Source organism: Geoalkalibacter ferrihydriticus DSM 17813, assembly GCF_000820505.1.
Classification (GTDB): Bacteria; Desulfobacterota; Desulfuromonadia; order Desulfuromonadales; family Geoalkalibacteraceae; genus Geoalkalibacter; species Geoalkalibacter ferrihydriticus.
This window is the reverse complement of record NZ_JWJD01000001.1, coordinates 282,422-338,614: the sequence shown is the minus strand read 5'-3', so window position 1 is coordinate 338,614 and position 56,193 is coordinate 282,422. Positions and strand designations below refer to the sequence as shown.

At 56.3% G+C, this 56,193-nt stretch carries 56 protein-coding genes and 1 tRNA gene (2 of these 57 only partly in view); 30 read left to right on the top strand and 27 right to left on the bottom strand.

Annotation, left to right across the window (positions count from 1 at the left end; genetic code table 11):
• Positions 1 to 1,116 carry the 3' portion of a M23 family metallopeptidase gene (locus GFER_RS01710; protein ID WP_040095498.1) on the top strand. It extends 213 nt beyond the left edge of the window, so the window shows 1,116 of its 1,329 coding nt (coding positions 214-1,329); the start codon falls outside the window, past its left edge; it ends in the stop codon at positions 1,114 to 1,116.
• Between the two features lie 5 nt (positions 1,117 to 1,121).
• On the opposite strand, the gene GFER_RS01705 is transcribed toward GFER_RS01710, so the two are convergent.
• From GFER_RS01705 to GFER_RS01695, 3 genes are all read right to left on the bottom strand, one after another.
• Positions 1,122 to 2,237: a hypothetical protein gene (locus tag GFER_RS01705; protein ID WP_040097173.1), complete on the bottom strand. Its 1,116-nt coding sequence runs from the start codon at positions 2,235 to 2,237 to the stop codon at positions 1,122 to 1,124.
• Positions 2,238 to 2,269: 32 nt separating this feature from the next.
• Entirely contained in the window at positions 2,270 to 3,901 is a 1,632-nt protein-coding gene (locus tag GFER_RS01700; protein WP_139172113.1) for a sensor histidine kinase, read from the bottom strand.
• Between the two features lie 131 nt (positions 3,902 to 4,032).
• Entirely contained in the window at positions 4,033 to 4,338 is a 306-nt protein-coding gene (locus tag GFER_RS01695) for a hypothetical protein (RefSeq protein WP_040095496.1), read from the bottom strand.
• 301 nt (positions 4,339 to 4,639) lie between these two features.
• Between GFER_RS01695 and pepN the strand changes: the two genes are divergently transcribed.
• Genes pepN through GFER_RS01680 form a run of 3 tightly spaced genes read left to right on the top strand, consistent with a single transcriptional unit; the run spans position 4,640 to position 8,456 of the window.
• A complete protein-coding gene (pepN, locus tag GFER_RS01690; protein ID WP_040095493.1) occupies positions 4,640 to 7,285 on the top strand; it encodes an aminopeptidase N in 2,646 nt (881 codons plus the stop codon).
• Positions 7,282 to 8,229 (top strand): SDR family oxidoreductase, encoded by a 948-nt coding sequence (locus GFER_RS01685; RefSeq protein ID WP_074669542.1) that lies wholly within the window; start codon positions 7,282 to 7,284, stop codon positions 8,227 to 8,229. Before pepN ends, GFER_RS01685 begins: the two co-directional genes overlap by 4 nt.
• Positions 8,226 to 8,456, top strand: a complete 231-nt coding sequence (locus GFER_RS01680) for a DUF2835 domain-containing protein (protein WP_040095491.1) — start codon at positions 8,226 to 8,228, stop codon at positions 8,454 to 8,456. The genes GFER_RS01685 and GFER_RS01680 overlap by 4 nt, the downstream gene beginning before the upstream one ends.
• Before the next feature lie 36 nt (positions 8,457 to 8,492).
• Here the strand turns inward: GFER_RS01680 and GFER_RS01675 are convergent, their stop codons facing one another.
• Positions 8,493 to 9,287 carry a DeoR/GlpR family DNA-binding transcription regulator gene (locus GFER_RS01675; protein ID WP_040095488.1) on the bottom strand — a complete coding sequence of 265 codons (795 nt, stop codon included), beginning with the start codon at positions 9,285 to 9,287 and terminating at the stop codon, positions 8,493 to 8,495.
• A gap of 312 nt (positions 9,288 to 9,599) precedes the next feature.
• Here GFER_RS01675 and GFER_RS01670 point away from each other — a divergent pair, with 312 nt between their 5' ends.
• The 6 genes from GFER_RS01670 to GFER_RS17385 all read left to right on the top strand — a co-directional run bounded on the left by GFER_RS01670 (position 9,600) and on the right by GFER_RS17385 (position 15,480).
• Complete coding sequence (locus GFER_RS01670) at positions 9,600 to 11,213, top strand: glycerol-3-phosphate dehydrogenase/oxidase (protein WP_040095486.1); 1,614 nt, start codon at positions 9,600 to 9,602, stop codon at positions 11,211 to 11,213.
• A gap of 17 nt (positions 11,214 to 11,230) precedes the next feature.
• Positions 11,231 to 11,431, top strand: a complete 201-nt coding sequence (locus GFER_RS01665) for a DUF2180 family protein (protein ID WP_052445847.1) — start codon at positions 11,231 to 11,233, stop codon at positions 11,429 to 11,431.
• A 111-nt stretch (positions 11,432 to 11,542) separates the two neighbouring features.
• Complete coding sequence (locus GFER_RS01660) at positions 11,543 to 12,280, top strand: MIP/aquaporin family protein (RefSeq protein ID WP_040095484.1); 738 nt, start codon at positions 11,543 to 11,545, stop codon at positions 12,278 to 12,280.
• A 39-nt stretch (positions 12,281 to 12,319) separates the two neighbouring features.
• Positions 12,320 to 13,834, top strand: coding sequence for a glycerol kinase GlpK (gene glpK, locus GFER_RS01655; protein ID WP_040095483.1), 1,515 nt, complete (start codon positions 12,320 to 12,322; stop codon positions 13,832 to 13,834).
• A gap of 330 nt (positions 13,835 to 14,164) precedes the next feature.
• Positions 14,165 to 15,004: an alpha/beta fold hydrolase gene (locus GFER_RS01650; RefSeq protein ID WP_040095481.1), complete on the top strand. Its 840-nt coding sequence runs from the start codon at positions 14,165 to 14,167 to the stop codon at positions 15,002 to 15,004.
• A gap of 104 nt (positions 15,005 to 15,108) precedes the next feature.
• Positions 15,109 to 15,480, top strand: a complete 372-nt coding sequence (locus GFER_RS17385) for a VanZ family protein (protein ID WP_052445846.1) — start codon at positions 15,109 to 15,111, stop codon at positions 15,478 to 15,480.
• Positions 15,481 to 15,502: 22 nt separating this feature from the next.
• Here the strand turns inward: GFER_RS17385 and bioA are convergent, their stop codons facing one another.
• Genes bioA through bioB form a run of 3 tightly spaced genes read right to left on the bottom strand, consistent with a single transcriptional unit; the run spans position 15,503 to position 18,592 of the window.
• Complete coding sequence (bioA, locus tag GFER_RS01640; RefSeq protein ID WP_040095480.1) at positions 15,503 to 16,855, bottom strand: adenosylmethionine--8-amino-7-oxononanoate transaminase; 1,353 nt, start codon at positions 16,853 to 16,855, stop codon at positions 15,503 to 15,505.
• Positions 16,856 to 16,878: 23 nt separating this feature from the next.
• Complete coding sequence (gene bioD / locus GFER_RS01635; protein ID WP_040095477.1) at positions 16,879 to 17,628, bottom strand: dethiobiotin synthase; 750 nt, start codon at positions 17,626 to 17,628, stop codon at positions 16,879 to 16,881.
• Positions 17,618 to 18,592 (bottom strand): biotin synthase BioB, encoded by a 975-nt coding sequence (gene bioB / locus GFER_RS01630; RefSeq protein ID WP_040095475.1) that lies wholly within the window; start codon positions 18,590 to 18,592, stop codon positions 17,618 to 17,620. The genes bioD and bioB overlap by 11 nt, the downstream gene beginning before the upstream one ends.
• Positions 18,593 to 18,808: 216 nt before the next feature.
• Between bioB and GFER_RS01625 the strand changes: the two genes are divergently transcribed.
• The 18 genes from GFER_RS01625 to GFER_RS01540 all read left to right on the top strand — a co-directional run bounded on the left by GFER_RS01625 (position 18,809) and on the right by GFER_RS01540 (position 34,562).
• Complete coding sequence (locus tag GFER_RS01625; RefSeq protein WP_040095473.1) at positions 18,809 to 19,375, top strand: helix-turn-helix domain-containing protein; 567 nt, start codon at positions 18,809 to 18,811, stop codon at positions 19,373 to 19,375.
• A 71-nt stretch (positions 19,376 to 19,446) separates the two neighbouring features.
• Positions 19,447 to 20,013: a helix-turn-helix domain-containing protein gene (locus GFER_RS01620; protein WP_040095470.1), complete on the top strand. Its 567-nt coding sequence runs from the start codon at positions 19,447 to 19,449 to the stop codon at positions 20,011 to 20,013.
• Positions 20,014 to 20,033: 20 nt separating this feature from the next.
• Positions 20,034 to 21,305 carry a tetratricopeptide repeat protein gene (locus tag GFER_RS01615; RefSeq protein WP_040095468.1) on the top strand — a complete coding sequence of 424 codons (1,272 nt, stop codon included), beginning with the start codon at positions 20,034 to 20,036 and terminating at the stop codon, positions 21,303 to 21,305.
• A gap of 112 nt (positions 21,306 to 21,417) precedes the next feature.
• Entirely contained in the window at positions 21,418 to 21,699 is a 282-nt protein-coding gene (locus GFER_RS01610) for an HU family DNA-binding protein (RefSeq protein WP_040095466.1), read from the top strand.
• A gap of 182 nt (positions 21,700 to 21,881) precedes the next feature.
• Positions 21,882 to 22,418: a gamma carbonic anhydrase family protein gene (locus GFER_RS01605; protein WP_040095463.1), complete on the top strand. Its 537-nt coding sequence runs from the start codon at positions 21,882 to 21,884 to the stop codon at positions 22,416 to 22,418.
• Between the two features lie 94 nt (positions 22,419 to 22,512).
• On the top strand, positions 22,513 to 24,009 hold the full coding sequence (locus tag GFER_RS19290; RefSeq protein ID WP_040095461.1) for an OmpA family protein: 1,497 nt from the start codon (positions 22,513 to 22,515) through the stop codon (positions 24,007 to 24,009).
• Positions 24,006 to 24,479 carry an OmpA family protein gene (locus GFER_RS01595; RefSeq protein ID WP_040095459.1) on the top strand — a complete coding sequence of 158 codons (474 nt, stop codon included), beginning with the start codon at positions 24,006 to 24,008 and terminating at the stop codon, positions 24,477 to 24,479. The genes GFER_RS19290 and GFER_RS01595 overlap by 4 nt, the downstream gene beginning before the upstream one ends.
• 14 nt (positions 24,480 to 24,493) lie before the next feature.
• Entirely contained in the window at positions 24,494 to 24,979 is a 486-nt protein-coding gene (locus tag GFER_RS17380; protein WP_052445845.1) for a Crp/Fnr family transcriptional regulator, read from the top strand.
• Between the two features lie 2 nt (positions 24,980 to 24,981).
• Positions 24,982 to 25,623 carry a hypothetical protein gene (locus tag GFER_RS01585; protein WP_040095456.1) on the top strand — a complete coding sequence of 214 codons (642 nt, stop codon included), beginning with the start codon at positions 24,982 to 24,984 and terminating at the stop codon, positions 25,621 to 25,623.
• Positions 25,624 to 25,723: 100 nt separating this feature from the next.
• Complete coding sequence (locus GFER_RS01580; protein WP_040095453.1) at positions 25,724 to 27,424, top strand: Na/Pi cotransporter family protein; 1,701 nt, start codon at positions 25,724 to 25,726, stop codon at positions 27,422 to 27,424.
• Positions 27,425 to 27,569: 145 nt separating this feature from the next.
• A complete protein-coding gene (gene iorA, locus GFER_RS01575; RefSeq protein WP_040095451.1) occupies positions 27,570 to 29,339 on the top strand; it encodes an indolepyruvate ferredoxin oxidoreductase subunit alpha in 1,770 nt (589 codons plus the stop codon).
• Positions 29,329 to 29,907, top strand: a complete 579-nt coding sequence (locus GFER_RS01570; protein ID WP_040095449.1) for an indolepyruvate oxidoreductase subunit beta — start codon at positions 29,329 to 29,331, stop codon at positions 29,905 to 29,907. Before iorA ends, GFER_RS01570 begins: the two co-directional genes overlap by 11 nt.
• Positions 29,908 to 29,958: 51 nt before the next feature.
• A complete protein-coding gene (locus GFER_RS01565) occupies positions 29,959 to 31,263 on the top strand; it encodes a phenylacetate--CoA ligase family protein (RefSeq protein ID WP_040095446.1) in 1,305 nt (434 codons plus the stop codon).
• A 19-nt stretch (positions 31,264 to 31,282) separates the two neighbouring features.
• Positions 31,283 to 31,714 (top strand): ACT domain-containing protein, encoded by a 432-nt coding sequence (locus GFER_RS01560; protein ID WP_040095444.1) that lies wholly within the window; start codon positions 31,283 to 31,285, stop codon positions 31,712 to 31,714.
• A 59-nt stretch (positions 31,715 to 31,773) separates the two neighbouring features.
• Entirely contained in the window at positions 31,774 to 33,075 is a 1,302-nt protein-coding gene (locus GFER_RS01555; RefSeq protein ID WP_040095443.1) for a phenylacetate--CoA ligase family protein, read from the top strand.
• 100 nt (positions 33,076 to 33,175) lie between these two features.
• Positions 33,176 to 33,252 (top strand) — tRNA-Pro (locus GFER_RS01550).
• 189 nt (positions 33,253 to 33,441) lie between these two features.
• Positions 33,442 to 33,858 carry an MbcA/ParS/Xre antitoxin family protein gene (locus GFER_RS01545; RefSeq protein WP_052445844.1) on the top strand — a complete coding sequence of 139 codons (417 nt, stop codon included), beginning with the start codon at positions 33,442 to 33,444 and terminating at the stop codon, positions 33,856 to 33,858.
• Entirely contained in the window at positions 33,858 to 34,562 is a 705-nt protein-coding gene (locus GFER_RS01540; protein ID WP_040095440.1) for an RES family NAD+ phosphorylase, read from the top strand. The genes GFER_RS01545 and GFER_RS01540 overlap by 1 nt, the downstream gene beginning before the upstream one ends.
• Before the next feature lie 5 nt (positions 34,563 to 34,567).
• Here GFER_RS01540 and GFER_RS17375 read toward each other — a convergent pair whose 3' ends face one another.
• The 4 genes from GFER_RS17375 to GFER_RS01520 all read right to left on the bottom strand — a co-directional run bounded on the left by GFER_RS17375 (position 34,568) and on the right by GFER_RS01520 (position 37,570).
• Positions 34,568 to 35,119, bottom strand: coding sequence for a CPBP family intramembrane glutamic endopeptidase (locus GFER_RS17375; protein WP_052445843.1), 552 nt, complete (start codon positions 35,117 to 35,119; stop codon positions 34,568 to 34,570).
• Positions 35,120 to 35,159: 40 nt separating this feature from the next.
• Complete coding sequence (locus GFER_RS18510; protein ID WP_040095438.1) at positions 35,160 to 35,564, bottom strand: hypothetical protein; 405 nt, start codon at positions 35,562 to 35,564, stop codon at positions 35,160 to 35,162.
• A gap of 74 nt (positions 35,565 to 35,638) precedes the next feature.
• The gene (locus GFER_RS01525; RefSeq protein ID WP_040095436.1) at positions 35,639 to 36,754 is read right to left on the bottom strand and encodes a glycoside hydrolase family 3 protein; all 1,116 of its coding nucleotides are present in this window, start codon (positions 36,752 to 36,754) and stop codon (positions 35,639 to 35,641) included.
• A 9-nt stretch (positions 36,755 to 36,763) separates the two neighbouring features.
• Positions 36,764 to 37,570 carry an undecaprenyl-diphosphate phosphatase gene (locus GFER_RS01520; protein ID WP_040095433.1) on the bottom strand — a complete coding sequence of 269 codons (807 nt, stop codon included), beginning with the start codon at positions 37,568 to 37,570 and terminating at the stop codon, positions 36,764 to 36,766.
• A 263-nt stretch (positions 37,571 to 37,833) separates the two neighbouring features.
• On the opposite strand from GFER_RS01520, the gene GFER_RS01515 reads away from it, so the two are divergent.
• Entirely contained in the window at positions 37,834 to 38,217 is a 384-nt protein-coding gene (locus GFER_RS01515; protein ID WP_040095431.1) for a pyridoxamine 5'-phosphate oxidase family protein, read from the top strand.
• Between the two features lie 7 nt (positions 38,218 to 38,224).
• Here the strand turns inward: GFER_RS01515 and recG are convergent, their stop codons facing one another.
• From recG to GFER_RS01435, 16 genes are all read right to left on the bottom strand, one after another.
• Positions 38,225 to 40,375 carry an ATP-dependent DNA helicase RecG gene (gene recG, locus GFER_RS01510; RefSeq protein WP_040095429.1) on the bottom strand — a complete coding sequence of 717 codons (2,151 nt, stop codon included), beginning with the start codon at positions 40,373 to 40,375 and terminating at the stop codon, positions 38,225 to 38,227.
• Positions 40,376 to 40,387: 12 nt separating this feature from the next.
• A complete protein-coding gene (locus GFER_RS01505) occupies positions 40,388 to 40,603 on the bottom strand; it encodes a DUF1858 domain-containing protein (protein WP_040097157.1) in 216 nt (71 codons plus the stop codon).
• A 150-nt stretch (positions 40,604 to 40,753) separates the two neighbouring features.
• Complete coding sequence (gene greA / locus GFER_RS01500; protein ID WP_040095426.1) at positions 40,754 to 41,230, bottom strand: transcription elongation factor GreA; 477 nt, start codon at positions 41,228 to 41,230, stop codon at positions 40,754 to 40,756.
• Between the two features lie 89 nt (positions 41,231 to 41,319).
• Positions 41,320 to 44,577, bottom strand: coding sequence for a carbamoyl-phosphate synthase large subunit (gene carB, locus GFER_RS01495; RefSeq protein WP_040095425.1), 3,258 nt, complete (start codon positions 44,575 to 44,577; stop codon positions 41,320 to 41,322).
• A 62-nt stretch (positions 44,578 to 44,639) separates the two neighbouring features.
• The gene (carA, locus tag GFER_RS01490; RefSeq protein WP_040095423.1) at positions 44,640 to 45,764 is read right to left on the bottom strand and encodes a glutamine-hydrolyzing carbamoyl-phosphate synthase small subunit; all 1,125 of its coding nucleotides are present in this window, start codon (positions 45,762 to 45,764) and stop codon (positions 44,640 to 44,642) included.
• Between the two features lie 20 nt (positions 45,765 to 45,784).
• Positions 45,785 to 47,056: a dihydroorotase gene (locus GFER_RS01485; RefSeq protein WP_040095422.1), complete on the bottom strand. Its 1,272-nt coding sequence runs from the start codon at positions 47,054 to 47,056 to the stop codon at positions 45,785 to 45,787.
• A 41-nt stretch (positions 47,057 to 47,097) separates the two neighbouring features.
• Positions 47,098 to 48,027: an aspartate carbamoyltransferase catalytic subunit gene (locus tag GFER_RS01480; RefSeq protein WP_040095419.1), complete on the bottom strand. Its 930-nt coding sequence runs from the start codon at positions 48,025 to 48,027 to the stop codon at positions 47,098 to 47,100.
• 22 nt (positions 48,028 to 48,049) lie between these two features.
• Positions 48,050 to 48,577 (bottom strand): bifunctional pyr operon transcriptional regulator/uracil phosphoribosyltransferase PyrR, encoded by a 528-nt coding sequence (gene pyrR, locus GFER_RS01475; RefSeq protein ID WP_040095418.1) that lies wholly within the window; start codon positions 48,575 to 48,577, stop codon positions 48,050 to 48,052.
• A gap of 241 nt (positions 48,578 to 48,818) precedes the next feature.
• Positions 48,819 to 49,490 (bottom strand): signal peptidase I, encoded by a 672-nt coding sequence (lepB, locus tag GFER_RS01470; protein WP_040095416.1) that lies wholly within the window; start codon positions 49,488 to 49,490, stop codon positions 48,819 to 48,821.
• 3 nt (positions 49,491 to 49,493) lie between these two features.
• A complete protein-coding gene (gene lepA, locus GFER_RS01465) occupies positions 49,494 to 51,293 on the bottom strand; it encodes a translation elongation factor 4 (protein ID WP_040095414.1) in 1,800 nt (599 codons plus the stop codon).
• A 99-nt stretch (positions 51,294 to 51,392) separates the two neighbouring features.
• The gene (locus GFER_RS01460; RefSeq protein ID WP_040095412.1) at positions 51,393 to 52,064 is read right to left on the bottom strand and encodes a class II aldolase/adducin family protein; all 672 of its coding nucleotides are present in this window, start codon (positions 52,062 to 52,064) and stop codon (positions 51,393 to 51,395) included.
• 27 nt (positions 52,065 to 52,091) lie between these two features.
• Positions 52,092 to 53,201: an aminopeptidase gene (locus GFER_RS01455; RefSeq protein WP_052445842.1), complete on the bottom strand. Its 1,110-nt coding sequence runs from the start codon at positions 53,199 to 53,201 to the stop codon at positions 52,092 to 52,094.
• Positions 53,202 to 53,249: 48 nt separating this feature from the next.
• Positions 53,250 to 53,795 (bottom strand): hypothetical protein, encoded by a 546-nt coding sequence (locus GFER_RS17370; protein ID WP_139172115.1) that lies wholly within the window; start codon positions 53,793 to 53,795, stop codon positions 53,250 to 53,252.
• Positions 53,792 to 54,337: a nitroreductase family protein gene (locus tag GFER_RS01445; protein WP_040095410.1), complete on the bottom strand. Its 546-nt coding sequence runs from the start codon at positions 54,335 to 54,337 to the stop codon at positions 53,792 to 53,794. Before GFER_RS01445 ends, GFER_RS17370 begins: the two co-directional genes overlap by 4 nt.
• Before the next feature lie 96 nt (positions 54,338 to 54,433).
• Entirely contained in the window at positions 54,434 to 55,108 is a 675-nt protein-coding gene (locus GFER_RS01440) for a DUF4126 domain-containing protein (RefSeq protein ID WP_040095409.1), read from the bottom strand.
• A gap of 68 nt (positions 55,109 to 55,176) precedes the next feature.
• Positions 55,177 to 55,527 (bottom strand): hypothetical protein, encoded by a 351-nt coding sequence (locus GFER_RS01435; protein WP_040095407.1) that lies wholly within the window; start codon positions 55,525 to 55,527, stop codon positions 55,177 to 55,179.
• 324 nt (positions 55,528 to 55,851) lie between these two features.
• Between GFER_RS01435 and GFER_RS01430 the strand changes: the two genes are divergently transcribed.
• Positions 55,852 to 56,193 carry the beginning of a Cache 3/Cache 2 fusion domain-containing protein gene (locus GFER_RS01430; RefSeq protein ID WP_235264012.1) on the top strand. The gene runs 651 nt beyond the window's last position, so 342 of the gene's 993 nt are visible here — the first part of the coding sequence; the start codon lies at positions 55,852 to 55,854; its stop codon lies beyond the right edge, outside the window.

The following is a 56,193-nucleotide window of genomic DNA, read 5'->3' as shown; positions in this document are numbered from 1 at the left end:
ATTACCCTGACTCAAGGCAACATTTCCCGGCAAATTCTCGACAAAACCTATGAGCAAGGCGTCACTCGCAGCAGTGAAACCATCACCTTGCAAGACCCTGCCTTGCGCGACGGCCCCATCGAAGTTCGCGTAACGGCCAGGGACCAGTCGATTTTTCGTTTTGGCGCCGGCAACACCACCGACCAGGTCTTTGAGCTGATTTTCGACGCGACCCCGCCACGTGTCAACGTATTGAGCACGGCCCACAACATCAATCAGGGGGGCGCCGCTCTCATCGTCTATACAGTTTCCGAAGAGGTAAAGAGGACCGGGATCGAAATCGGCGAGTATTTTTTCCCCGGCTTTCTCCAGCCGTCGGGCGAATACATCGCTTTGTTCGCTTTTCCTCACGACATGAGCACGGCCGATTTCTCGCCGCGCCTTATCGCTGTTGATCTTGCCGGCAATGAAGGCCGCGGGGGCTTTCAATACCACGCCAACGCGCGCCGTTTCCGTCATGACAACCTCAACATATCCGACAATTTTCTGAACGCAGTCATACCGCAGTTCGAGCGTTATTTTCCTGCAGCCAATTCGTTACTGGAGACTTTTTTGAAAGTCAACAGCCGGATGCGCGAGGACAACCGGCAAACCTTGGTTGACCTGAGCCTCAATACCGCTTCGGAGCCTCTTTGGCACGGCGATTTCCTGCGCATGGCCGGAGCGGCCAATATGGCCGGGTATGCCGATCGCCGCACTTACCTCCACCAGGGACAAAAAATCAGTGAAGCGACCCATATGGGTGTCGATCTGGCCTCGGTTCAGCAGGCCCCGATCCGTGCAAGTAATCATGGACGGGTGATTTTTGCGGATTTCCTGGGGATCTACGGAAACTGCGTGGTCATCGACCATGGGCTGGGGCTACAAAGCCTTTACGCGCATCTGTCGCGGATGGAGGTCGCGCCCGGAGATTTTGTACAAAAAGGTGATCCCATTGGCAACAGCGGCGCCACAGGCATGGCCATGGGCGATCATCTGCATTTCGAGGTCACCGTCGGCGGCGTCTCGGTCAACCCCATCGAGTGGTGGGATCCCAACTGGGTGCGGAATAATATCACCAGCAAATTGCCCCAATAAGGAAACTAGGGAATAATTCGCACCGGAGCAAAGCCGCTGCCTTCGGATTGCATATTGGTCACCTGGCCTTGGTAGAGACGGGCCGCAATGCCGAGAATGTGATCGCGGTAGGCAAAGAGGCGAAAATCAGTTTTTAACGGATGATTTTGGCTTGGGGTCAGGGAAGGTGGGACCAGAGTCTGGGCCAGGGTGTGCTCCAGCGGCAGCGAATTGAAGCGGGTACGGGAAATGCTCGCCCCCATATAAACTCCGCGGCTACCGAAGCGGGTCACCGGTTTGAAAACCAGATTCTTGCGTTGCTGCCAGGCAGCCTCCGCGCCCAGATCGACCAACAGGCGGCTGTAAGGCACGCCGCTGAGAATGCGTTGGGACATCTTTTCATGCAACCCAAACTCGCGCAGCGCTTCCGCGTCCGACCAGAGGACCATGCGGCGCTTGTCGCCAAGCAGTGCATAGGAAAAGGGGTTGGGCGTGAGGCAGATGTTCCCCTCAGCGTAAGCCCGGGCGATAGCCGCCATGGCCGGTGATTCAAGATAAAAGTCGCAATGGCGGTTGTAGATAAGGCTCAGCGCTTGACCCTGATGGAACAATGCTCCCTCGCGCTCTTCCAATTCGGTCGGATCCGCGATCACCGCCGGCACCCCCCAATCTTGGAACAACCGCTGAAATGCCTGCATTTCCGGGTAGAGGAACTGGGTTGCCGGATTTTCATCGACAATCGCAATGCGCTGAGGGCGCAAACGGCCCCCACCTGAATGGCGTTGCATTTCCTGCGCAAAGGATTGAAGTAGTTTACTTTGCAGTCGCAAAGGAATCCCTGTGACGCTATTGCGATCTTTGGGCCGGTGAGCGAGATAAGCCAACAGGCCACCGCCCGCATTGGTGTTGACTTCGATCAGGCGCGGCCCATTGGGACCGAGATGAAAATCGTATCCCATCATGACGGCGTCATGGCCTGGATCAAAGGCAGCAATGGCAGGAATCTGCGGCGCAATCAGTGCGCGGTAACCGGCCAAGCGACTCAAATGAAACAGATCCCGGGCCAGGCGCATCATGGTGAGCAACTCGCGACGGGGAAGATCAACGGGTGTCTCGATCAGATTCCGGGCGAATAAAGGCATGGAATATTCACCCCTGAATGATGCGTTGATGTTCAAGGTGCCTCACCTTCATCCCAGGTAAAGGGCAGGTAGAGGGAAACCACGGCGCCGCTTTTTTCGCTGTTGGCAATGATCATGTCGCCGCCGTGGCTTTGCAGAATGCGCGAGCACAGCGACAACCCCAGGCCGGATGTTTTGCCGTTGTTCGTGGCGAAGGGGGTAGCCACATGCGTCAGGATCTCCGGCGCGATGCCGGGCCCGGTGTCGCGGATTTCGATGACCAGACGATTCTCTTCGCGACGGGTAGCGATGGTCAATTCACCACCGTTGGGCATGGCTTCCAGCGAGTTGGTGAAGATGCTGCGCAGACAGTAGCTCATCTGCTTAAAATCGATGCGTGCCTGCGGCAAGCCCGCCGTCAGGTCGAAGCGAGCGGCAATGCCCCCGAGATCCATGTCTTCGAGCAGACTACCGTAGACCGTGGTCAGCAATTGGTTGATATCCCAGGTGTCAAAAGTGGGGTGCAGGGATTCGGAATAGTTAAGCGCCTCCTGGAGCACTTCCTCAAGTTTACGCGTTTCGCGCACAATGGATTCAATGTAGCGGCGACGTTCATCGCCTTCAGGAATATGGCGGCTCAGGGAGCGGGCAAACCCCCCGATGATCATCAGCGGATTGCGTATGGAATGGGAAAAGTGGGAAACAATTTTACCCACCAGGGCCATTTTTTCCATGCGCACCATTTGCTCTTGCTGCTGCTGCAAGCGCCGATGAGCATCGCGCAGCTTGCCCAGTTCCTCCTGCAACTGTTCATACAGGGCCCCCCGCTCGATGGCGAAGGCAAGGGGCAGGGCGAAGGTTTCCAGGGAGCGCAGATCGTGCTGCGCGATCGGGCGCCGATTAACGATGTTGTCGGCGATCAGCAGCCCAACACGTCGGTTGCGACTTTTTAGAGGAACCAGCACGACTTCTTTGACTTCCAGAGCCTCAACTTGCCGACGGTCGATATGGGGCTCATGCCAGAGATCATAGATGTGGCGGCTCGTGGAGCCGTTGAGGGTTTCGATGAAGAGATGATTGCCCTGCGAGAGGGGAATGGACAGCAACTCGAGAAGATCGCGAAATTTTTCTTTTTCAGAAATCATTTTGTGTTCGTAAAACAGGCGCGCCATCTCTTGCAGGCTGTAGTGTTTTTCCTCGATTTCATGCCAGATGCGTTGCGCGTCTTCCAGGCGACGCGGACCGACGGCCACATAGCCGTTAAGATTTAGGCGCTGGCCATCAACCAGCAATAAAATGGCGCGGTTGAAACCGAATCCCTGGCCCGCGGTGATGGCGGTGAGTGCCATGGAAATGATTTCATCCAGGTCGAGACTGGACTGGATTGTCGAGGTCACTTCATGGAGAAACTGAAATTCGCGGTTGCGTACTTCAAGTTCGCCATGTAGGGTCTGGCGCTCCAGGCGCAAATCACTGATGCTGTCGAGAGCAATACTGAGAAGTTCTGCCGAGGATTCGCCCTGGTTGCGCAAATCGTTCAGATCTTCAAAAAAACGAGGACATTTGAAGCAGCGTTCGATCAGCCGTTTTTTTTGGTTGAAGAGCAGCTCTTCATCGCCGGCAGCGAGGTTGGGACAGCGCTCCAGGGAATCTAATTCCCGGTTCCAGCAACAATTCTGTGCCAAAGTATTTTCCTCGCAAAAGAACAAAAAAAGTTATTCTTTACTCCGCAAGTGCTATTTTACCAGAACAGGGTGCATAAAAAAAGCCGGCGATTGGATTCGCCGGCTTTTTCAATGCTGCGAGGGGAGTAAAATCAAGACATACCCACTCCCAGAAATTTTTTGGCCATCTGCATCAAACTTGGTTTATACGTCTGCGGCTCAGGTTCCTGACGTAGCGCCAAGCGCTCCTCCAGAGTTATTTGCGCACTCTTGTCGGCAGGCGGAGTCTGACTGAGCTTTTGCGCGAGTTCGGAAAACTGAACCCGGTCCGTGGTCGCAGGCTGTAAAGGCCGACTCGTAGCTTGAGGCTTTTCGGCGGGCGCCTGTGCGGCGGGGTTCACTTCCGGTGTCGTGGTTGCTTTTGTCAGCCAATTCAGAAGAGAAGAACCGATATTCATGGCATTCACTCGCAGTCATGAGACTAGAAAGATAAGATTAAGTTGATCTCACCAGGCAACTTTAAGCGAGGATCGAGAGATTTTCAAGAAAAAAATGATCACATGAAAAAAATTTTCTCTTTATGCCCAGTGATGGGTTGGCCTTGACAAAAACGCACGAATAAAGCCAAAAGAAAGACAATAAAAATTTATTTTAGCGGCGGGTCTTCCGCCATCCTGACCCTTAATCCAGCCTGGAACCTTGAGATCTGCGCACTGGCCTGCTCGGAACTCACGCGTCCCGGCAAAGAAATGAGGCGAGATGAACCCCAACCAAACCATCAATCTTGACGATTATCGCCCCCCGGCTTATCTGGTCAACCACATCGATCTGCGCTTTGATCTGGATGAAAGCCGCACCCGCGTGACCGCCCTGCTTGAAATTGTGTGCAATCCCCAGGGCTCTGGAGCTGGCTCGCCGTTGGTTCTCGACGGTAACAACCTTGAACTTGTGAAGCTGCGTCTCGACGGGCGCGAGTTGTCAGCCGACGAATATTCTCTCGAGGGTGAACGACTGGTATTGGGCGAAGTTCCGGTAAATTTCAGTCTTGAGATCGAAACCTTGACCGATCCCAGCAGCAATGCCGCCTTGGAAGGGCTTTACCTCTCCGGAGGCAATTTCTGCACTCAGTGCGAGCCCGAAGGTTTTCGTCGAATCACCTATTTTCCTGACCGTCCCGATGTCATGGCCGGGTATCGCACCACCATCGTCGCGGATCGCGCGCGTTATCCGGTGCTGCTGGCCAACGGCAATCGCGTGGCCCACGGCGAGCTTGAAGGGGGCAAGCATTTCGCCGAATGGGTGGATCCTTTTCCAAAGCCGTCCTATCTGTTCGCTCTGGTCGCCGGTAAGCTGGCCTGCCTCGAAGATACCTTTACCACGCGTTCGCGTCGCGCCATTAAGTTGCAAATCTACGTCGAGGCGCACAATCTCGACCAGTGCGCCCATGCCATGCATTCGCTGAAAAAAGCCATGCGCTGGGATGAGGAGCGCTTCGGTCTGGAGTGCGATCTGGATCAGTACATGGTCGTCGCGGTGGATGATTTCAATATGGGCGCCATGGAAAACAAGGGCCTCAACATCTTCAATTCAAAATATGTGCTGGCACGTTCCGACACCGCCACCGATGTTGATTTCGAGAATATCGAAGGGGTGATCGGCCACGAATACTTCCACAACTGGACGGGCAATCGCGTGACCTGCCGCGACTGGTTCCAGCTGAGTCTCAAGGAAGGCTTGACGGTGTTCCGCGACCAGGAATTTTCCGCGGACATGAGCGTGCGCGCCATCAAGCGCATTGCTGATGTGCGCCTGCTGCGCACCGCACAGTTCGCCGAGGATGCCGGGCCCATGGCGCATCCGGTGCGCCCCTCGAGTTACGAGGAAATCAACAATTTCTACACCCTGACGGTTTACCACAAGGGTGCCGAAGTGATCCGCATGATGCACACTCTGCTCGGCGAACAGGGATTCCGCCGCGGCATGGATCTCTATTTCCAGCGCCATGACGGGCAGGCGGTGACGACCGACGATTTCGTGCGCGCCATGGAGGATGCCGGCGCTATCGATCTGGTTCAATTCCGCCGCTGGTACACCCAGGCCGGTACCCCCCAGGTACATGTCGAACGCCATTACGATCCGCAATCCCACACCTATACCCTGACTTTGAGCCAGAGTTGTCCTGCAACGCCGGGCCAGGATCAAAAACTGCCCTTTCACATCCCCGTCGCCGTCGGCCTGCTCGACGGCAAGGGGCACTCCCTGCCGCTGCACCTGGAAGGGGAGACAGAAGGCGCGGCGCCACACACGCGGGTGCTCAGCCTGACCGAAGCGCAACAGACCTTTCGTTTCACCGGCGTGCGCCGGGAGCCGGTACCGTCGCTGCTGCGCGATTTCTCCGCCCCGGTCAAGCTGACGTGCGATTTCAGCGATGACGAACTGGCTTTTCTCGCCGGGCATGACAGCGATGCCTTTACGCGCTGGGACAGTGGACAGCAACTGGCTTTGCGCGTCTTGCTGCGCATGGTGGATGATTTCCGGCAGGCACGCACCCCGCAAGCGCCGGGGGCGCTGTCGGCAGCCTTACGCAGGACTCTGGGCGACACGCACCTGGAGGCAGCGTTCAAGGCACAGGCCCTGCAATTGCCCAGCGAGGCCTATGTGGCGGAGCAGATGGCCGTCATCGATCCGCTTGCCGTGCATCAAGCCCGCGATTACCTGTTGCGGCACCTGGCGAAGGAGTTACGCACGGACTTGTTGGCTGGCTGGCAGAATCACATGGATGCCGGGCCCTATCATTTCGAGCCCGAGGCTGTGGGCCGGCGCAGTCTGAAAAACGCGTGCCTGGGTTACCTGACCAGGTTGGATGAACAGGTCTACGTGGATCTCTGCGTCAACCAGGCTCAGCAGGGCCGCAATATGACCGATGTGCTCGCGGCGCTGAGCCATCTCGCGCAGCTCGACTGCCCTGAAAGCGACGCGCAGTTGGCGGCCTTTTACGACAAGTGGCAGGCTCAGCCGCTGGTGGTGGATAAATGGTTTACCCTGCAGGCCACCTCGTCCCGGGCGGATACCGCAACCCGCGTATCACAATTGTTGCAGCATCCGGCCTTCACCCTGCGCAATCCCAACCGGGTACGCTCGCTGCTTGGAGCCTTTTCTCAGGGCAATCCCGTGCATTTCCATGCCGCCTCCGGCGCCGGCTATCGCCTGCTTGGCGAGCATGTGTGCAAGATCGACGCTTTCAATCCTCAGCTTGCCGCGCGTCTGGTTTCGGCCTTCAATCACTGGCGCCGTTATGACGCGCAGCGACAGATGCTGATGAAAGAACAGCTTGAGCAGATTCTGGACCAACCGGGATTGTCGCGGGATGTGCGCGAAGTGGCAGGGAAGAGTCTCGGGCAATGAGGAGCGTGGCTTGCGAAAGGCGGGAGCTGAGAGGCGGTGAACAATTGAGCTTCACGAGCGTATTCATTGTCGGCTGCGGAGACATCGGACAACGGGTGGGGCAGTTGTGGCGGGAGCGCGGGGTTGAAGTCACGGCTCTGGTCCGTTCGCCCGAGGCGCAAATGAAACTTGAAGCCCTGGGATTTTCCGTGGTGCGGGGTGACCTTGATGAGCCGCAAAGTCTTGCGGATCTGCCGTTGCGCAACCGCCTGGTTTATTATTTCGCGCCGCCGCCGGCTCAGGGTACGCACGATCCGCGGATGGCGGCTTTTTGCGAGAACTCGCTGGCGGCGCACAAGCCCTGGAAGATCGTGTATATCAGCACCAGTGGGGTGTATGGCGATTGCGCCGGGGCGCTGGTTGACGAGGATGCCCCATTAAAGCCGCTGACAGACCGGGCCCGGCGCCGGGTCGCTGCCGAAGAGCATCTGCGCAGCTGGCAGGCCCGGCATGACGGGCAAGTGGTGATTCTGCGTGTCCCCGGCATCTATGGCCCGGGACGTCTGCCGCGCAAGCGCATCGAGCAGGGTGTGCCGGTGCTCGATGCGCGGCAGGCGGCGCCCTCCAACCGCATTCACGCCGTCGATCTGGCGCGCATCTGCGTGGCGGCGGGGGATAAGGGCGAGGCGGGCGATGTCTTCAATGTCTGTGATGAAAGCGGCGGCAGCATGAGCGATTACTTCAATGCCGTAGCCGATGCCTGCGGATTGCCGCGCCCGCCCCAGATCAGCATGGAGGAGGCGCACCGGATGATGAGTCCCGAAATGCTCTCCTATCTCAACGAATCGCGCCGCCTCGATACCAGGCGTTTGCGCGACAGGCTGCGCATCGAGCTTCTCTATCCCGATCTGGTTTCGGGCCTGCGCGCGGCGTTGGCCGAAGAAAGCGAAAACGCGCGACCATGAACGGCGGTGAGATTTTTTTTCGCCTGCGCATCTCCGCCGAGGAATACCTGCGCTATTATCGGGGCACGGCGACGTTTGTTCAGGTAAGAGCCGAAGACGGCCGCCGTATTCGCCTGCCTGCCTCAAGCCTGCGTCGCTTTGTGATGCGCGGGGGGATTGAGGGTCGCTTCCGGCTGCGTTTTGACGGCCATCAGAAAATTATTTCGCTGGAAAAAGTCAATTCCTGACGTCTTCGTCTCTTCTCCCTGATAAACGCGACTTTTCTATTCTTCCTCAGCCCCCCCTCCGGCGACATGCAGAGCAATCTTCTCGCGCGCCAGCAGTGCGGCAATTTCTCGTGGCGGCGGCGCATCGGTAAACAACGCATCGATGGCATCAATACGATTCACCCGCACGAGAGCGCTGCGCCCGAATTTGGTGTGATCCGCAACCAGAAAAATCCGGCGGGAATTTTCAATGATGGCTTGGGCGACCTTGACTTCGCGGTAATCGTAGTCAAGCAATGAGCCGTCACGGTCGATGCCCGAAATGCCGATGATGCCGTAATCCACTTTGAACTGACGAATAAAATCAATGGTCGCCTCGCCGATTATGCCACCGTCACGCGGGCGCACGATGCCGCCGGCAATAGTGATTTCGAAGCTCGGGTTGGCACTGAGCAGCGCGGCCACATGCAGGTTGTTGGTGATCACCCGCAAGCCCTCGTGGTCGCGCAGGGCTTTGGCCACTTCCTCCGTCGTCGTACCGATGTTGATAAAAATCGAGGCACGATCGGGGATGTTTCGGGCCACCAGCGCGGCGATGCGCCGCTTCTCTTCAAGGCACAGCACCTGGCGGGCTTGATAGTCGACATTCTCCACGCTCGATGCCAACCCTGCGCCGCCATGGTAGCGGCGCAGCAAACCCAGCGCACAGAGTTCATTGATGTCGCGGCGGATAGTTTGCGGCGTCACGTCGAAAGCTTTGACCAGATCTTCCGTGGCGACAAACTTTTGTTGTTGCGCCAACTCCATGATCTGCTGCTGACGAGGAGTCAAAGCGGGTGGATGGGGAGTCATTTTTTCACGCCTTTCTTTCGTAAACGAAAATAAGAAAACATCAACGCAGATTTTGGCATTTTTTTTTAAGGGTGTCTACTCTTAATACTTTATGCCAGGAATGACGGTGCGTAAGAAATTGTCGCCAATTCATTTGAAACCAAACGGAAATTTCCAGCTTGTGCCATGGAAGATAAAAAAAATTCCGATTTCGTTTTTTTTCGTTTACACCGTGACTTGCTTGTTGTATGTTCGCATTAGAACATTTGAGGGGGAAGGTTTCCCAGAGCGAGCAACGAATACGCAGGCGAAACGCAAGCCCAGGAGGCGCTTATGGCACGAAAAGATATCATCCGCAACCTGCAACAGGATACACCCTTTGATCTGCTGGTGATCGGCGGCGGGGCAACCGGCAGCGGTATCGCCCTTGATGCCGCGAGTCGCGGCATCAGGACCGCACTTATCGAGAAATACGATTTCAGCGAAGGAACCAGCAGCCGCAGCACCAAGCTGGTGCATGGCGGCGTCCGCTATCTCGAAATGGCGATCAAGCGCCTCGATCGAACCCAATACAATCTGGTCAAAGATGGCCTTTACGAACGCGGCGTCCTACTTAAAAACGCCCCGCATCTGGCGGGGCGCCTGCCTCTTGTCACACCTCTCTACAGCTGGATGGAGGTGCCATACATCTTTGCCGGCCTCAAACTCTACGACATCCTCGCCGGCAAAATGGGGATCGGCCGTAGCCGCATTGTCAGCCGCAAAGAGGCTTTGGAGCGCTTCCCTATGCTCAAGGCCGAGGGGCTCAAGGCCGGCGTGCTGTATTACGACGGCCAGTTCAACGATGCCCGCATGGCGGTGACCCTGATTACCACGGCCTTGCGCCAGGGCGCGGTGACCGCCAACCACGTGGAAGCGATCTCGCTGCTTAAGGAGAAAGGGCGGATAGCCGGGGCGGTGGTGCGAGACAACATCTCCAAGCAGGAATTTACCGTGCGCGCCCGCGGGGTGATCAATGCCACAGGCCCATTTGCCGACAGTATCCGGCGCATGGATGAGCCCGAAGCCGCACCGATTCTGAAAGCCAGTTCGGGCATCCACATCGTGCTTGACAAGCGCTTTGCGCCTCCCGCAACGGGCTTGATGATTCCCAAGACCGAAGATGGTCGGGTGCTCTTCATTCTGCCCTGGCAGGGGCATGCTTTGATCGGCACCACTGACGAACCGGCGGACATCGTCGACCATCCCCGTCCCAAAGACGAGGAAGTCGCCTACCTTCTGCGCCACGTGCGTCAATACTTCAATCTGGAGATCGGTCCACAGGACATCAAGTCGACCTGGTCGGGACTGCGCCCGCTGCTGGATGATCCGCAAGCTGTCGATACGGCGCGCTTGGCTCGCGACCATATCATTCAGGTGAGCAAGTCCGGCCTTCTCACCATGGCGGGCGGCAAGTGGACCACCTACCGCAAAATGGCCCAGGATGCCGTTGACCATGCCGTAAAGACCTTTGCTCTGGCCCCGGAAAAAAACTGCCACACCGACCATCTGCCTCTCATCGGTGCGAGCGGTTTTGAAGAGAAGGGCGACCTCAAGCTGAGCTCTGACTTTGCTCTTGACGCTGATATCGCCTCGCATCTGCACCGCGCATACGGTAGCGAAGCGCTCAAAGTTGCAGAGTTGGCGCAAAAAGGTTTGGGCAAGCGCCTGCACCCGGAGCATCCGGTGATCGAAGCCGAGGTGGTCTACGTCAGCCGGCACGAACAGGCCGAGCGGGTGTCCGATGTGCTGGTGCGCCGCACGACTCTGGCCTTGCTCGATAAAGAGGCGGCCCGCAACGCCGTGGAGAGAACGGTTGAACTCATGGCTGAAGAACTCGGCTGGGACGAGGCACGCTGCCGCGACGAACGCAAGCTGTGCATCCAGTTGCTTGAAACCGCTATTTGAGCCACACGGAGACCATCATGAACTGTTATTCCTGTGCCAAGAAAAATCACATAATTGAGGCCGTGGCAGTGTGCTCGGTCTGTGGCAAGGGACTGTGTCTGGATCACGCCGTGGAGCGCGAATTGCCGTTGGTGCAGCGCGTTTCGGGATGGCTCGATCAGTCCCTGGTGCATATCCTATGCGCCGACTGTGCCCGGGTAAAGACCTTGACCGACTGAAGAACTCAAACAGTGGAGCGGGCAGAACCATTCAGTCGTCCGGGCAGGCGTCTCACGACGGCGACGCCGAGGTCGCACAGCTGCAGGCAAACCGGCAAGGAGGTGTGAGTGATGCCCTTAGGCAATATCTTTGTTGGAGAGTTTCTCGGCACGATGATCCTGATTCTTCTCGGCAATGGCGTGGTTGCCAATGTTGTACTGGAAAAATCTAAAGGACAGAATTCAGGGTGGATTGTTATTTCGGCGGGCTGGGGGTTCGGGGTCGCCATCGCGGTTTACGTCGCCGGTTGGATGAGCGGCGCGCATATCAATCCAGCGGTCACAGTGGGGCTTCTGGTGATTGGAAAAGTCACGGCGGGAGATGTTCCGATCTATGTCGCCGGGCAGTTCGCCGGGGCCTTCGCCGGCTCGGTTCTGGTATGGCTGGCCTATCTGGCCCATTGGGGCAAAACCGAATCGCCCGAACTCAAGTTGGCGGTTTTCTGCACGGCACCGGCCATTCGCTCCTACAGCCGCAATCTGATCACCGAGATTATCGGCTCGGCGCTGCTCCTGATCGGCGTGCTGGGGATTTTCAGCGCCCATAACGAGATCAGCAGCGGGTTCGGCCCTTATGCAGTGGGCATTCTGGTGTTCAGCATCGGTCTGTCTCTCGGCGGCCCCACCGGCTATGCCATCAATCCCGCGCGCGATCTCGGCCCGCGCATTGCCCATGCCCTGCTGCCCATTGCCGGCAAAGGCGGATCCGACTGGGCCTACTCCTGGGTACCGGTGGTCGGGCCGATCATCGGTGGAATTCTCGGGGCGTTTATTTATCAGATCGTTGTGAGCAGATTGATTGTCGGGTAAACCTAACAGGAGAATCGAAACAATAAGGGGAGGAACGTCATGGCGAAATACGTTGTCGCGCTTGATCAGGGAACCACCAGCACCCGCTGCATGATCTTCAATCACGGCGGAGAGATTGTGGCTCATCATCAGATCGAACACGAGCAGCTCTATCCTCAGGCAGGCTGGGTCGAGCATGATGCCATGGAAATATGGAAACGCACCAAAGACGTCATTCATGCCGCTATGGAGAAAGGTGGTCTGGTGGCTGCCGATATCGCCGCTGTCGGCATCACCAACCAGCGCGAAACGACCCTGGTGTGGGATAGAAAAACCGGACAGCCCTACGGCAACGCCATTGTCTGGCAGGACACGCGCACCGATAAGATCTGCCATCAACTCGCTGAGAACGGCGGCCAGGATCGCTTCCGCGCCAAGACCGGTCTGCCCCTGGCGACCTACTTTTCCGGGCCGAAACTCAAGTGGATGCTCGACAATGTTCCCGGCCTGCGCGCCGCGGCCGAGCGCGGCGACGCGCTGTTCGGCAATATGGACACCTGGATAATCTGGAAACTCACTGGCGGTCCCGGTCCCCAGGCCGCTCACGTCACCGATGTGACCAATGCCTCGCGCACCCTGCTGATGAACCTCGAAACCCTGGACTGGGATGATGAGATTCTGCAGGAGTTGGGCATTGAACGCTCTTTGTTGCCGGAGATCCGCCCCTCAAGCGATCCTGATTTTTACGGCATGACGCGCGCTGACGGTCCCTTCGGTGGGGAAATTCCCGTGTGCGGCGATCTTGGCGATCAGCAGGCGGCGACCGTCGGGCAGACCTGTTTTGAGGTGGGAGAGGCGAAGAACACCTACGGAACCGGTTGTTTTCTGCTGCTCAACACCGGCCACGAAATCGTGCAGTCCCAACACGGCCTGGTCACCACCCTGTGTTATCAGTTCGGCAAAGAGAAACCGGTTTATGCCCTTGAAGGCTCGATTGCCATCACTGGAGCGCTGGTGCAATGGTTGCGCGACCGTATGCGCCTGATCAACACCGCTGCGGATGTGGAAAACCTGGCCAAAATGGTTGACGACAACGGGGGTATGTATTTCGTGCCGGCATTCTCTGGATTGTTTGCGCCCTATTGGCGCAGCGAGGCGCGCGGGCTGGTGATCGGCATGACACGCTTCATCACGCGCGGCCATTTTGCCCGTGCCGCTCTGGAGGCCACGGCTTACCAGACGCGCGAAGTGGTCGACGCCATGGCGGCCGATTCCGGCGTGACGCTCAAATCCCTCAAAGTCGACGGCGGCATGACCGCCAATGAACTGCTGATGCAGATTCAAGCCGATGTTCTCGGCGTACCTGTGATTCGTCCCAGGGTCTCTGAAAGCACGGCTCTGGGTGCCGCCTACGCGGCGGGACTGGCCGTGGGTTACTGGAAAAACACGGGAGATCTCAAGAAGAACTGGGGAATCGACAAAACCTGGCAGCCTTCCGAGGACGAGACCCTGCGGACCAAAAACTACCGCATGTGGAAAAAGGCCGTGACGCGTACCTTTGATTGGTTGGAGTAGACCGTATACGATAGAATGGTGTTTGCAAAAATGCAAAATGGTGAACTTTTATATTTAAACACTTGGAAGTTTCTGAATTTGCAAGGTATTTACTTGATTCGCGCATTGATCACGCTGAGCTTTTTTGCAAAATTGCGAATATGAACATCCTGGCCAGCCGGTGGACATGGATCGCAAAGTACTGAAAAAACAGAAAAGGACTGCTTTAGAACGTTTTTTTATGTTTTGGTACGGGGGTTGCTGATAGAGAAAGGAGATATTGATGAGCAGCTGATTTCAGCAAAGCGATGCTGCGAACCAGGCATTCGCTTTCCGACCAGGAGGTTGACGATGAAGGCAAAAATCAATGGCGTGCAGATCGGCTACGACGATTTCGGCAAGGGCCCCGCGGTCTTGTTCGTTCATGGCTACCCCCTCAATCGAAAGATGTGGCGCCGCCAGGTGGAACCCCTGGTCAATGACGGTTTTCGCGTTATCCTCACCGATCTAAGTGGTTTTGGCGAAAGCGAACTGCGTGAGGATGCTGGAGATCTGCACACCCATGCCGACGATCTGGTCGGCCTGCTCAATTACCTGGGCGTCGGCCGCGCGGTGGTGTGCGGTATTTCCATGGGCGGCTATGTACTCTTTGATCTACTTGATCGCTATCCCAAGCGGGTGGCTGGGGCCTGTTTCGTGGTGACGCGCCCCGTGGGCGACGATGTCCAGGAACGTGTCAAGCGCGCAGAACTGCGCCGCGCTTTGGACAATGGTGAAACCGATCAGGTGCGAGAAGCTTTTCTGCGTGTTCTGATGACACCCTCAGCTCGAAAAAAGTCCCGCTCTCCAGACATGCGAGAGGTTTGCGAATGGGTACGTAGCGCCGAGCCACTCAGTCTTGCGGCCGGCCTTAACGCCATCGGTGGTCGCAAGGATTACACCAGCCTGCTCAAAAACTTCTCGCTGCCGACCCTGGTGGTGGGTGCCGAGCTGGACCGAGTGATTCATCCCCTGCATTCGGAAATATTGGCCCGGCATCTGCCAAACTGTTTTCGTGCGGTCAGCCTCAAGGGCGGGCACCTTGTCAATTTGGAAAAATTTCAGGCTTTTAACGGCCACTTGTTGGAATTTCTCCGTACCTTGGTCCCGCGATCGCGGGATATGGCAGAACCGAGCGTTCCATCCTCCTGAATTCCGAAAACCCAACGACCTGACAAAGCCCGCTTCAAGCGGGCTTTTTTCTGTAGTATTTGCCATCGTATTGGGATAGGTTTCAGAGTTTTCGGAGACCGCACATGTATCTTGTCAAGATAGTCCTGTTTTTAGCCTATTCCCTGTGTCTGTTATGGCTGTCCCTCACCTCGGCGCCACCCGGCGACGATCTCTATTGGCCCTGGCCGCATAAAGACAAAGTCGGACATTTTCTCGCCTACGCGCTGATGACCCTGCTGGGTGCCTGGACCTGGAGCCGGGGACATTTTCCGACAAAACGCGGTCTGCTGACGGGCCTGATTGTTGCCGCGGCCTTCGGAGCCTTAATGGAGCTCCTGCAGGGCACCCTGACCACTCACCGTCATGCCGAGGCGGCGGACCTCGTTGCAAATCTCGCAGGCAGCCTGACGGCTTTCGCCGCCGGCTGGTGGTGGCTTTCAAAAAAAAGAGTTTAACCCGGATCTCACGGATTCAGGTTTAAGGTTCGTGGGTTACCTCATTGAGGCAGTCCCAGGCAACCTCAACGACCTGCTCTAAAGCGCCCATGGGAATGTTGAGGGGCGGCATGAAATAAACGACATTTCCCAGGGGCCGCAACAGCACCCCCCGCTTGAGAGCTTTTTGATAAAGCTGAAAGCCGCGGCGCTGCTGCCAGGGGTAGCCCGTCCTGGTTTCTTTGTCCGTCACCATTTCGATGGCTCCCACCAGGCCGCAGCGGCGCATTTCTCCCACATGGGGATGGGCGGCAAAGCGCGCTCGTGCCTCTTCCAGCAAGGCCATGCGCGGCTTCAATTGTCCCAGCACGTCCTCCTCCTCAAAAATCTTCATGACTTCCACGGCAACGGCACAGGCCAGGGGGTTGCCGGTGTAGGAGTGTGAATGCAGAAACGCCTTGAGGGTTTCGTAATCATCGTAAAAAGCGCCGTAGATCTCATCGGTGGTCAGTGTGACCGACAAGGGCAGGTAGCCGCCGGTGATGCCTTTGGATAGACAGAGGATGTCGGGAGCCGTTCCCGCGAGTTCATTGGCGAAGAGACGACCGGTGCGGCCGAAGCCGACGGCGATCTCATCAGCAATATAATGCACCTGATAGCGGTCGCACAGGGCGCGCAGCTTTTGCAGGTAGACCGGGGAGTAGATGCGCATGCCCGCGGCAGCCTGAATCAGAGGTTCGATGATAACGCCGGCGATTTCTTCGTGATGGGCTGTAACGGCTTCTTCCATGGGTGCGAAGCACTCGGCGCTGCAGGTATCACGCTCCAGGCCGTAGGGACAGTTGAAGCAGTCGGGTCCCTGCACGGAGAATCCCTGCATGAGAATGGGGCGATAGGTATCGCGATAAAGATCGCAACCACTTACGGCCAGAGCGCCGAGAGTTTCTCCGTGATAGGCCTCGCTGATGGAGACAAAACGGGTTTTGCGCGATTTGCCGCTTTGCTGCCAATACTGAAAACTCATTTTGAGTGCCACTTCGACCGCCGCCGAGCCGTTGTCGGCGAAAAAAACCCTGGTCAGGTTGCCGGGCGCTTTATCGCACAAACGCCGCGCCAGTTCCACGGCCGGTTCGTGGGTGAAACCGGCGAAAATATGGTGAGCGATGCGCTGCGATTGCTCCTGCAGGGCGCGGTTGAGGCGTGGGTGGTTGTGCCCGAAGAGATTGACCCACCAGGACGAAACGGCATCGATGATGTGCTTGCCGTCGACGGTGACAAGATAGCAGCCGTCGCCGCGCGCAATGGGGATGGGTGGCAGGGTTTCGTGATCTTTCTCCTGGGTGCAGGGATGCCACACATGTTGGCGATCAAGACGCACAATCTCTTTTTCATCCATGGTTTAAATAATCTCCTCTCAACCTATTTCGAGGTCTTTTCGGGCCAGGCGAGGTTGCGCCGCAGGATAGAGTAGGTGGGCAACTTCTCGATCAGACCGGCAAGATTCTCAACCTTGCTCTGCTCATCTTTCGCAGCGACCCGGTTGAGAACCCCGAGCAGGTCTGTGGATGCCAGAGCGGCCAGGGTATGAGGGGCTTCACTCATGGCTTCGTCGGGGATATCCGGCATGCCGTTGAGAAGAAACCCGGCCACCGGCAAATCCATGGTTTGTGCGGAAAACACTGTCAGCAGGGTGTGATTGATGGTTCCCAGATCCGGTCGACAGACCACCAGCAGGGGCAGGCACATGGCCCGAGCCAGATCGGCGATGAGCAGTCCGCCTGCCAGAGGGACCATCAAGCCGCCGGCGCCTTCCACGATGACGAAGTCATGGTTTTCGCGCAAACGTCGGCAAGCCTCGAGCAGGGCTCCGAAGTCGACGAAAATCTTGTCTTTTTCAGCCGCGACCGCAGGCGCCAGGGGACGCCGCAGCCGCAGGGGGGCGACATCCTGCAAGGGCGCATCGCAGGTGGCGGCCCAACGCAGCAGGGCGGCGTCTGAGCCCTCAGCAGCAGGATCGGTCACACCTGTTTCAACCGGTTTCATCACCCCGACGCGCAAGCCCAGATCACGCAGATGGCGGGCGAGGGCGGCCGCGACCAGGGTTTTGCCCACGCCGGTGTCGGTGCCGGTGATGAAAATACCAGGCGCCAGAGGCTTTTCAGCAGGCATGGACTTGCACCTCGGCATCGGAGAACATCTGCAGATCAATTTCGGCGTTGCGTCCGGTGGTGGTCAGATAGTTGCCGACCATGGTGCCGCTGGCGCCGGCCATGAACATCCAGGATTGGAATTCGCGCAGATTGTGCTCGCGCCCCCCGCAGACCGCAATGCGGGTGGACGGAAGAAGATAGCGGAACAAGGCGATGATGCGCACACAATCGAGGGGAGTGAGGTGATTTGATCCCTCCAGGGGGGTGCCGATCACAGGATTGAGAAAGTTCAACGGCACCGAATCCACCTTGAGGTCACGCAGGGTCAAGGCCAACTCAACCCGCTGCTCGGCACGTTCACCGAGGCCGAAGATTCCTCCGCAGCAGACCTTCATACCGGCTTGTATGGCAACCCGCACGGTGTCCACATCCTCTTCATAATCATGGGTGGTGCAGACCTGGGGAAAAAAGGAACGTGCGGTTTCCAGGTTGTGGTGATAGGTAACACAGCCGGCCGCCGCCAAGGCTTGAGCGGTTTGTTCATCGAGCAGGCCGAGGGAGGCCGAGGGTTCGATGGATGTTTCTTGTCGGATGCGGCGGAGAGCCGCCAGAATGGTGTCCAGTTCACTGCCGGCGCTGATGGTCGTGCCGCTGGTGACGATTCCGTAGCAATGAGATTTGTTGGATGCGGCCGCATGGGCGCCGGCGACCAGTTCGTCTTCACTTTTCAGGGGATAAACCGGTGCCGTGGTGCGATGATGGGCTGACTGGGCACAAAAACTGCAATTTTCGCCGCACCGTCCCGACTTGGCGTTGATAATGGAGCACAATTCGATGCGGTCGCCGAAGGCTTGCTCCCGCAGGTGGTGGGCGCCCGCCAGGATTGTCGTCAAGGCGGCCCCGCGCGCCTGCAAAATGGCCAGTCCGTCATCCGCGCTCAACGGCTGACCTGCCAGAACTTTATCCAGAAAAGGGTTTGTCATCGCTTTCGCTCCCGCCGAAAAATTGACTGAAAATGGGTGATTAGCAAGTGATTATATGGAAGTCAGAGGCATTGTCAACCTTGAGATGTCATTCGGTTGACGATTGATCTATTCAAATTTCTACTATTTGTGGTTTTGTTTTCTCATATCGGTATTGACACGGCCTCGCCACAGTGATAGAACATCATTTTATTAAATATCTGGAGTTTTCTCATCATGGTAAAGAAGCTCATCGGTAAGAAGCTCAAAACAACGCGCTTGCGCAACGACCTGACGATTCAGGAACTTGCGCAAAAATCGCGTGTTTCATCAAACATGATTTCTCGCATCGAACGCGGCTTGACCATTCCTTCCGTGGAAATCCTGATGAAACTCGCCGACGCTTTCGGCATGAGTATCGGTTATTTCGTCGAAGAGGCCGAGAAGGGCACCATGATCGTTCCCACCGTGCAGCGCAGAGGCGAGCCGATCTTCTTTTTTGAAGATAAGCACCAGATCACCAGTCTGACCCACGGCATTCGCGACCCCAGCTTTACCGTTTTTTGCGATACCCTCGAAGAGGGTTGCAGCAGCGGTGAAGGGGGTATGGTCCACAACGGCGAAGAGTTTGCCTATGTTCTGAAAGGCAAAATGCAGTTTGTCATCGACGGCGAGAGTTATGTTCTGGAAGAGGGGGACTCCATTGTATTCAAGGCGTCCATTCCTCATCGATGGGACAATCTTCACGGCGGTCAAACCGAGATTCTTTGGGTCGTTTCTCCCGCACCGAATGTTTCGCAGTGAGCTTAGCTTGTTGCACTCAACTGTAATTTATTCGATTTTTCTGAAATCGGCTCAACCCAGTGGAGCAGTTCATGCGTATTAAGAAAATTGTCGGCAAGAAACTTAAGGCCATCCGCCTTAAAAACGACATGACGATTCAGGAACTGGCCGAGAAATCCGGCGTTTCTTCCAATATGATCAGTCGGGTCGAGCGTGGGCTGACCATCCCTTCAGTGGAAATTCTGATGAAGTTGGCAGGGGTGTTCGATAAGAGCATCAACTATTTCGTCGAGGAGGTCAGCACGACCCACGAGGTTGTGTTCACCACTCCCGGCAAGCGCGATACGACTGTGTATGACGACGAACATAATATGCACACGGAGTCCTTCACATCGGGACTGCGCGATCCGCAGTTCATGTCCTTCTTCTGCACCGTGCCTCCCGGGGGAACCAGTGGCGTGAAGCACATGTATCACCCCGGCGATGAATTGATCTATCTGGTTGAGGGAAGGTTGCGGGTCACCATCGCCGACGAGGAGTACGTGCTTCAACCCGGCGACAGCCTGTCCTTCAAGTCGCATCTGCCCCACCGCTGGGACAACGTCAGCGATCAGGATGCCAAGGTGCTCTGGACTCTTTCCCCATTTACCATCATTTAATCCGAAAATGAGTTTCCGCTATGGTTTTCTCCCGATTGTTCGGCCGCAAAAACCCCCTCGTTCAAATGCGTCGCGCCCTGCAGGACAACCGCTGGGCGGATGTCCTGCAGATTGGTGAAGGGATCGATCGCGAAGCCCTGCCAGAGGCGGATCGGCATGAATTCGAAACACTTCTCGGTCGCGCGGGCGACCATTTGGCGCAGCTTAACCTTGAAGAGGGTGAAGGCTGCCTGCGCGCCGGCGAAAATCTCAAGGCCCGCGAACACCTGGAGTTGGCTCTGACCCAAGTGCGCAATGCGCCTTTGCGACAAAAGATAGCCACCGCCCTGAGCACTTTTTCCACGGCCGGGGAGGCGCCTGTCGCGACCGCGAGCGCAACCGCCGCCCACTGCGCCTCCGGCGGTTGCGCTGGAAGCGGTGCGGTTTCTGCAGCCGCAGCCGATCCGCAGGTTCTCGATGAATCAAGTCGCTTCGAGCTGATTCTTGCCTCTTACCCACCCGAGTTGGCACAGCGCTACCTCGCTGTGTCGGAGCCTTTCCGTCAGGCCTTTCTCGCCACCCATGAAGGACGTGACCGGGAGGCTTTGGACCTTTATTCCCAAATTCCCGAAGCAGAGCAGGACGACCTGTTTTTTTTCGAACGCGGCTGCCTTGCGGCGCGTTCCGGCGACGCCGCTGCCGCGCGCCGCGACCTGGGTCGCGCCCTGGAGCTTAACCCCGCCCATGTTCAGGCTCTTGAAGCGCTGGTCACACTGGAACTATCCGACAATCAGCTTGAGCAGGCCCGCACCCATGCTTTGCGAGCCCTTGAGTCCGGGACGGCACCAGCTTTCTGCCTGTCCCGTCTGGCGATTATTTGCACGCGTCAGGGGGATTTGGATCAAGCCCTGGCATTTGCGCGGCAGGCGCTGCAGGGAGGTGGACGTCCCGATCCGGAGATCGTGCTGCTGACTTCCTCCTTGCTGGAAAAGCGCGGCGAACTCGCTGAGGCTGAACAGTTGCTTTCCACTCTTGGAGGCGGCGGATGCAAAGGGGGCGCTTCGGCTTATCTTGCCGAATTCTGGCTGCGCCACGGGCGTCATCTCGACAAAGCTCTGGATGCTTTCAACCAGGCGGCCCGACAGGAACCCGCCAACCCCCGGTGGCAGCTCAGAATTGGTGAGACTTACCTTGCCCGCGGGTGGAAAAAAGATGGACTCGCCCTGGTGGAGAAGATCATTAACCACCCCGACCTGCCCTCCGAGCTTAGGGCGGCGGCTGAAAAGCTGGTTTCGACTCCGGAAAAATCATGAAATTTTTTCGCCCTGTTGACACCTTTTTTTCAGGAGGTATATTTTTATAAAGGTTTTAAGGCGTTAGAGTTGTTTTTGGTTCGCGCCAAGGCGATTTTTATCCGGAGGCACCATGAACAAGTCTGAACTGGTGGAAAAGCTGGCTAGCAAGAAGAATCTGACCTACAAGAAATCAGAGGAAATTGTCAATCTGATCTTTGATTCGATGACCGATGCTCTGATTAACAGTGACCGCATTGAAATCCGCGGTTTCGGTAGTTTTGTGGTCAAGGATTACAAAGACTACATGGGGCGTAACCCGAAAACGGGTGAGGTAATTCACGTAAAGCCCAAAAAGCTGCCGTTCTTCAAGGTTGGTAAAGAGCTGCGCGAGCGGGTCAACAAAGGCCATTAAGCGCGCGGCCCTTGCTGGAAACAACACAAAAATCTACTTGCCTTGGGAAAAAGTCCGCCGTGGCTTGAAAGGTTCGGCGGTTGTGGGCGCAACTCTCGATAAAGCCCGGAAAAGCTTTTCTTTTCCGGGCTTTATCTGTTTTTGCGAAGGCTGCCCCTTTATCTAACGCACAGGAGAGACTCATGCTTATCCCTTTTTTTGAATCCACTCCCCATCTTGAGGGCGAAGTTTTTATTGACGACAGCGCCCGAATCATTGGGGATGTTCGCATCGGGCATCAATCAAGCGTGTGGTTCAATGTCGTTGTCCGTGGCGATGTCAACCATATCCGCATTGGTGAGCGCACCAACATTCAGGACGGCAGCGTGGTTCATGTCAGCCACAAGACCCATCCGACTTTTCTCGGAAACGATGTGACGGTGGGACACAACGTGACCCTGCACGGTTGCACTATCGGCGATCGCTGCCTGATCGGCATCGGAGCGATTGTCCTCGATGGTGCGGTGATCGGAGACGATTGCCTGGTAGCCGCCGGTTCACTGATCGCGCCCGGCACCCAAATACCTCCAGGGCACCTGGTTCTCGGCAGTCCCGCGCGGGTTAAAAGGGCCTTGAGCGATGAGGAACGGGCGCATTTGAAGACTTCGGCAGAAAACTATGTGGGCTACATGCAGCAGTATTTTTCTTTGCTTCGGGACCAGGAGAGAAAGAGGGGTTGATTTTATGGATAAAAAATAATATGATTGCTCTAATTTTTTAGGCAATCCTATTATTCCATTCCCGCGTAAAGCCCGGGCCGGGGAAAGAGGCTGCATGAGAACCACCGCCGTTAAGTTGCTCATCATCGGCTCGCTCGCCCTGTGGTTGAGCTTTCCCGGGTCTAGTTACGCAGTCCCCACGCAATATGGCGACACCGGCCTGTTGTCCCAACCAAGTGCCGACACTCTGGACGCCGGCAACCTCAGTTTCGGCGTATGGCTTAATCACTCGGACGGCGATGCCGGCAGCGCAACGATTATGCCGACATCCCTTACCCTGGGCCTGGGTTCCTTTCTGGAGGTCTACGGCTCCTATCCCAACCTGCTATTCAACGATGACGACCTGAGCAGCGGGCGCGGCGATGTCAGTCTTGGCTTTAAGGCCCGCGTCCTCGGTAAGCGCTCCTCACCCTTTAAGCTGGCCTTCGATATTCAGGGGCGTCGCTCCGTGTCCGACGACCCCGGACGCGATGGAATCAACAGCTACCTGAGCCGCATGATCGCAAGTTATCGCCCGGATCGTTTTGGAGTCCACGCCAATGTTGGCTATCAGGGCAACGAAAGTCCGGTAGACGCAGACTATGGCAACCAGGTAGTGATGGGCGGCGGCATTGAATTCTATCCCAGTTCACGCGCCCGCCTGATTGCCGAAGTGGGTTACTCCACAGAGAAGGAAAAGGGCCGGGGCGAGGAGGGTGAAGCCATGATCGGGGTGCAATACTTCGCATCGCCGCACCTGACCTTCAACCTCGGGGTCGGCGTGGGACTGACGGATGCCACCCCGGATTGGCGCGTTCTTCTCGGGATGTCGACCACTCAGGGCGTCGGCACCTACTTCGTACAGGTGCCGCGCTTGATCCAGGCGCCCGATCCTGTCGCCGCAGCGCCGGGAGTGGAGGCGGAACCGGTGCCCGGCATCCGGCCGCTCTCGCCGTTGCTGGCAACCCAGGCCCGACCCCGTGCCCTGACCGGGGTGGAGTTGCATGAAATGCCGGTGGCGCCGCCCACGTCGGCTGCGGATGTGATTCTAACGCCTGCGGAACGTCTGCCGGAGACTGCGGCTTCCTCGGTACGGACCCGCGCTGTCAGTCCTCTGGCCCCCATGACGACCGCACCGCAAAGACCCGCGGGAGCAGTTTCTGAACCTGATGCACAGGTGGACGAGGAGCCCATCCGTACTTATGTCTATCGTAAGTTCAGGCTGCCTGAGTTCAGCTTTGACTTTGATCAGTACAGCCTGTCCGACGAGGGCAAAAAAGCTGTTTCGGAAATCATCGCCGACCTTCGCAGAGAAGGGCGCTGGTTTTTGCTGCGCATCGACGGCCACACCGACAACGTCGGTTCCGCGCAATACAACACCAGGCTGTCGGTGCGACGGGCTATCGCCATGGGTTCCCACATCGCTACGCATGAAGGATTGGATCCGACCCGCATTTTCGTTAAAGGCCATGGGGATACCCAACCCCTGGCCGACAATCAGACAGCTGAAGGACGCAGTACCAATCGGAGGGTCGAAATTCTGGTGCTGCTGCCGAAGGCTGCAAACCCATGAGGTCTCTTCTGGTCGGCTTCTGGATAGCGTTTCTCTGCTTTGCGGCAGTGGCGCAATCACCGCCACCCGAGGCGGCGGAAACGGAAAATTATTTCGCCGACCGCCGGGTGTTGGGCACGGTCAATTTTGATCAAGATTCACATCAACTTACCGAGGAGGGACGGCGGGCAATCTCGGCCCTGGTGCCGCAACTGAGAAGTCTTGAAGAGCCTCGCAGGCTGGTGCGCATTGAAGGCTTTTCGACCTCTTGCGGCAACGCCGGTGACAGGGTGACATTATCCATGATTCGGGCCAATGCGGTCGGCGAAGCGATCAGGCAGCGCTTGCCGAAATTCTCCCCGACGCTAACCGGCCATGCCGTGGCGATCGGAACTGCCGGGAGCCTTGCACCGGACCGTGTGGAAATCGTTTTATATGATAATCTTCTCGATATTGATACGGTCGATATTCAAGAGGCCATCACGCGATAACCGCAGGGGATCCAATGGCTTTTGCTGGTCTTGAAAACTGTGCTTTGCTCAAGGGCCTCGACGAGGGGGAGCTGGTCCTGCTGGCTGATTCCTTCAATGAAAAGACCATGGTTGAAGGAACCACCGTCTTTATCGAAAACATGCCCGGGGAAAGCCTCTATCTCATCCAAAGCGGTGCCGTGCAAATCTCGAAGGCAACCGCCGAAGGGGAGGAGCGAACGCTGATCATTCTGGGTCCGGAGGAGGTTTTCGGCGAGCTGGCTGTTGTGATCCAGGGCCGCCGTCCGGTGACGGCGCGTATTGTCGAAGCCGCCTGTCTGCTCAATCTGACCCGAAAAGAATTCAACCGTCTTTGCGATCGCCATCCCCGCCTGGGAATGAAGCTGATGCGCAACATCCTGCGGGTGTTCAGCGAGCGAGTGCGAGCCGCTGAAGAGGATTATCACCAGATGCTGCGTTTTGCACTGGGCAAATCGCCTCACCATGCCGGAGGTCACTAAAAATGAATCGAGTAATTCTGATAATCTTGTGTTCCTTTGTGTTTCTCGGCGGCTGTGGCGTCAAAGTGGTGCCACAACCCCTGGCCGGTTCCCAGGTTGATCCTTCTGACGGATCGGTGACCCAGCAACTGGAACAGATGAGTCTTACCGTCAGGGTGCAGGATCTGGAAGTGCGTCCTTACCAGATGGTAGAGAATCTAACTTCCTTTTGGATCGGCTTCGATAATTCATCCAATCAGGGTGTACCTCTTTCCCTCGACGGTTTTTACCTGGTCGATGGAGGCGGCAATCAGATGCGTCCGGTTACGCCGAAAAAAGTCCACGAAATGATTGCGCGTGATTCCTTCTATCTGATTCCTTATCCCTATGTGGGCTTTTATTATCTTCAGGATGCCGTCCGCGTCTCGCGCGCCGCTGATTTTGACAGCTCCCTGCCTTATTTTCCCCAGCGATTTCCCCAGGATCTCTACACGCAGGCTCTGCCTGAAGGCGTTGTTCTACCCGGCGGCCGTGTTTCCGGGTTGGTTTATTTCGTTGCCGATTTGACCCGCATGAAGTCTTTTGAACTACGTTATTTCCTGCCCGGCACACCTCTATCTGAAGACGCCGATTTTCGCTTCCCCTTTTCCGTTGAAAAAAACTGATCTATCCGCTATATTCAGCCCGTTTTTTCAAGGACTGCGTGCCCCGTTCATTCCCGCCTAAACTTCATTCTTCCCGGGCGACCGGGGAAGAGGGAACTCCATGTTATCTGTCCTGCTTGATGAAACCCTGATCTTCATGCTTCTCGGTGGCCTTGGCCTGTTTCTTTACGGCATGAAAATCATGTCGGAGGGCTTGCAGAAAATCGCCGGCGACCGCATGCGGCAAATTCTTGCGGCACTCACCAACAACCGCTTCATGGGGACATTGGTTGGAATCGGGGTAACCACGATCATTCAGTCTTCGAGCGCCACCACCGTCATGGTGGTGGGTTTTGTCAATGCTGGGCTGATGAATCTGATGCAGGCCATCGGTGTGGTATTGGGCGCTAATATCGGCACCACGGTCACGGCTCAGATTATCGCCTTCAAAATCACCAAATATGCCTTGCCGGCCATCGGAATCGGTGTTTTTCTCAAGCTTTTCTGCCGGAAAAAACGTGAATGGGGTTATTTTGGCGAGGTGATTCTCGGTTTTGGCTTGTTGTTTTTCGGTCTCACCATCATGCGCGAGGCCTTTGATCCCCTTCGCGCCAGTGAGGAGTTTCGGACTTTTTTTCTGCTGATCGGTGACAACCTCTTGCTGGGGGTGCTCATTGGCGCGATCATGACCGTAATCGTGCAGAGCAGCACCGCGATCATCGCCATAACCCTGGCCCTGGCCAGCAGCGGCCTGTTGACCTTCGAGGCAAGCGTTGCTCTGATTCTGGGCGAAAATATCGGCACCACCGTCACCGCCAATCTGGCGGCGATGGGAACCAATCTGGCCGCACGACGCACTGCTTTGGCGCACTTTCTGTTTAACGCCATCGGGGTGACTTACATGCTGTTGTTGTTTCCGTTTTTCCTCCAGATTATTTCGGCCATAACTCCCGGCGACGCGGATTTTGTTTTGCAGACCCAGGCTCAGGCTGATGCTTTCGGTGCCGGCCTCAAGGAGGGAGAGAAGCCTTACATAGCCCGCCACATCGCCAATACGCATACTCTCTTCAATATCATCAATACGCTGATTTTCCTGCCTTTGGTCGGGATTCTGGCAAAATTGACGACAATAATGATTCGCGGCGAGGATGCCGTCCAGGATTTTCATCTCAAGCACATCGATACACGCGTACTCAATTCGCCGCCGATTGCATTGGGACAGGCCCGTGCCGAAACCCGTCGTATGGGGCTTATTTGTCGTGAAATGGTTGAAGAAACCATGGCGTATTTGCACGACAATGACAAAAAAAGGCTTGAAACTCTTGAGAAAAAAGAGGAAACCGTCGATCTCCTGCAAAAGGAGGTGACCAATTTTCTGGTGGCGCTCTCTCAGCAATCAGTCTCCTCGCAGATGCACAAGGAAATCGCTTCGCTCATGCACATGGTTAACGACCTGGAGCGCATTGGCGATTACTGTGAGAAAATCTGGCTGCTGGGGCAGCGCAAACAGGAACAGAAAATAATCTTCTCCGGCACGGCCGATCAGGAAGTTGCCGACATCGCGCAAAAAGCGCGGGATTTCCTGGCTTTCATTATCGATGCCGTAGAGCGGGAAGACACTTCGGTCATGGAAAAGGCCGAATTTTTCGAGAAGAGCATCAATCAGGCTGAGGAAGTCTATCGCAATGGGCATATTTCTCGACTCAATACTGGCGAGTGCGCCGTGCTGCCCGGACTGATCTTCATCGATATCCTGCACAGTTTCGAAAAGATCGGCGACCATACCTTCAATGTGACCAAGGCACTGGTTGGGCGCAAATAAATCCCTGGGCGCCCGCCTCAAAGGCGGGCGCCAACCCCGTATAATCCTGAATGAAATTGACATCTCCCCGCGCTTGATCTATATTCCCGGTTCTGCTTAGACTCTCCAAATTCAATCTTTGAACGGCACTCTGGAAAGGACATCCATGGACAAGACCATTCTTTCGGGCAACGAAGCCTTTGCCCGCGGGGCCTTTGAGGCCGGCGTCAAGGTGGCTTCGGCCTATCCCGGTACGCCCAGTACGGAAATTCTCGAAAACATCGCGCGTTCTTATCCCAGTATTGATTCCTCCTGGGCCCCCAACGAAAAAGTGTCCCTTGAAGTTGCCATTGGCGCCAGTTTCGGCGGCGCGCGCGCCCTTTGCACCATGAAACATGTCGGCGTCAACGTGGCGGCCGATCCCTTGTTCACGCTGTCATATACCGGGGTGCGCGGCGGCCTGGTGCTAATCGTCGCCGATGACCCGGAGCTGCACTCATCACAGAACGAGCAGGACAGCCGTCATTACGCACGCTTCGCCAAGGTACCCATGTTTGAGCCCGCGGACAGCGAGGAGGCACGCGCCTTTACCCGCCTGGCCTTCGAGGCGAGCGAGAAGTTCGATACGCCCATCATGGTGCGCTCGACCACCCGTATTTCACACTCCAAGTCTATTGTTCATCCCGAGGCACCGGTGGAAGGGCTGCCCGAGCCGAGTCTGGTGCGTGATCCAGCCAAGCTGGTCATGCTGCCCGGCAACGCCCGCAAGCGCCACTATTTCGTGGAAGAGCGCCTGGAGAAAATGGCCGAATGGTCCTGCACCCAACCCTTCAACCGCATCGAGGAAGGCAAAAGCGATGTTGGCGTCATTACATCCGGCGTGGCCTATCAGTACGCCAAGGAAGTGCTGCCTGAGGCTCAGATGCTCAAACTCGGTCTGGTTCATCCGCTGCCGAAAAACCTGATTCGCGAGTTCGCTGCGCGCTGCAAGACGCTCTACGTCATTGAAGAGCTCGACCCCTTCATTGAAGAGCAGGTGCGTGCCATGGGTATTGAAGTGCATGGCAAGGATCTGTTGCCCATCTGCGGGGAACTGACCCCCGGACGGGTCGCTGCCGGCCTGCACAAGAAGGAAATTCCCCAGGGATTCACGCCCACGGAAACCCTGCCGCAGCGTCCGCCCAACATGTGTCCGGGCTGCCCCCATCGCGGTGTGTTTTATCAACTCAATCGCCTCAAGGCGTATGTCACCGGCGATATCGGCTGCTACACCCTGGGTTTCATGCCGCCGCTCTCGGCTATGGACACCTGCGTATGCATGGGGGCCAGCATCGGCAACGCGACGGGAATCAGCAAGGTTCTCCCGGCGGAGGACAAGCAGAAAGTGGTCGCTGTTATTGGCGATTCGACTTTTCTGCACACCGGCATCAACGGCCTGATCGACATGGTCTACAACGGCTCCACCGCCACCGTGATCATCCTCGACAACAGCACCACGGGCATGACCGGCCGTCAGGACCATCCCGGCACCGGTTATAGCCTCAAGGGCGATCCCTCCTATCAGGTGGATCTCGAAGCTCTGTGCCGCTCAGTCGGTGTCAAGCACGTCTATACCATCGATCCCTACGGTCTTGATGAGACCCGCGACCTGATCAAGCGCGAGATGGAGCGTCCCGAAGTCTCCGTCATCATCACGCGCCGCGCCTGCATGTTGCACAAGCGCGACCTCATTCAAAGAAAGCCGCCGCTTTTTGTCGATGCCGAGAAATGCACCGCTTGCAAGGCCTGTCTGAAGCTTGGCTGTCCCGCCATAAAGTGGAATCCGTCTGCCGGAACCAAGGGGCAGGCGCAGATTGACAAGTTGGTCTGCGTGGGATGTGAGGTTTGTATGCAAGTCTGTAAATTCGGTGCCTTCGGAGTCTGCCATGAAGAATAAAGTACAAAACATCCTGCTGGTCGGTGTCGGTGGGCAAGGTATCCTGCTCGCCAGCGAAATTCTCTCCGAAGTGCTCATGCTCGGCGGCTATGACGTCAAAAAAGCCGAGGTGCACGGCATGGCTCAACGCGGCGGCAGTGTCGTCTCCCATGTGCGTTACGGTGAAAAGGTTTATTCACCCATTATTCCCGAAGGCGAGGCGGACATCCTCTTCGGTTTTGAGCTTCTCGAATCTTACCGCTATCTGCCGCTGCTCAAGAAGGATGCACAGGTGGTGGTCAGCGACCTGCAGATTGTGCCCCCGGGCGTGGCCCTGGGCAAGGAAAGCTACCCCGAGGATGTTCCGGGCAAAATCCGCGCGGCCTTCCCCCGCAGTCGCATTGTCAACAGCATGGATCTGGCCGTGCAGGCCGGCAATATGCGTACCGTCAACACCGTGTTGCTCGGCGCGCTATCGACGATGATGGATATCGCCGAAGACGCCTGGGTTCAGGCCATGAAAAACCGGGTGCCCGCAAGATTTCTCGACGAAAACCTGAAGGCGTTTTCCCTGGGACGCCAGGCCTAAATAAGGTGATAAGTGATGAGTATCACCCATCACTGCATTTAAGAGGTTGCCATGATCTGGAACGATGATTTTGAAACCCTGCCGCGCGAGGCCATTGAATCCCTGCAATTCAAACGACTGCGCCAGACCCTGGAGCGGGTCAGCGCCACGGTGCCTTTTTACCGCGAGCATTTTCGTCGTGCCGGCGTCACGCCCGATCAACTCAAGAGTCTCGATGACCTGCAGCGCTTTCCTTTCACACTTAAGCAGGACATGCGCGACAATTACCCCTACGGGCTGTTCGCCGTGCCTCTAGAGCAGATCGTGCGCATCCATGCCAGTTCCGGTACCACCGGCAAGCCGACGGTCGTCGGCTACACCCGCCGCGATATCGACACCTGGTCTGAACTCATGGCGCGCTCTTTTGTCGCCGCCGGTGCCCACAAAAGCGATGTCATCCACAACGCCTACGGCTACGGCCTGTTCACCGGCGGTCTCGGAGCCCACTACGGCGCCGAACGCCTGGGCGCCTCAGTCATTCCCATGTCCGGCGGCAACACCAAAAAGCAGATCATGATCATGCAGGATTTTGGCTCGACGGTTTTGACCTGCACCCCTTCCTACAGTCTGTTTCTGGCGGAATCGGTTGCGGAGATGGGCCTTGATATACGCAATTTCAAGTTGCGTATCGGCATCTTCGGTGCCGAACCCTGGAGCGAGAAGATGCGTGATGAGATCGAGGTCAAACTCAACTTGAAGGCCATCGATATTTACGGGCTTTCCGAAATCCTCGGACCGGGCGTCGCTATTGAGTGCTACGAAGCGCAAAATGGCCTGCATATGTGGGAAGACCATTTTCTGCCGGAAATTATCAATCCCGAAACCGGAGAGGTGCTGCCCGATGGGGAAAAGGGCGAACTGGTCATCACCACCATTACCAAAGAGGGCATTCCCCTTATCCGCTATCGCACCCGTGACATTACCCGCCTGATCGCCGAACCTTGCATCTGCGGCCGCACCCACAAGCGTATCGAGCGACTCAGCGGGCGCAGTGACGATATGCTCATCATTCGCGGGGTCAATGTCTTTCCCTCGCAGATTGAAAGCATCCTTATCAACATCGAGGGGATCGAGCCACACTACCAGCTTATTGTTGATCGCGACGATAACCTCGATACCCTGGAAGTGCAGGTCGAAGTCAACGAGCGAACCTTTTCAGATGAAATCAAGGTCTTACAGGAGTTATCCAACCGCATTCGCAAGGAAATCAAGGATCTACTCGGCGTAACCTGCAAGGTGCGCCTGGTTGAGCCCAAGTCCATAACCCGTAGCGAGGGCAAGGCTAAACGCGTCGTCGACAACCGGCCGCAACTCTAAGCCAAGAGAGGGGAGAGCCATGAAAGTCGAGCAGATTTCCATCTTCATCGAAAACAAATCGGGTCGCCTGGCAGAGGTCACCCGGGTTCTGGGGGAGGCAGGCGTCAATATTCGCGCTCTGTCCCTGGCTGATACCTCAGATTTCGGCATTCTGCGGCTGATTGTGGATAAAACCGATGCAGCCAACGAAGTGCTCAAAAGTAAAGGATTTACCGTCAACAAGACCGCGGTGGTCGCGGTTGAAGTACCGGATCGTCCGCTTGGACTCAGCAGTATTCTTCAAGTCCTCGATTCTTCGCGCATCAATGTTGAGTACATGTATGCCTTTGTCGAGCGCTGCGGGGAGAATGCAGTGATCATCTTTCGCTTTGACGATACCGAAGGCGCAATCCAGGTATTGACTGCGAAGGGTGTGAATGTCTTGGCGGGTGAGCGAGTCTATTGCATGTAGAACGAATGGTTGTGGCCGTATTTCTCGAAACGGATTGAGGCTTTTCAGGAAGGTATGGCATGAGGATCTGGGATCCCGATCGCGAATGCATGGGGCGCGACAAACTCGAAGCGCTGCAATTCGAAAACCTGCGTATCACCCTTGAGCGCGCCTATCGCAACGTTCCCTGTTACCAGAAAAAGTTTCTGGAAACCGGCGTCAGCGCAAAAGACCTACAACAACTTTCCGACCTGGCCCACTTTCCTTTCACCACCAAGGAAGACCTGCGCCTCAATTATCCCTATGGGATGTTCGCCGTTCCCTTGCGCGAAGTGGTGCGCATTCATTCTTCTTCGGGGACTACGGGCAAACCCACCGTGGTCGGGTATACGCGCAACGATCTCGACAACTGGACCGAGTTGGTGGCGCGCATGATGACGGCCGCCGGTGTAACGGCCGACGACATCGTGCATATCGCCTTCGGCTATGGCCTGTTCACCGGCGCTTTCGGCCTGCACTATGGAGCCGAACGGATCGGAGCCTCGGTGATCCCCATTTCCAGCGGCAACACCGAAAAGCAGATTATGATTATGCAGGACTATCAGTCCTCGGCCCTGGTCTGCACGCCCTCCTACGCGTTGACGATCGCTGATCACCTCGATCGCATGGGTTTGGGAGCGGACAGCCTCAAGTTGCGCGTCGGTTTGTTCGGTGCCGAACCTTGGAGCGAGGAAATGCGCCGAGAGATCGAAACGCGGCTGGGTGTTCTTGCCACCGATAACTTCGGGCTCTCAGAAGTTATGGGGCCAGGGGTCGCGGGGGAGTGTGAATTCAAGTGCGGCATGCACATTTTCGAGGATCATTTTATCCCTGAAATCATCGATCCTCACACCTGTGAGGTGCTTCCCGCTGGAGCGGTGGGCGAGCTGGTACTCACCACCCTGACCAAGGAAGCCTTTCCTATGATCCGCTATCGCACCCGGGATATCACGCGGTTGCATTACGACACCTGCCAATGCGGACGCACCCTCGTGCGCATGGAAAAAACCCGTGGGCGCTCTGACGACATGCTCATCGTCAAAGGGGTCAACGTATTTCCGACGCAGATCGAAGAAGTGCTGTTTCAGGTGGAGGGCTGCGAACCCCATTACCAGCTGGTCCTTGACCGCGAGGGACATATGGATACTCTGGAGGTCCAGGTTGAGGTCAACGAGACAATTTTCTTTGATGAGATGAAAAAACAGCGTGAATTCGTCGGCATGGTGGAAAAACGCCTGGCCGCGACGCTGGGGCTTCGTGCGCGGGTGAAGCTGGTGGAGCCGACCTCCATACCACGCCACGAAGGCAAGGCCCAGCGTGTCATCGATCGCCGCAAACCTTGAATAACAATCGAAAGTTACAGAGGTTTTTTGTTTTTCACGGGTCGTTTTTTCTGCTTGACATTTAACCTCGAATCCAACATAATCCCGACGCATTGGTTGACGGGGCGTAGCGCAGCCTGGTAGCGCACCTGCATGGGGTGCAGGGGGTCGGAGGTTCAAATCCTCTCGCCCCGACCAATAAAAAAGCAAAAAGGTCGACCCGCAAGGGTCGGCCTTTTTGCTTTTAGGCGATAGAGTCAGGATGTCGCGATGACAGAGTTCGGTCGAGCAAGCCGAAGTCGATGCTATTTCCTCGGGGTCTCAGGCGGATTTTGTTGCACTCCATGTAACAAGTGTTACAATGTCTGCAACAAGAGGAGGTAACGCATGGTCCCTTATGCACGCCAAATTCACCAGAATCCCGAGTCCCCGGATTTGCGTGATCGCGATACGCGCGCCCGGTTGGCACGCATGATTATGCGGTTGCTGGAGCACTGGGATCTCTCCGCCGAAGACCAGTGCCTGCTGCTGGGCCTTTCTCCGCAGGCCAGAACCTCCCTGGGACGCTACCGCAGGGGCGAGCCCCTGGCCGACAGCGTAGATTTGCTGGGGCGTGCCGGCCACCTTCTGGCCATTCATAAATCCCTGCGCATCTTTTTTCCCCATGACCGGGATCTGGCCTATCGCTGGATCAGCCAGCCCAACAGCCGGTTTGCCGGTCGCAGACCCCTCGACATCATGCGCGAAGGCTACGAAGGGCTTCTGGCCATTCGCCGTTACCTGGATTTTGAACGGGGCCGCTGATGTATGCCGATCTTGTCTCGCGCGTGCGTGTCTTTGAGGGACGCCCCTTTCGCAATATCAAGAGCATTCGTGATTCCCAGGATCTTTTTGATGACCTCGCCGAGGATGAGCAGGACTCGGCTGCCGCTGTCGCCGCCGAGAGCCTGGGAAAGCCCGCAGCCAAAGACACCTTTGTGCGCAGGCCCTTTGACTATGCGCTGATCTGCTACCCCTTCGTTGCACAGCCCTGGCAGCACACCCGCTTCAGCGACGGCAGCCGCTATGGAGTGTGGTACGGCTCACTTGAGATGGAGACCACCGTCTACGAAACCGTCCACCACTGGCGTAAATTTGTCCTGAGTGCTTTTCCCGACGAGGAGCGTGAGATCCTTGGGGAGCGTCGTATTTTTCAGGTTTTCTGCCAGGGAGTGCTGGTCGATCTACGCGGCAAGGAAAAAAGGTGGCCGGCTCTGATCGCCGATGACTACGCCTTCACCCAGCCGCTGGGGGCTTATCTCCATGACCAGCGACTTAATGGCCTGTTGGTCAGATCGGCCCGCTGCGAAGGGGTTAATCTGGCAAGCTTTACGCCGGATATCCTCTCCAATCCACAGGACTTCTGCTACCTGAACTACCGCTTCAATCCCGCGCTCCGCAGTCCCGTGGTGGTGGAGCGCGAGCCAGGAATTGGGTGGATGAAGATCCAGCATGGTTCTGCTGAATAAATCACTCATCGTTTCAGCTCGTCGCGGGCATTAAGCCAAGCCAGCAGGTTCAGTGCAAAGATATCATAGAGGGCATGAGCGGCCATCGGCACAAACAGGTTGCCAGTGTATTGGAACAGCCAGCCAAGGTAAAAACTTACGGCTGTCGCCAGAAGAAAATAACTGAAAGTGACGGCGTGCAAGGCACCAAAAACGACACTGGTCACCGCAATTCCCCAGGATGGCTGCAAAACACCCCGGAACAGTAATTCCTCGGAAAAACCAGCCAGGACAGAAACATAAATCCTTTCTGACTGACTCAGGCCGGCCAGCAACGGCTGGTATTGCGCCAATTTTTCTTGAATGCGCCCCATAAAGGGCAGGTCAAGGACAACCAGCAGCCATACCGCCGCCATCATCAACCCGGACGCCGCGACTGCTAGCCCTGCCGCCTCCCAGCTCAACACAACAGGCGAGGGAAGATAGGTTCCCGTCAGCAGGCGATTGAGAATCAGGGCGACCAGTGTGAGGCCTGCATAAAAAAACGCAGTAAAGTAGAGGAACAGGTTTTTGTTCATACAGTCCGCGCCATTTCGTCCCTTACCGAGCTCAGGTGAGCTACACCGACAGTCCCTGTGTTGCGCACCAGTGACGCAGCAGTGCTTCGATCCGTTGGTCTTCGAAAACCTGCCAACTGTCCAGCAAATTTTGGCGACGCAGCAGGTCCTTAACATGGCGAAATGCGCCGGGGCGGGCGAAGAGCGCTTCAACGCGCGCCAATTCGCGCGGACAGTAGTTCTGAATGAATTCCAGCACCAGCGGTTTGCCGGGATCTAAATCTTTGCGGTGGGGGATGGTCAGGTAGTCGGGATCTGCTTCACTTCCGGCAGGTCGTTGGTCGTACCCGGCTTTAAGAGAAGCAATAAAGACCTGGCCGGTGAGCCGATGGACCACGGCGCTGCGTTCGCCGGGCGGGGCGTCGCTGACAAAGTGAAAAGCATCCTCTATGCTGTCGTAGGCCATGGAATCTCCGCAAGTCAGGGTTTGCCGGACTGTATATTGATTGATTGTCGACACTTATAAGCATTGCCTGATGGCTATAGACGACGTTTCAGATTCTGGATGCGGTGGTAAGATTCATCGATGCGGGACGCGCTGAGCGAGCCGCTGTCCACCAAGCCTCTGATAAGCGCGATGGTGCGAACCACGATTTTTTCATCGTAGTCTAGATTGTTGCCGAAAACCAGAATGTCGACTCCGGCCTTGATCGCCAAGTGAACGGCCGTTTCAAAACTGTAATGTTGGGTAATCGCGCCCATCTGCATGTCATCTGAAATCACCACCCCCTCAAAAGCCAGATCCTCCCGCAGCAGGCCGCCGATGACTGCGGAGGAGAGGGTGGCGGGGTGCTGCTCGTCGAGACGGGCGTGGAAAACATGGGCCGTCATCACGGCATCGGCTCTTCCCTGTGCGATCAGCCGGCGGAAGGGTATGAGTTCAGTCTCCGACCAAGTGTCGCTGATATCGGTAAATCCGAGGTGAGAGTCGGTTGTTGAGCTGCCATGGCCGGGAAAATGCTTGAGGCTGGTCAGTACTCCCGCCTGATGATGGGCCTTGATGAATCTCAAGGCATGAGCCGTCGTTTTCTCGGGATCTGCCGAAAAACAACGCTCGTAATGGGCGATGACCGGATTGTCGGGATTGACGCAGAGATCGACAACCGGAGCAAGATTCAGTCCGATGCCCAGGTCGGCGAGCGTTTTCGCAAGTTTGGCGCTGTGTTCTGAGGTGATTTCCAGATCGTCCACCTGTCCCAGAAAACCGTGGGAGACCGTCGGCGGAAAACCATCGCGCGCTTTCAGGCGTGCGATTCTTCCCCCTTCCTGGTCGATGGCAATGAGCAGGGGGGCAGAGGACGCTGCCTGCAGGGATGCAACGAGAGCGTCAACCTGGGCCGGCGACTTGATATTGCGTCCTGGTTGTCTTTCGGCAATATCGTAATCGAACAGGATAACCCCGCCGAGTTTCCTCGCTTTGATATCCTGAACGATAAAATGATTTTCGTCCACGATTGTCCCCCGGAAGCCAACCATCAGCATCTGAGCGATTTTTTCGTCAAGGGAAGGGGAGAGGGCGGACGCCTTGGGGGAGCAGCCCGCCAGAAAAAAAGCGCCAACCAGCAGAAAAAAAGCAACTTTCCTTACAGTTTTCAATTGGTTTCCTTACAGTTTTGGACCGAACACAACCAGCAGTAAAATGCCCAGGGCGATACGGTAGATGACGAAGGGCTGCATGCCGATGCGCCGAATAAAGACCAGGAAGTAGTGAATGCAGATAAAGGCGCTGATTCCGGAAAAGAGGGCGCCGAGAATCATGGGCGTCCAATGGACCAGACCCGGTGAACGGGTCAGTTCTACGGCTTGCAGGCCACCAGCCAGAGCAGTCACGGGGATGGAAAGAAGAAAGGAGAAGCGCGCCGCACCCTCGCGGTTAAGGCCAAGAAGCAAGGCGGCGGTCATAGTGATTCCCGAGCGCGAGGTGCCGGGAATCAGAGCCAATGCCTGCGCGCACCCTATGAGCAGAATGTCTTTCCAGGTCAGACTGTACTCGTCACGTGCGCCTCGGCGGCGCCAGTCGGCGTAGGAGAGCACAAAGGCGAAGCCGATCAGGCTGCAGGCAAGAATGACGGGCGAGCGCATGGATGTTTCAATGAACCCCTTAAAGCTCAAACCGGCTAGTCCAACGGGTATGGTGCCCAGCAGAATTCCCCAACCAAGGCGCGCGGAGGGCGTCAGGCGCCGGCTTTTGAGCGAATGGGCCCATTCGACGCTGACTTGGTAGAGGTCGCGGCGAAAGTAAAGCATGACGGCGGCGAGGGTTCCGACATGGGTGGCAATATCAAATGCCAGACCCTGATCTTCCCAGGCGGTAAATATGGGGACAAGAATCAGATGAGCCGAGCTGGATATGGGCAAAAATTCTGTGAGGCCTTGAACCACGGAGAGAACAAAGATCTGCAAAAAATCCATAGACGATTTTCCAGAGAAGAGTAAAGACCCTTAGGGGAGGTTTGTGGATAAGAAAACGGACATCAAGGTAACACAGCAAAAAGGCAAAGAACAATAAAATGAGAGGTCAGAAGCCAGAGACCGCAAAACACCTAACGTCGCATAATATATATTATGTAAACTTTAGTAGCAAGGAGAGTTGCATGGTAGCTATTTGCCAAGAGCTTGATATCGTTAAGTAGAAAGCCGCCACCGTGTGCAAAACCAGCAAAGGAGAATAACCTATGGACCTCTCTCGATACTTCAGCGACGCCAGCGGCACCGGTGTTCTATCCACCGCGGATGACCAAGGCCGCGTTGATGCTGCAATCTATGCTCGTCCGCATGTGATGCCCGACGGCACACTTGCCTTTGTCATGCGTGAACGCCTGACTTACAGCAATATCAAGGTCAATCCCCATGCCGCCTATCTCTTTATCGAGGCCGGCGGTGGTTATCGCGGTGTGCGGCTTTTTCTGAAAAAAGTCCGCGAGGACCAGGATCCCGAACTTCTTGCACAGATGACCAGACCTTCCCTGTCCGTGGAAGAAGACAAGGACAAGGGCCCGAAACATTTGGTTTATTTTTCCCTGGAGAAGTCTTTGCCTCTGGTCGGCGGTAGCTGGTGATACCGACTCAGCCGATACTTGCCAACTCCAGGCGACTGCCCCAACGGTCCATAAGGGCCAGGCGTGTATCGGCATACTTGGCCGCAGATAAAAACTCGGGATTCTCCGCCAAGCGAAAGGCTTCTGTGCGGGCCGATTCAAGCATGCGGCCGTCGCGCAGAAGATTGGCGACACGAAAATCCGGTAAGCCCGCCTGGCGGGTGCCGAGAAATTCGCCTGGTCCACGGATCTCAAGGTCGGCTTCCGCGATACGAAAACCATCGGTGGTCTCGGCCATGACCTGCAAACGGCGCTTACCGTCCTGGCTGCAGCGGGACGACTGAACCAGCAGACAGTAACTTTTCTCGGCACCTCGTCCCACACGCCCGCGTAATTGATGTAGCTGCGCCAGCCCGAAACGCTCTGCATGCTCCACCATCATGACGCTGGCATTGGGAACGTCGATCCCCACTTCAATGACCGTCGTCGCCACCAAAAGGTCGATTTCCCGATTTTTAAATGCCTTCATGACCGATTCTTTTTCCTGGGGCTTGATACGGCCGTGGAGTAAACCAACCTTGTGATCGGAGAAAACCTCAGACTGCAGGGTTTCGGCCGCTGCCGCTGCGGCAAGCAGATCGCTTTTTTCCGACTCCTCTACCAGAGGATAAACAATGTAGGCCTGCCTGCCCTGCTCCAGCTCTTTTTTAATGAGACGATAACCCTCTTCCCGCCGGCTTTCCGCCAGCACCCGGGTTTTGATGGGCGTGCGCCCCGGCGGCAGCTCGTCAATGACCGACAGGGCCAGATCTCCATAGAGGGTGAGCGACAAAGTACGCGGAATGGGAGTTGCCGTCATCACCAGGATATCGGGATTTTCTCCCTTGCGGCGCAGAATTCCACGCTGCAGAACGCCGAAACGGTGTTGTTCGTCGATGATTCCAAGGCCTAACTTTTTGAATTCCACGCCCTGCTGCAGAACCGCATGGGTACCGACAACCAGGTCGACCTCCCCTGCCCTGATCTTGTCCTGCACCTGGGCCTTGTCCTTGGGCCCAAGAGAGCCGGATAACAGAATGGCCCGCAGGCCAAGCTTTTCCAACCAATCGTGAAACTGCAGAAAATGCTGTTCGGCAAGGATTTCCGTCGGGGCGATGACCGCCACCTGGGTGTGGTTCTCGATAGCGATCAAGGCGGCCATCAAAGCAACAACTGTTTTGCCGCTGCCGACATCACCCTGCACCAGGCGGTTCATGGGATGTGGTGCCATCATGTCTTGTTTGATTTCACCGAGAACATGCCGCTGCGCACCGGTCAGGCGATAAGGCAGCATTTGCGCCAGAGGCCGGGTGTACTTGTGGGTGACGTCAAAGGCAATGCCGGGTTCGAGCACCACGCCACGTCGCTTGAGAGCCAGTCCCAATTCGAGAAAAAAGAATTCATCGAACACCAGAGCGGACCTAGCGCGCCCGGCACCCGTTTCCAGATCGAAATCCGGTTCGGGATTTTCAGGCCAGTGGCACTCGGCTAAGGCGAGGGAAAGTGACAAAAGTTCTTGTTTTTTAAGGATGTGGGGAGGAATGGGCGAGACCGCGAAAGGCGCGAACTCATCGACGACCTGCTTGAAGATTTTACGGGCGACCTTCTGGGACAGGCCTTCGGTGAGGGGGTAAACGGGAAGAATGCGACCGAAGTTCATGGGATCTTCAGTCATTACCTGTTCAAGAGATTTGTCGCCGAGAATTTCGGAATCAGGATGATGGATCTCGCGAATCGGACCGAAGCGCTTTATTTCGCCGGTAAATACGGCGCGAGTACCGACACAGAAGCGTTTCTTCAACCAATCCTTGCGATAATGAAACCATTTGAGAGACACCTGAGCGCTGCCGTCGCTGACCACGACTTCATAGATGCGCTTGCGAGCCTTGGGCGTGAAGGTTTCACCGCTGGCGAGAACCTCCCCAACAAAAACTTCTTGTCGTCCTTCGCGCAATTGGGCAATGCGTCGGATTTCTCGGCGGTCTTCATAACGGTGCGGCAGGTGGTAGAGGGCATCTTCAACGGTATTCAGACCGGCTTTGGCGAGGATTTGCAGCAAACGCGGGCCCACCCCCCTGATCTGCGCCAAGGGGGTGGCCAGCAATTCGCGACTGCGTTGATAGGTTGGGGTCGGGGGCATCGGCCCTCCCCTTTACTGGGGCGAAGAACTTTCGAAGATGGCGTTGAGATCGCGCAACAGATCGTCAATGTTGATGCCGTGGGCAGTGGCGCCCTGCTCAAGTCTTTCGTTCATGGCTCCCATGCAACCGACGCAGCCCATATTGTAGCTGCCAAGCACTTTTGCCACATCGGGATGCATTTTGAGAATCTGGAAAAATGTCATGTCTTTGGTGATGGTCTGGCTCATGTCGACTCCGCAGTAATGGTAATGATTGGGTTTTGAAACCTTGAATATTACAGCAATATGTTGCGAAAAAAAAAGATTTTTGCACGTCTGCAACAAAAAAAGGCCCAAAAGGTGGGCCTGGAGATCAAGCTTGCGGGCGCGGCAGCGGCCTTACTCGTACTTGATATCGATAACTTCGTAAGTTTTGAGGCCGGAGGGAATTTTTACCGTGACCTCGTCATCAAGTTTGTGCCCGATGAGGGCTTTTCCCACGGGCGAAGTCACAGAGATTTTGCCGAATTTGAGATCAGCCTCATCTTCGCCGACAATCTGATAGGTCACTTCGTTACCTGAGTCGACATCAAAGAGAGTCACGCGGGCGCCGAAAACCACCTTGTCTGTGTCGAGTTCCGCGGGATTGATGACCTGAGCGCGGGACAGCTTATCATTGATTTCCTGGATTCGCCCTTCGATAAAGCCCTGACGTTCTTTGGCAGCGTCGTACTCGGCGTTTTCCGAAAGATCACCATGGCCTCGGGCCTCGGCGATATCCTGCACAACTTTGGGGCGTTCTTCGCGAATCAGCTTTTTCAACTCTTCCTGAAGACGCTGATGGCCTTCGCGGGTCATGGGGACGCTTTGGGTCATGAAACCGATTCCTTGCTGAGGGACAAAAGTTAAGGGCGGGGGAAACCCCGCCCGTCAATATCAGATTTTTCTATGTAGAGCCTGCAGGCTCACTGTTTCGGATAATACTCTTGCAGGGGTTTAACGTCAAGACTTTCTCGTTGCATGGCGATGATGCCGTCCACAGCTGCGCGGATACCGGCCGCCGTGGTGAAGTAAGCCACGTTGTAAACCAGCGTGGTGCGGCGGATGGAATAGGAATCCGCCACCGCCCGCGGACCGAAAGTGGTATTGAAAACCAGGTCGATCTGCTGACTTTTGATGGCGTCGACAATATGCGGGCGCCCCTCCTGCACCTTGTTGACCACCTCGGCAACAATCCCTTTTTCCTGAAGAAAGCTTGCCGTGCCTCGCGTCGCGACGATTTTAAATCCAGCTTCGGAGATTTTACGCGCCGGCTCGATGATGTGCTTTTTATCGCTATCCTTGACGCTGATAAACACCGTTCCCTTGAGGGGCAATTTGACGTTGGCGCCCAACTGGGCCTTGGCAAAGGCGTGAGCAAAATCGTAATCGATGCCCATAACTTCACCGGTGGATTTCATCTCAGGCCCAAGCAGAGTATCGACTCCGGGGAATTTGACGAAGGGAAAAACAGATTCCTTCACCGACACATGCCGCGGCACAACGTAGCCAGTCACGCCAAGTTCCTGAAGCGTCTTGCCGGCCATGACGCGCGCCGCAATCTGCGCCAGGGGCCGACCCGTGGCTTTGGAAACGAAGGGAACCGTGCGGCTGGCGCGCGGGTTGACTTCCAGAAGATAGACGGCACCGTCTTTGACGGCAAACTGGATATTCATCAGCCCGACCACCTTGAGCTCCAGAGCCAGCGCGACGGTTTGACGCTTGATTTCTTCAATGATGGCTTCGTCAAGAGAATATGGCGGCAGGGCGCAGGCCGAATCGCCCGAGTGAATGCCGGCCTCTTCGATATGCTCCATGATGCCGCCGATGACCACGTCCCTGCCGTCGCACAGAGCGTCTACATCAACTTCGATAGCCTCGTCGAGAAATTTGTCGATCAGGATCGGGTGCTCCGGCGATGCCTTCACCGCGTGGGTCATGTAGTTGCGCAACTGCTCGGCGTCGTAAACGATCTCCATGGCGCGGCCACCCAATACGTACGAGGGTCTGACCACCACCGGATAGCCGATGCGTGTTGCCACTTTTTCGGCCTCGGCAAAGGAGCGCGCAATGCCGTTTTCCGGTTGCTTGAGATCGAGTTTATGCAGCAGCGCTTGAAAACGCTCGCGGTCTTCGGCACGGTCGATGGCATCCGGACTGGTGCCGATGATGGGCACTCCTGCCTGCTCCAAAGCCATTGCCAGCTTGAGTGGTGTTTGCCCACCGAACTGCACGATCAGGCCTTCGGGCCGCTCGACGGCGACGATTTCCAAGACATCTTCCAGCGTCAGAGGCTCAAAATAGAGACGATCCGAAGTATCGTAATCGGTAGAGACCGTTTCCGGGTTGCAGTTGACCATGATGGTTTCAAAGCCGTCCTTGGCCAGGGCAAACACGCCGTGCACGCAGCAGTAGTCGAACTCAATGCCCTGCCCGATGCGGTTGGGACCTCCGCCAAGAATCATGATTTTGCGACGATCGCTCGGCTCGGCCTCGCATTCCTGCTCGTAGGTCGAATACAGATAGGGCGTGTAGGCTTCAAACTCTGCAGCACAGGTATCGACCCGTTTATAGACGGGATGAATACCGAATTGGCCGCGGTATTGGCGCACGTCGCCCTCGGTGATGCCCCACAGCGTCGCCAGGCGTTGGTCCGAAAAGCCATACTGCTTGGCATGCCGTAGCAGAGCCTCGAATTGTTCCCGGTCGCGTGACAGCAGGTTGTGGTTGTCCCGCAACTCTTTTTCCATCTCGATGATCTGGCGGATGTTGTTGAGAAACCAGGGATCGATAAAGGTAAGCTGGTGGATTTCCTCAAGAGACAGACCGGCGCGAAAAGCGTCGCCAAGATACCACAGCCTTTCCCAGTTGGGCACGCGCAGCTTGCCGCGCAGCCGATCCATTTCCTCCTCGGACAGGGCGCGACGTTCATCCTCGGGTTCGCTAAAGAGGCGACTTTCAAAGCCGCAAGATCCGATTTCCAGAGAGCGCATGGCCTTTTGCAGACTTTCCTTGAAGGTGCGGCCCATAGACATCACCTCGCCCACAGATTTCATTTGTGTGGTCAGGGTGGCATTGGCCTGCGGAAACTTCTCGAAAGTGAAACGAGGAATCTTTGTCACCACGTAATCGATGGTCGGCTCGAATGAGGCGAAGGTTTCGCGGGTGATGTCGTTGGGAATTTCGTCGAGAGTGTAGCCGACGGCGAGTTTGGCGGCAATCTTGGCGATGGGGAACCCCGTGGCCTTCGATGCCAGCGCCGAGGAGCGCGACACCCGCGGGTTCATCTCGATGACCACCAGGCGGCCGTCAGCCGGATTGATGCCGAACTGGATGTTTGAGCCCCCGGTTTCGACCCCGATCTCGCGAATGATGCGAATCGAAGCATCGCGCAGCAGTTGGTATTCTTTGTCCGTCAGGGTTTGGGCAGGCGCCACGGTGATGGAATCGCCGGTGTGCACCCCCATGGGATCAAAGTTTTCGATGGAGCAGATAATGACCACGTTATCGGCCATGTCGCGCATGACCTCGAGTTCGTATTCCTTCCAGCCGATGATCGACTCGTCCACCTGGATTTCGCTGGTGGGTGAGGCATCGATCCCCGCCATGGCCATTTCCTCGTATTCTTCACGGTTGTAGGCGATGCCGCCACCGCTGCCACCAAGGGTGAAGGAGGGTCGAATAATGGCAGGAAAGCCAATGTTCTCGATAATTTCCATCGCCTCCTGGTAATTGTGCGCCAACCCAGCGCGCGGCACTTCCAGGCCGATTCTTTCCATGGCCTGCTTGAACAGGGTGCGGTCCTCGGCTTTTTCAATGGCCGGCAACTTGGCGCCGATCAACTCGACACCGAACTTTTCCAACACTCCCCTTTTCGCCACGGTCACCGCGGTGTTGAGGGCGGTCTGTCCACCCAGTGTCGGCAACACCGCATCGGGGCGCTCCTTTTCGATGATGCGCGCGAGGGTGTCGGGATTGACGGGCTCGATATAAGTGCGGTCGGCAAAATCAGGATCGGTCATGATGGTGGCCGGATTCGAATTGAGCAGCACCACCTCATAGCCCTCTTCCTTGAGCGCTTTGCACGCCTGGGTGCCGGAGTAGTCGAATTCGCATGCCTGGCCGATGACGATGGGGCCGGCGCCGATGATGAGGATCTTCTTGATGTCTGTACGCTTGGGCATTTTTTAAATCCAGAGATGAATGATAAATGATGCGTGACAAGTGTGGTTGACCACCTATCGCCCTATTGCTTTTTGGCCTTGTCCATCATGCGCGTAAACTTCTCGAACAGATAGGCTGCGTCGTGGGGACCGGGCGAAGCTTCGGGATGATACTGCACGGAAAACGCCGGCAGCAGCTTATGCTCAATGCCCTCCACGGTGTTGTCATTAAGATTGGTGTGGGTCTGAATAGCGGCATCATGAATCGATGCGGCATCCACGGCAAAACCGTGATTTTGTGACGTAATCTCAACACGTTGATCCTCGCCGCGAAGTACGGGCTGGTTGCCACCGCGATGGCCGAACTTGAGTTTGTAGGTCTTGCCGCCCAAGGCCAGAGAAAGGAGCTGATGTCCCAGGCAGATGCCGAAAATGGGTGTTTTCCCTAGGAGCTTACGGATATTTTCCTGGGCGTAGACGATGGGTGCGGGATCGCCGGGACCATTGCTTAAAAAGACCCCGTCGGGATTCATTGCCAGCACCTCTTCGGCCGGCGTCTCCGCCGGCACTACGGTGACATCACAGCCGGAGGCCACCAGCTTGCGCAAAATGTTGCGCTTGATGCCGAAATCGTAGGCCACGACCTTGTAGCGCGGCGCCTGATCCGGACTCGTGTAGCCTTTGCCGAGTTGCCAGGGCCCTTCGCTCCAAGGATAGGATGTTTGGCAGGTAACTTCGCGTACCAGATCACGCCCAACGATGGAGGGTGCCCGCCGCGCCTTTTCCACCAAGCTCTCGGGATCCAGATCAATGGAGCTGACGATGCCGGTCTGCGCACCCTTATCGCGAATGTGACGCACCAGGGCGCGCGTATCGATGCCCTGAATCCCGATGACACCGTTTTCTCTGAGGTAGGCATCGAGACTCATCTTTGAGCGCCAGTTGCTGGGAAATTCGCACACTTCTTTAACCACGAAAGCCGAAAGAAAGGGGCGCGCCGATTCCACGTCCTCCACGTTGATGCCGTAGTTTCCGATCTGCGGATAGGTCATGGTAACGATCTCACCACAGTAGGAGGGATCGGTGAGGATTTCCTGATAACCGGTCATGCTGGTGTTGAATACCACCTCACCGGTGATTTCACCGCCGGCTCCGAACGCTCTGCCGTGAAAAACTCTGCCGTCGGCCAGGGCCAGAATGGCTTTCATGCTGCACAAACTCCTTTTATTTAGCGCTGATAACTGATATGCCCGGCAACGATGGTGTAGGTGGCGGCGCCAACCATCTTCCAGCCGTCGAAGGGCGTGTTTTTGCTTTTGGAGGAAAATTTCTGTGCGTCCACCGTCCATTTCAACTCAGGATCGATGACGGTGACATCCGCCGCGCGCCCGACTTCCAGCGTCCCGCTCTTCAGGCCCAGCACCCGAGCCGGGTTGATGGTGAGCTTGGCAATGGCGTCGGAGAGCGACAATACCCCGTCGCTGACCAGGCGCAGAGTCAGAGGCAGCGCCGTTTCCAGCCCGACCACGCCGTTGTAGGCAATATTGAATTCGACGTTCTTCTCATCAATGTGATGCGGGGCGTGATCGGTGGCGATGGCATCGATCGTTCCGTCGGCCAACCCTTCGCGCACGGCGGCCACATCTTCGGCGCAACGCAGGGGCGGATTCATCTTTGCGTTGGTGTCGTATCCACGGACCGCTTCGTCTGTCAGGGTAAAGTGATGAGGTGTTACCTCGGCAGTCACGCGCACGCCACGTTTTTTGGCGGCGCGGATGACTGCGACAGCGGCCGCGCAGGACACATGCGCCAGGTGCAGGTGGCCGCGGGTGAATTCGGCAAGCATTACGTCGCGGGCGATGGGGGCCGCTTCGGCCACCCAGGGAATGCCTTTGAGTCCGAGTTCGGTGGCAACGAAGCCTTCGTTCATAACTCCCTGCCCCACCAGTTCAAGATCTTCCGAGTGGGCGATAATGGGCATGCCGAAGGGCCGCGAGTATTCAAGCGCGCGGCGCAGCAGTTCGCCGCTGGTCACCGGATGGCCGTCGTCGGAAAATCCGACGCAGCCCGCTTCCTTCATATCGCCCATTTCCGCCAGGGCCTCGCCTTTGGAGCCCTGAGTGATGGCACCCACCGGCAACACATGGCAGAAACCCTCTGCAGCGGCTTTGTCGAGGATGTAGCGGGTCACGCTCGCGCTATCGTTGACCGGCTTGGTATTGGGCATGCAGGCCACAGCGGTAAACCCGCCGGCCACTGCGGCACGGGTGCCGCTGGCGATGTCTTCCTTGTACTCCTGGCCGGGGTCGCGCAGATGCACGTGAATGTCGATCAGACCCGGCGTCACCAGCTTGCCGCGTGCATCGATGATTTGCGCGCCTTCAGCCTGAATGTCTTTTTCCAGGCGACTGATCAGACCGTCTTCAATGAGCAGATCAAATTCATCATCAATTCCATGCGCCGGATCGATCACCCGGCCACCTTTGATCAGAATCTTCATCTCTATGTTCTCCTGCGTTAAGGATGACATTGTTTTTTTACTTACCGTGGCTGCTCGCCGCCCAGCACCAGGTACAGCAGAGCCATGCGTATCGCCACGCCGTTTTCCACCTGGTCGAGAATTACGCTTTGCGCACCATCGGCGACATAGCTTGAAAGTTCCACCCCGCGATTCACCGGACCAGGGTGCATGACCAGGGCATCTTTGGCCGCGAGTTTGAGATTTTCCGTGTTGAGCCCATAAAACCTGGCGTACTCGCGCAGGGTCGGCAGCAGGGTTTTGCCTTGGCGCTCCAGCTGAATGCGCAGCATCATGACCACATCGGCGCCGGCAATCGCCTGGTTCATGTCATGATAGACTGTGGCGCCCAGGCGCTCGATGCCCGGCGGCATCATGGTGCCGGGGCCGGCCAAGCGTACCTCGGCCCCCATGCGGGTCAGGCCGTAGAGATTCGAACGCACCACCCGGCTGTGGGTGATATCTCCGATGATGGCGACCTTGAGCCCTTCAATCCGTCCCTTGTGCTGGCGGATGGTGAGCATGTCGAGAAGTGCCTGGCTGGGATGCTCATGGGCTCCGTCGCCTGCGTTGATGATTGAGCAATCGACGCGCTGCGCCAAGTAATGGCAGGCGCCTGAAGCCCCATGGCGCATGACGATGATGTCCGGCCGCATGGCTTCGATGTTTTTTGCGGTATCTTCGAGGGTTTCGCCTTTGACAACGGAGGAGGATGAGGCCGTGATGTTGATGGTGTCGGCGGAAAGGCGCTTGCCCGCGATCTCAAAAGAAGTGCGCGTGCGAGTACTGGCCTCGAAGAACAGATTGATGATGGTTTTGCCCCGCAGAGTCGGTACTTTCTTGATTTCGCGGCTGTTGATTTCCTTGAAGCTGTCCGCCGTATCGAGAATGAAGCCGATATCCTCTTTCGAGAGCTGTTCGATACCCAGGATGTTTTTGTGCCGGAACGTCATGGATCCCTCCACAGGAAAAGGACTATTTTTTCACCAATCGAACTTCGACCGGCTGATTCTTGTCGTTGAACTCCGTTTCAATCAGTTCATCCCGTGAGGTCGGTACGTTGCGGCCGATGAAATCGGGACGGATCGGCAGTTCGCGATGACCGCGGTCGATGAGCACCGCTAACTGGATGCTTTTGGGCCGCCCCAGATCCATCAACGAGTCCATGGCGGCACGGATGGTGCGGCCGGTGTAGAGCACATCGTCGACCAGCACCACATTTTTGCCGTCGAGGGGAAAGGGAATGTCGGTCCTGCCGATGGCCAGATCGGTGCGGGTGCCGATATCGTCGCGGTACATGGTGATGTCGAGGATGCCCAATGGAACGGTTTCCCCCTCAATCTGCGCCAGCCGCTCTTGCAACATGGCGGCCAGATGATCGCCGCCGGTGCGGATGCCGACCAGCACCACATCAGTCGTTCCCTTGTTGCGTTCGAGAATTTCGTGGGCGATACGGGTCAAGGCACGAGCGACCCCGGCCTGATCAAGAATGATGGTTGCCATGAGATCTCCCTGTCAGTTGATGGCGCAGCATGAGAGCGTTTGCGGACACAAAAAAAGGTACCGCGGCGCAGCAATGCGCCAGGGTACCTGGATGGTCGATGTCTTTAACTTGGTGTGCATTCGGGGTCACCCTTGCCGACCTCTCGGATCAGCTTAAAAGGAGACAAACGGTCGATTTTCGGAACCCTATCAGGGCAGCGCCGGCCTTGTCAATATAAAATATTGACGCTTGCAACAAGCCTTAGCGAATCGGCCGAGCGATACGGTTGAAGCGCGGGGAATTCTTTTCTGCATCCCAGGACCAGTATTTGATAAACGCCAACCCCTTGATGCTCTCTTCGGGCACAAACCCCCAGAATCGGCTGTCGTAGGAATAATCGCGATTATCGCCCATGGTGAAATAATGGCTTTCGGGAACCGTGATGGGTCCGAAGTGATCGCGTCCATTACTGTTTGGCGCAAGCGTCACGGGATCCTTATGCACCTCTTCAGGAATGCGGTAAGGCTCGCCGTTGACATAAAGGGTCTTAGATCGTACTTCGATGACATCCCCCGGCAGCCCGACGATGCGCTTGATAAAATCCTTGCGTTGGAAATAGGGCTTATCCCGATCCCCGGGGAATTCGAAGACCACAATGTCACCGCGCGCCGGATCACGCAGAGCGAGAAAGGAGATATCGGTAAACGGAATGTTGGTGCCGTAGATGAATTTGTTCACCAGAAGGTGGTCGCCCACCAGCAGCGTATCTTCCATTGAGCCCGAAGGGATTTTGAAAGCCTGAATAACGAAGGTGCGGATAATCAGGGCCAGAATCAGGGCAACGATCAGGGCTTCGCCGTATTCACGGTACCAGGGTCGCTTGACCGCGGCGATGGATTGTTCGCTATGGCCCCGAGTTTTGGATTTGAACATGGGTTATTCTTTCACTTTGAGAATGGCCATGAAGGCCTCCTGAGGCAACTCCACATTGCCCACCTGTTTCATGCGTTTCTTGCCCTCTTTCTGCTTTTCCAGCAGCTTGCGTTTGCGGCTGATGTCGCCGCCGTAACATTTGGCGGTGACGTCCTTGCGCAACGCCTTGACCGTTTCGCGCGCCACGACCTTGCCGCCGATGGCCGCCTGCAAAGCGACCTCGAACTGCTGGCGAGGAATGAACTCCTTCATTTTGGAGACCAGATCCTTGCCGCGATAATAGGCCTTGTCGCGATGCACGATGAGGGAGAGAGCATCGACGGGTTCACCGTTGACTAGAATATTGAGCCGAACCAGATCACTCTTGCGGTAGTCGAGAGGTTCGTAGTCCAGAGAGGCATAACCACGGGTGAGCGTCTTGAGCCGGTCATAAAAATCGAGAACGATTTCATTGAGGGGCAACTCATAGACCACCATCACCCGACTGGCCGTCAGGTATTTGATTTCACGCTGTGTCCCGCGCTTTTCCTCGCACAGGGCAAGCACCGCTCCCACGTACTCGTTGGGGACATGAATAGAGGCGAGGATGAAAGGCTCTTCCATCTTCTCGATGTATTGGACCTCGGGCAGCATGTTGGCGCTTTCCACCTTGAGCATTTCGCCCTTGACCGTAGTGACATGGTAAACGACCGTCGGCGCGGTCGTGATCAGGTCGACGCCGAATTCGCGCTCAAGGCGTTCCTGAATGATTTCCATGTGCAACAGGCCGAGGAAACCGCAACGAAAACCAAACCCCAGCGCCAGAGAGTTCTCCGGCTCAAAGGAAAAAGACGAGTCGTTGAGGCGCAGCTTTTCCAGTGCGTCGCGCAACAGGTCGTATTCGCCCGTGTCGATGGGATAAAGCCCCGAAAAAACCATGGGCTTGACCACCTGGAAACCGGGCAGCGGTGTGGCGGTGGGCCGATCAGGATGGGTGATGGTGTCGCCGACCTTGGCATCCTGCACAACCTTGATGCTGGCAATGACAAACCCGACTTCGCCGGCGGAAAGGGAGCCAATGGCCACCGGGTGAGGCGAAAAGACCCCGACCTGAGTCACCTCGTAGTTTTTTTTATTCGCCATGAGAAGAATCTTGTCGCCCTTTTTCAACCGGCCGTCAATAATGCGCACCAGGGTAATGACTCCCTGATAAGAATCATACCAGCTGTCGAAGATCAGGGCTTTGAGGGGCGCATCGGGATCCCCCTTTGGGGGCGGCACTTTCTGCACGATGTGTTCGAGAATTTCGTGAATGCCGATGCCTTCCTTGGCACTGGCTTCCACGGCATCAGAAGCATCAAGTCCGATAATTTCTTCGATCTCTTCCTTGACTCGCTGCGGATCGGCAGCAGGCAGGTCGATTTTGTTGATGACCGGAAAGACTTCGAGATTCTGGTCGATGGCCATATAAACATTGGCGAGGGTCTGTGCTTCGACCCCCTGGGAGGCGTCGACCACCAGCAAAGCACCCTCGCAGGCCTTGAGCGAGCGACTCACCTCATAAGAGAAATCCACATGTCCCGGGGTATCGATGAGGTTGAGGATATAGTCCTTGCCATCATCGGCGTGATACTTGAGGCGCACCGCCTGGGCCTTGATGGTGATGCCGCGCTCGCGCTCCAGCTCCATCTTATCCAGGAACTGGTCGGCCTTCTCACGCGCCGAGAGTGTGCCGGTTTCTTCAAGCAAACGGTCGGCCAGGGTCGACTTGCCGTGGTCAATGTGGGCGATAATGGAAAAATTACGGATCAGCTCTTGTTTCATGGGCCTTCAGATAAACACGGTTAGGGGAAATTCAGAATGACAAACCATTAGGATATACAGGAAAGTACGAAGATTGTAAAGAACTGTTCGCGCTTGAGTTCAGCTCAAAGCAGCCTTTCCCGCAAGGGAATAGGCCTGAGCGAGGTAGGCGATCAGGGCCGTCCCCGCGGAGCCAGAATCCGGTCCGAAGGCCAGAATCCCATCCTCGTGCCCGCCCATGGCCAGCACAGCGAGTGGACAAAGCTCCTCCTCCATACAAACGCGGCGCACCTCATCGGCCATCGCCGGGGTTCCGTAGGGTACATCCTCACGGGTCAGGGGCAGATCAAGCTGTTTTGCCAGACGCCAAATGTGGGGTGAGTGGGCATGCAGCACACAATTCACGCGGGGATCAAGGGCATAGACGATGCCGTGGGTCAGCGACTCCGAGGAGGGCCTGATCGGTCCCTGTGCCTCTACCAGATTGCGCTGCGGATCGCAGTGTCGCACAATAGCATAGTGCCCGGGTTCAAGGTCCCGAATCCCACCAGTTTGCGTGCCGCTGATGACAAAGCCGCCCGCGGAGCCGTCGGGCAAAGGCGGCAAACGCTGACTGATATTGCCGAACCCCAGCCCGGCGTAGCGATCCGGCACGCTGCCAATCAATTCAAGCTGGAAGAGAATTTTGCGCCAGGCGTTGATCTCTGCCAGAAAGCCTGAGTCCAGAGGCGCGCCGGCACGATAGCGGCAGTGAAATTTAACGACTCCTTCATGCTCGACGCCAAGAGACATTCACACACCAGCCTGAAAAGAGACGACTCAAAATTGCGGATGCGATTCGGGAAACTCAGCATCTACGGTCAGATAGGGAATCTCACGACCTTTCTCCAACCAGTGCGCCAGAACGAGGGACCGCTCTTCGCGCGGCAAATCGGCAAGTCTCTGGGCTTCCGTGTAGAACTGCTTCAGATTGCCGCCATGGCGCACAAGCAGGCTCTGAAAAGCCGGCACCAGCGTACGATAGGTACTTACCGAGGCAAAGTGAGCATTATTCAGTGGACGATTGAGCCAGGAATCAAAACCGGCATAGCCATCCCAGCGCTCTTTGAGCTGGGCGTAGTCATTGCGGAAAAGTTCAAATGTTTCCTCTTTTTTCGAGCGCATGAGATCCTCGTCCAAAGGCAGAGCATAGACCTGCATGAGACGGCTGCGCATTTCGAGCAGCAGAAGGACAAACTCTTCCTCGCGGACAAAGCGCTTGCGGTACTTTTCGATTTGTTCGCTATTGCCCCGCGCCTCGAGCCAGCGCTCTACACCCTCGAGTTCTACAGCCACCGCAAAAGCTTCATTGAAGGACGAATCATTTTTCACATAGACCTGCTGATGCGCCAGTTCGTGAAAGATCAGAGCGGCAAGGGACGTTTCTTCACGATGGGAAAAGGTGTTGAGAACCGGGTCGTTGAACCAACTTAGCGTCGAATAGGCCGCAACGCCATACACCTGGACATCGTGACCCTGCTCCTTGAGTTGCTCGGCGAATCTGCGTGCGGACTCTTCTTTGTAATAGCCGCGGTAAGGAACGCAGCCGGCGACAGGAAAACACCAGGTGATGGGATCAACGGAAAATTCCGGGGTCGCCACCACGTTCCACACGACATAGGGTCGTTGCAGATCGGCATAAGAGCGATAACTTCCGTTTTCCGGAAGATTCAACTCACGGCTGGCGAAATTGCGGATTTCCAGCACCCTTGAAAGACGTTCATGCAATTCTGGAGAGGTTTCAGGGTCGTTGAGAACAGCAGTAATGGGGCGGGCTCTGGACATCAGGTGCAGATGCCCTGTCACGCACTGGCTGTAATACGCCAGCTCGCCGCAACCACTGAGTAGAACAGCCGCCAGGAGGTATGATAAAAACCGCACCCACTTCATGCCCAGAATCCTAGCACAGGAAGTCAGGCGGTGGGAACCCCGGTGGAACTAAGCCTGGTTGCGGTCGAGGTTGATCTGGCCGCTGAGCAGGCGTCCGGCAATACCGATAAGCTCGACCATGCGAGGACGGAACAGGATCAAAACGATGACGGAGAAATTGGCAAAAAGGAAAAGGGCAATCAGCCCGTCGCCCAGGATGAAAAGCACCAGGCCGAGCAATGCGATGCTTTCGGCAAGTCCCAAGGTGAAAATCTGCAGCGCCTGATAAAGGCGTGCCGCAGGGTGCAGATAATCAGGGGCGGCTGCGGCGAGACGCCGTTCAATGCGCAGTATCAACCGCCAGGGCCTACCGGCCAGGGTCAATCGCCGAGCCTGCCAGGAAACCGCGACGTTAAGCAGAGCAAGCAGGGCAAGCCCGGCCCGCATGAACGGCAACATCCAATCGCCCCCCCAAGTGCGATCAGTCCAAATGGGACCGACCAGATACCCCATAAACAGATAGATGAAGGGTGCCGCAAACATCAGCAGCCAAAGATTTTTCTGGGTCTTGAGGTTGGCGTTGAGCTGCTCGAGATCTTTTTGCCGAAGCATCACGCGGTGAATTCCTGCTTGGTCGCGAAACGGTTAGAATGAATCTTCTCCCAGGCAAGATCTTCCTGTGAATGACCAGGTTTGGACTCAGCAGGGCGACCGATGCCGATAATAAAGGGCACCACATAATCCTTGGGCAATTGCAAAACCTCGCGCAGGTAGTCCTCGGCGCTATCGCCGTCGCCATGCTCGCGCAAGCGCATCTGCGCCCAGCAACTTCCCAGCCCGAGCGATTCCGCAGTGATTTGCAGAAGGATCGCGGCTATGGAGCAGTCTTCGATCCACACATCGCACTTGTTCGGGTCGGCAACCACCGCCACGGCCAAAGGTGCCTGACTCAGAAAGTCGGCGCCATGAGGCTTGGCGAGAGAGACCTGCGCGCGCAGATCGGACTCGGTGATAAAAATGAATTCCCAGGGATTGCGGCCTCGTGAAGAAGGTGAGCGCAACACCGCTTCTGCCAGAATTTTAATCTCTTCGGCACTCAAGGGTTCGGGCTTGAATTGACGAATGCTGCGGCGCTGTTTCAGCAGATCCAGAATCATATCCTCTCCTTTAAGCCAGCCCAGATTGCGCACACCGGTAAATCGTTCCCGTGGAAAGGATGCAGCGGTAGCACAAAACCTACCCTGGGTCAAGATTTACGCCGGAGGATCTTTACCCACCACCCGGGCAGAACCGCCGGGGGGAAGCTGTGGCGGCCCGTCTGACTTGCCTCGGAACAGACGCTGGAGTGCATCGAGAACGCTGCGGATTCCACGCCAGATTTTGGGCAATACCCAGAACATGGCGGCGATGAAAACGATCAATAGAATAAGAAACACCCAGGGGTAATAGAGAGCAGTCCACAACCCCCCGACAACCGCGATGTCTTCACTGACCGAGGCCGTCCAGTTGGAGAAAGGTTCAGGCGAAGTGTTGATCAAGACACGTGTGCCGGCCTTGGTCAGATGAGCCCCGGTTGCAAGCCCGCCCCCTACAAGAGCGGCCGCAAGGCTGATAGCCGGATGCATCTCTCCTACCGCCGCGGCAGCCAATGCCGCAGCGGCGGGAATGCGGATAAAGGTGTGAAAAACATCCCAGGACGTATCAACTCCCGGAATCTTGTCGACAAAAAATTCAACCAGATACATAAACCCGGCAGCCACCAGAACCAAAGGGTGAGTGACAATTTCAAGGCCTGGCGGCAGTACCATATGGCCACTTGCGCCAAGCAGCCCCAGCACCAGAATCGCAGCATACAGGTTGATGCCGCTGGCCCAGGCAACACCCATGGTCAAGGCAATGATGGAGACGACCTGGTGCAATTCGTTCATTATTCGTCCTTTGCCTCAATCCTCAGCGCTGCGGGGGCGCCGGCTCCCCTCTCCTGCTGGATTTTCATTTAACGGCCCCGACGGCCACTGTCGTCAGGACCCCGATCATCACGACCTGTGCCGGAATAGCCCCGGTCATCATCCCGCCGTTGCGGGCGGTCATCGCGATACGTTTTGCGCTCATCCTTGCGCACACCTTTCATTTCTTTTTTCTGGATATTGTAGCGCTCTTCCAGTTCCTTGCGCTCCTGCTGGTGACGCTCTTGCATCTCTTTTTTTTCGATACGATATTCCTCTTCAATGTTTTTCCGATTCCCCTCGGAATCTTCGCCCATGACCGAACCGGGCGCGAGGCCCGCCATCATAAAGATTGCAGTAACCATGACAGCAAGAGCGCTTTTTCTGATTTTGATTTTCATGGTTTCCTCCACATTCACCGGGGATTGATTTACGGGGAAAATCCCAAACCGATAGACCCTTTCAGCATTTGACCCCATGACAACTATGATAAGATTAATTCTAGCACCCGCGCCGACTCTGTAAACACACCAAAAAAAGACGCATGAGGCTTCAAAGAGTGCCTGAAGCTGCCAGATAAGTGATTTTTTAATTGACTTAGGGGCCATATCTGCTGGAAATTGCCCTTCATTGGGGATGTTTTGACCTCTCTTTGACCCTGAATTTTCACGGTTTTTATGGTTTTTTCAAAAATTCTAAAAAGCAGCCTGTTGCCCTTGACTGTCATGGTCGTAGCCGCCCTGGGGTATTATCTGTACTACAACACCTATTTCGGCATGGACTCGACCCGCAGGGTTCAAAGTCGCGCCGAGGAAGTCGTGCAGAGCGCCTATTTCATGTGCCAGGTCACCGAGCGCCTGTTACAGAAGCGAGCCAACGATCTCATTGTCGCCATGGAGGAGGCCGCGTCCATGCTTGGCGAGCCCTCCCTCGGGCCAGGTCGACAGAACTGGGAAGTCCGTTCTCCCGAGGATGGACAGACCCGCAATGTCAGCCTGGCGCCACTGCGCCTCTACCATCAAAGCAGCGAAACCAGAGAACTTTCAACTCTGGTCACGCTCATTATG

What these genes read in the sequence shown, in the direction of transcription:
- GFER_RS01705 (WP_040097173.1), bottom strand. Translation starts at nt 2,237, where the DNA reads ATGCCTTTATTCGCCCGGAATCTGATCGAGACACCCGTTGATCTTCCC.
- GFER_RS01695 (WP_040095496.1), bottom strand. Translation starts at nt 4,338, where the DNA reads ATGAATATCGGTTCTTCTCTTCTGAATTGGCTGACAAAAGCAACCACG.
- pepN (WP_040095493.1), top strand. Translation starts at nt 4,640, where the DNA reads ATGAACCCCAACCAAACCATCAATCTTGACGATTATCGCCCCCCGGCT.
- GFER_RS01685 (WP_074669542.1), top strand. Translation starts at nt 7,282, where the DNA reads ATGAGGAGCGTGGCTTGCGAAAGGCGGGAGCTGAGAGGCGGTGAACAA.
- GFER_RS01680 (WP_040095491.1), top strand. Translation starts at nt 8,226, where the DNA reads ATGAACGGCGGTGAGATTTTTTTTCGCCTGCGCATCTCCGCCGAGGAA.
- GFER_RS01675 (WP_040095488.1), bottom strand. Translation starts at nt 9,287, where the DNA reads ATGACTCCCCATCCACCCGCTTTGACTCCTCGTCAGCAGCAGATCATG.
- GFER_RS01670 (WP_040095486.1), top strand. Translation starts at nt 9,600, where the DNA reads ATGGCACGAAAAGATATCATCCGCAACCTGCAACAGGATACACCCTTT.
- GFER_RS01665 (WP_052445847.1), top strand. Translation starts at nt 11,231, where the DNA reads ATGAACTGTTATTCCTGTGCCAAGAAAAATCACATAATTGAGGCCGTG.
- GFER_RS01660 (WP_040095484.1), top strand. Translation starts at nt 11,543, where the DNA reads ATGCCCTTAGGCAATATCTTTGTTGGAGAGTTTCTCGGCACGATGATC.
- glpK (WP_040095483.1), top strand. Translation starts at nt 12,320, where the DNA reads ATGGCGAAATACGTTGTCGCGCTTGATCAGGGAACCACCAGCACCCGC.
- GFER_RS01650 (WP_040095481.1), top strand. Translation starts at nt 14,165, where the DNA reads ATGAAGGCAAAAATCAATGGCGTGCAGATCGGCTACGACGATTTCGGC.
- GFER_RS17385 (WP_052445846.1), top strand. Translation starts at nt 15,109, where the DNA reads ATGTATCTTGTCAAGATAGTCCTGTTTTTAGCCTATTCCCTGTGTCTG.
- bioA (WP_040095480.1), bottom strand. Translation starts at nt 16,855, where the DNA reads ATGGATGAAAAAGAGATTGTGCGTCTTGATCGCCAACATGTGTGGCAT.
- bioD (WP_040095477.1), bottom strand. Translation starts at nt 17,628, where the DNA reads ATGCCTGCTGAAAAGCCTCTGGCGCCTGGTATTTTCATCACCGGCACC.
- bioB (WP_040095475.1), bottom strand. Translation starts at nt 18,592, where the DNA reads ATGACAAACCCTTTTCTGGATAAAGTTCTGGCAGGTCAGCCGTTGAGC.
- GFER_RS01625 (WP_040095473.1), top strand. Translation starts at nt 18,809, where the DNA reads ATGGTAAAGAAGCTCATCGGTAAGAAGCTCAAAACAACGCGCTTGCGC.
- GFER_RS01620 (WP_040095470.1), top strand. Translation starts at nt 19,447, where the DNA reads ATGCGTATTAAGAAAATTGTCGGCAAGAAACTTAAGGCCATCCGCCTT.
- GFER_RS01615 (WP_040095468.1), top strand. Translation starts at nt 20,034, where the DNA reads ATGGTTTTCTCCCGATTGTTCGGCCGCAAAAACCCCCTCGTTCAAATG.
- GFER_RS01610 (WP_040095466.1), top strand. Translation starts at nt 21,418, where the DNA reads ATGAACAAGTCTGAACTGGTGGAAAAGCTGGCTAGCAAGAAGAATCTG.
- GFER_RS01605 (WP_040095463.1), top strand. Translation starts at nt 21,882, where the DNA reads ATGCTTATCCCTTTTTTTGAATCCACTCCCCATCTTGAGGGCGAAGTT.
- GFER_RS19290 (WP_040095461.1), top strand. Translation starts at nt 22,513, where the DNA reads ATGAGAACCACCGCCGTTAAGTTGCTCATCATCGGCTCGCTCGCCCTG.
- GFER_RS01595 (WP_040095459.1), top strand. Translation starts at nt 24,006, where the DNA reads ATGAGGTCTCTTCTGGTCGGCTTCTGGATAGCGTTTCTCTGCTTTGCG.
- GFER_RS17380 (WP_052445845.1), top strand. Translation starts at nt 24,494, where the DNA reads ATGGCTTTTGCTGGTCTTGAAAACTGTGCTTTGCTCAAGGGCCTCGAC.
- GFER_RS01585 (WP_040095456.1), top strand. Translation starts at nt 24,982, where the DNA reads ATGAATCGAGTAATTCTGATAATCTTGTGTTCCTTTGTGTTTCTCGGC.
- GFER_RS01580 (WP_040095453.1), top strand. Translation starts at nt 25,724, where the DNA reads ATGTTATCTGTCCTGCTTGATGAAACCCTGATCTTCATGCTTCTCGGT.
- iorA (WP_040095451.1), top strand. Translation starts at nt 27,570, where the DNA reads ATGGACAAGACCATTCTTTCGGGCAACGAAGCCTTTGCCCGCGGGGCC.
- GFER_RS01570 (WP_040095449.1), top strand. Translation starts at nt 29,329, where the DNA reads ATGAAGAATAAAGTACAAAACATCCTGCTGGTCGGTGTCGGTGGGCAA.
- GFER_RS01565 (WP_040095446.1), top strand. Translation starts at nt 29,959, where the DNA reads ATGATCTGGAACGATGATTTTGAAACCCTGCCGCGCGAGGCCATTGAA.
- GFER_RS01560 (WP_040095444.1), top strand. Translation starts at nt 31,283, where the DNA reads ATGAAAGTCGAGCAGATTTCCATCTTCATCGAAAACAAATCGGGTCGC.
- GFER_RS01555 (WP_040095443.1), top strand. Translation starts at nt 31,774, where the DNA reads ATGAGGATCTGGGATCCCGATCGCGAATGCATGGGGCGCGACAAACTC.
- GFER_RS01545 (WP_052445844.1), top strand. Translation starts at nt 33,442, where the DNA reads ATGGTCCCTTATGCACGCCAAATTCACCAGAATCCCGAGTCCCCGGAT.
- GFER_RS01540 (WP_040095440.1), top strand. Translation starts at nt 33,858, where the DNA reads ATGTATGCCGATCTTGTCTCGCGCGTGCGTGTCTTTGAGGGACGCCCC.
- GFER_RS17375 (WP_052445843.1), bottom strand. Translation starts at nt 35,119, where the DNA reads ATGAACAAAAACCTGTTCCTCTACTTTACTGCGTTTTTTTATGCAGGC.
- GFER_RS18510 (WP_040095438.1), bottom strand. Translation starts at nt 35,564, where the DNA reads ATGGCCTACGACAGCATAGAGGATGCTTTTCACTTTGTCAGCGACGCC.
- GFER_RS01520 (WP_040095433.1), bottom strand. Translation starts at nt 37,570, where the DNA reads ATGGATTTTTTGCAGATCTTTGTTCTCTCCGTGGTTCAAGGCCTCACA.
- GFER_RS01515 (WP_040095431.1), top strand. Translation starts at nt 37,834, where the DNA reads ATGGACCTCTCTCGATACTTCAGCGACGCCAGCGGCACCGGTGTTCTA.
- recG (WP_040095429.1), bottom strand. Translation starts at nt 40,375, where the DNA reads ATGCCCCCGACCCCAACCTATCAACGCAGTCGCGAATTGCTGGCCACC.
- GFER_RS01505 (WP_040097157.1), bottom strand. Translation starts at nt 40,603, where the DNA reads ATGAGCCAGACCATCACCAAAGACATGACATTTTTCCAGATTCTCAAA.
- greA (WP_040095426.1), bottom strand. Translation starts at nt 41,230, where the DNA reads ATGACCCAAAGCGTCCCCATGACCCGCGAAGGCCATCAGCGTCTTCAG.
- carB (WP_040095425.1), bottom strand. Translation starts at nt 44,577, where the DNA reads ATGCCCAAGCGTACAGACATCAAGAAGATCCTCATCATCGGCGCCGGC.
- carA (WP_040095423.1), bottom strand. Translation starts at nt 45,764, where the DNA reads ATGAAAGCCATTCTGGCCCTGGCCGACGGCAGAGTTTTTCACGGCAGA.
- GFER_RS01485 (WP_040095422.1), bottom strand. Translation starts at nt 47,056, where the DNA reads ATGAAGATTCTGATCAAAGGTGGCCGGGTGATCGATCCGGCGCATGGA.
- GFER_RS01480 (WP_040095419.1), bottom strand. Translation starts at nt 48,027, where the DNA reads ATGACGTTCCGGCACAAAAACATCCTGGGTATCGAACAGCTCTCGAAA.
- pyrR (WP_040095418.1), bottom strand. Translation starts at nt 48,577, where the DNA reads ATGGCAACCATCATTCTTGATCAGGCCGGGGTCGCTCGTGCCTTGACC.
- lepB (WP_040095416.1), bottom strand. Translation starts at nt 49,490, where the DNA reads ATGTTCAAATCCAAAACTCGGGGCCATAGCGAACAATCCATCGCCGCG.
- lepA (WP_040095414.1), bottom strand. Translation starts at nt 51,293, where the DNA reads ATGAAACAAGAGCTGATCCGTAATTTTTCCATTATCGCCCACATTGAC.
- GFER_RS01460 (WP_040095412.1), bottom strand. Translation starts at nt 52,064, where the DNA reads ATGTCTCTTGGCGTCGAGCATGAAGGAGTCGTTAAATTTCACTGCCGC.
- GFER_RS01455 (WP_052445842.1), bottom strand. Translation starts at nt 53,201, where the DNA reads ATGAAGTGGGTGCGGTTTTTATCATACCTCCTGGCGGCTGTTCTACTC.
- GFER_RS01445 (WP_040095410.1), bottom strand. Translation starts at nt 54,337, where the DNA reads ATGATTCTGGATCTGCTGAAACAGCGCCGCAGCATTCGTCAATTCAAG.
- GFER_RS01440 (WP_040095409.1), bottom strand. Translation starts at nt 55,108, where the DNA reads ATGAACGAATTGCACCAGGTCGTCTCCATCATTGCCTTGACCATGGGT.
- GFER_RS01435 (WP_040095407.1), bottom strand. Translation starts at nt 55,527, where the DNA reads ATGAAAATCAAAATCAGAAAAAGCGCTCTTGCTGTCATGGTTACTGCA.